Source organism: Paenibacillus amylolyticus (genome assembly GCF_050990605.1).
Lineage (GTDB): Bacteria > Bacillota > Bacilli > Paenibacillales > Paenibacillaceae > Paenibacillus > Paenibacillus amylolyticus_H.
In genome coordinates this window covers 4,265,635-4,321,116 of the sequence record NZ_CP158832.1, presented here as the reverse complement: position 1 = coordinate 4,321,116, position 55,482 = coordinate 4,265,635, and the positions used below count along the sequence as shown (strand labels likewise).

Here is a 55,482-nt window from a genome sequence, read left to right as displayed (position 1 = left end):
GGGATCATCGACTGGATAACTGGAAGTTCGCAGAGCCACCTGAATTCGTTCTGCACGGAAGTTTTTCTTTAACAGCCAACTACCATGCCATTCAGTATGTCTTGGAACAACAGGGTGCCTACACACGATTCACAACACATCATTATAAAGATCTGAATGTTGGGTGCATGTTGATGGTGGACGAACCCCTCAGTTATGTGAACACACGTCTCGCCTACCATCGATTTGTTGAACGTTTTGGACCGGATGACTTTTTCAGTATGAAACAATGGATAGACCAACGGATAGAAAGTATGGAGTTGAAGCATATTTTACCGTTTTGGCGTTTGGGCGGGTATGATGCCGAGTTCTTGATCCACAGTGCAACGCACATTTCCAGTCTTCTTCCTGATGCAAGTGATGAGGAAATGCTCGATATTCAGTCTGGAATTCATACGATGTGGTCGACCTACTATGTGATGGAGCACCAAGGGGGACTCGCATTTCTGGCAGGTCAGCTATTATATGAAATGTATATGTATGAGGATGCAAAACGGTTTCTGGAGATATCATTGGTTGCAGATCCGAGTAACCATAATCCAGCCGTCTTATACGATTTGGCTGTGTGCTGTTATGAACTTGAACTGGAAGAAGAAACCCTGTCATATACCCGTAAAGTATTGGCTCTGGAACCTGATCACGAAGAGGCAGCAGCGTTGCTCCAGAGTTTCGAGTTGATCTGAACGGAACAATTGAAGTCCTGTCTCCTGTATGTATGTAGGATGTAATGGGTAATGTCTATATAGAAATTGAAACCTTTAATTGAACTTCATCGTATTACTGGGATATTCAACCAATCATTTCTATAGTACATAAAGGAGACAGAGCTATGAAGAAAATGTTATCCGTTGCATTATATCCACTTGCTTGGGTGCTGGGGGCACTGAGTATCTTATCTGGAAATGCAAACAGTGTCGCAGACAGCGCTCTATTGGCTAAGGATATTGCTACAGATCGAAGCTATGATGGGCAAGCTATATATGATAGTATTGAACGTAGAAATGCCTAACTACATATCACTGAACTGTAAAGGTAATTGTGTCATCGAGCAATAACACGAGCACCAATTACTCTTGAAGCGAAGTATGATGCGCAGGAACACTGTTCGTACAACCTTTAAGCCGGTTTCGTACCTTATTCAGGTATGAACCGGCTTTTATTAATGAATGGGGGATACCAGATGAAGATTATCATTGGACAACCGAGGCTCGAACAGCATTTGCTGCAGCTTGAAGCTGAACTCAAGCAACACCCTGATGCAGATGTATTGTTCTTTCCTGAAGGATATCTGAACCAGAATGCCCAGGAAGCTTGCAGGTTGGCGGCTGAAAATGGAACCATGATTGTATCAGGTCATCGCAGACTGGACGAACGTCCAAAGGATCGATCGATCATCATCAGTAAGGCTGGAGAGATTGTATTGGAGAAAGCCAAATATACACCTGATGGAGAGGTTGTTCTGGCATCCCGAAGTGATACACGTACTCGTACAATCCTTCTGGACAGAGGAAATATAGACCCTCCACCTCAGGAGTCACAAGAAAAACAACTGAAAATCTCCATCGACTCATCTGGTTAAGTTACCAAGCATGAAACCCGTATGAATGGGCAGATGAACTTGCCGAATCGCCCGGTCACTTGCGCAGAATATGCATATGTTATGGCATACCTTGAAATTCAAAGGAGGCCAATCAAATGAGTCAAGTTGGATACGGTTGTGGGAATGTTGGTGGATTCGGCGGCGGATGGACTTCCACAAGTGCAATTCTCGTACTTTTCATCCTGCTCGTGATCATCACAAAATCTTTCTGGCTGTAAGTCACGTATAGATTCGTGCAGGCAATGGCTCCGCTGAGACTTCAGCGGGGCTTTTCCTGTTTATAAGAAGCAACAGATGCCATTCATGACATTTGACAACTGAAAACAATGTGCTTAAAATCACATAAGAGACTATTAACAGAGATTGAAGGGATAGCAATGCCGTTTATTCGCTTTAAAGGATTCACAGGTCCTCAGCTAGAGGAAGTTGTACCCCAAATTACAGAGCAGATGGCCCTAATTACTCATATTCCAAGGGAGAGAATGAAGGCAGAGCGTCATGATGTACAAGCGCTGACACCTTCTCCGGCTTCTATAGAGATTCTGATGTTTCAACGTGATCAGGAGGTTCATAACCGGATTGCCTCGTCGTTGCAAGCTATTTTGGAAGAAGCGTACATGCCGGATGTGCATATTTTCTTCAATATATTGTCACCCACGTTGTATTATAAACAAGGCAAGCCGTTAACAGATTATCGATTGGATTGAGATTGTGAGGGACGAGCAGAATGTTGCTCGTCTCTTTTGATTTATATATTTTTTGGATGTTTAGCAATGGGATGGTTCCTGTGAACCCGGCTCAACGATAAAGAGCATATCGCAGACACGATAAACAAGGCTCCACCGATAAGATATACCCATCGAACGCCCAGTTGATCGGCGACTAGACCAAAGATGACTATGGATACACTCATAACCGTGGATATCAGGACGCCACGTGTGGCGTATACCTTGGTTAGGGATAGGGCAGGTACACTGCTCTGAAGCGCTGTCTGCTGAGCCACATCACGAATCTGATGAACTGGACCCATGAGTATGCATAACACCAGAGCGAGCCATGGCAGGTTGTTTAGACCATAAACGACGGTAAGCAGGCTGAAAAGAAGAGAACCCATGGTCATACTAGCGATTAGATGCTTCTGAATACGTTTGGTCAGTGCAAGGGCCAGAATACCTCCAAGCATGGTTCCGGCAGCGTAACTCGAGTTCATGAGTCCCCACCAACCTTCTCCTCGTCCCAGAGCTTCTTTTGCAAAGACCAGCGTAACAGCTCCGATCCAGATGGAACCCGCAAGAGCCTGGGCAATGTCCATAAGCGTAATCAGTTTTAATGATGGATTGTTCCAAAGTATACTCCAGCCTTCCCTCAATACATTCCGCGATACAGCAGATTTCTGGAGTTGTTCTACATTGCGTGTGAGCGAGCCCATAGCAATCATGAAGATCATAACGGCCCAGGACAGGCTTGTAGCTGCCCAGAAGGTCTGTGACGCCCCCCAGTTCATCACGGCGAATCCCGTCATGGCGTAACCGACAATGGTTACCGTCTGATTGGAGAATGATAGTAGGCTATTGGCTTTCACAAGGTCTTCTCCCTGAACCAATCGTGGTGTTAAAGCATTCAGTAACGGAGTTTCCCATCCGTCCAAAAAGGATAGTATGACCACTCCGATCATTAGAAGCGGCAGTTGTGAAAACAAGTGATTCAACGAAATGGCTATACAGGTCATGATGAATGTTTTGGCTATGGAAATGCTGATCAATAGTCTGGAGAATGGGAAACGGTTCACAAGTAAGGGTAAAGTGAAACCTGCTATTGTGCGTGCAATGATCTGAATAAGTGGAAACATTGCAGCAGAGAGTACCGATCCAGTGTGACCGTATATATACGTCGTAATGACCATGATATATATGACATTAATAAGCGAGAGCAGCGTTCTGGCGGCCCAGTATGGATAAAATGCGATGTTCATGCCAATGATGTCCTTTCCGAAACGATATATCTATATTACGGGCATTGTCATCATTGCACCACAAACAAAGTTATCATTTTCCCGTCATTTCACCACAAAAAAACTGCCCAACAGGGCAGTCATCTTCTAATGCCTATAGTTCATGCCATAGCGAGTGTAAAGGCGATAAGCAACATGAGCAGGCTGGTCGTTCTGACCATAGTCATATAAGGCCTGCTGGGTTCGTCTTCACCCCGAGAAATCCAGCCATAACGCAAATACCAGCCGAATTTTGGGAAACAGAAATTGATGATACAGAGTACCATGAATATAAAAAAGAGGGTTCTCATACCCATCTTCCTTTCTAACTTACATAACGGAGCTTATCTTAACGTTTGCGTCTGGTAAAAAAGACTACAATCAAAATGATAATGATGATAATTAACAGAAATTTCATGTATGTTCCTCCTGATGAGTAGTTAGGTTATTGTGGAATGTTAGTTATCAACTATTACCCAAGAAGCACATGACTTGAATAACTATGTTACAATTAAAATATATTGATTTATTATCAACACATACCATCTGGTCAATTGTATCTCCATATAATGTTCGAATACAGACTATATTAACATTAACGTGTGTGAGATGAAGGAGGAAGGCATGAGCCAAAATAATCAACTCTCATTACAATGGGAATTTATCATCTCGAAAGTGAAATCCTCCGTGACGGTGGTCGATGCAACATTGCCTGAGCTTCCGCTCATGTATGTAAACGAACACTTTACCCGGCTGACAGGATACACGTATGAAGAGTCTGTCGGACAGAATTGCCGATTTTTGCAAGGGAAGGATACAGACCCTGAAACGGTAATGCAGATTCGTGATGCAATAAAGGAACAACAGTCCATTAAGATTGATATCTTAAATTATACAAAAAGTGGTCAGAAGTTCTGGAACGAACTGAATATTGATCCGATCTTTAATGAATCCGGAGAGTGTTTATATTTTGTAGGCATTCAATACGATATTTCAGAAAGGAAGTATGCCGAACAGCAGTTGAAGTTCGCAAATTCCATGGCTGAGATGAACAGCAGAGGGCAATTGGAATTTATCGGCAAGCTGAATCACGAGCTTCGTACCCCGCTTAACGGCATTATGGGCATGATCGAACTTGCCAGTATGGGTGAAACTACGGATGAGCAGAAAGAATATCTGGAGCTTGCACGTCAATCAGGTGAGGCGCTGCTTAACATCATTAACAATAGCCTGGATATGGCGAAGCTGGGCCGAGGCAAAATGAATGTAGAAAACATTGAGTTTCAGCCGTTGAAGCTGATCCAACAGATTGTAAAGACACATGAGCCTGCGGCGCAGAATAAACAAATACGTCTGCTCTGTCATGCTGATCTGAATGTTCCTGATGTGCTTATCGGTGATCCGCTAAGACTTCGACAGGTACTGGATAACTTGTTGAGTAATGCAATCAAGTTCACAGAACAGGGTGAAGTGCAGTTACAGGTGGATGTGAGGAAACAATTGATGGATACCGTTATATTGGTATTCTCTGTGCGTGATACGGGAATTGGCATTCCTCCACATCAGATCGAACAATTGTTTGATGCATTTACCCAAACCGATATCTCCCATGCGCGCCGATTTGGCGGAAGCGGGCTTGGTCTGACCATCTGCAAAGAACTGCTGGAACTGATGAATGGTCAGATCACGGTGGAGAGTACGGAGGGGAAAGGTACACAGTTTGAGGTGATACTACCCTTGCTGCGCCAACAGGCCATTCCCAATGTAGGATAACCAAACAAGCAGGACAGCCGGGTGATCTCGGCTGTTTTTTTATTGTATTGAATTGTTTTGCGAACGGGCGTTCTGTTATAATGTAAGTGTTGAATGGGGGAATCACAGCATGAGTAGGAGACGCACAAGACGAAAAAGCAAAGGTAAGCAAGGTTTCAAAAAGCAGGTACTGACACTGGTAGCGATGCTGCTGGTAGCCCTCTACGCCTGGGCTGGAGGAGAATGGCCGGAGCAGATACCTAATCCATTCGGAGGAACTAATAAGAGTGTAGACCATACCATTACGTTCCCTTCAGAGCGTTATCCCGAAACAGCCAACCATATTAAAGCTGCTATCAAGGCAGGGCATTCGGATGTATGCACCATTGATCGTAGTGGAGCGGAAGGCAATCGGGATTTATCACTCAAGGGTGTTCCCGTCAAAAAAGGTAAGGATCGTGACGAGTGGCCCATGGCGATGTGCGCTGAGGGAGGAACAGGTGCAGATATCCAGTACATTAGCCCAAAGGATAATCGCGGTGCGGGTTCATGGGTAGGGAATCAGTTAAGTACATATCCGGATGGAACACGAGTGAAGTTTGTAGTGAAGTAACAAGAAGAGAAAAACCAGACGTGCATGCGTCTGGTTTTTTGGTGTGATGTGCTGGCATAAATAGATCTAGTTAACGTATCTATACGGGAACTGATTTTGTATGATTACAGATCCGACTAAACGAGTTGCATTCCGCTTAAATGATGAGAACGGATGCTTAACAGACGCGTAACCTGTTCAACCTCATCAAACGGTATCCACAGACTGCCGTGAACCGTACGTAAGGATAGAATGGATGTATCAGCGGTGCGCTCGGGAAAACCGGTTACCGTCTGACCGCTTGTATTACGAACCATGATCTGTTGTTTGCGCCGGATGGCAATTTCTACCTCTTTTTTCATAAGTCATTGCTCCTGATTATGAGATGTCAAATCCATATGTCAATGTTTTCAATGGTTAATTTGTCTTCTTTATCTAGTCTATCAGAACTAGGTATAGATTTCCAGAAGAGAAATCAACAATCTTCTAGGTGATTTGACTTAGCTGGCGTTTATCCGTTTTTGAATGGACATTACGGGGTTATATTAGGGTAAAAGGAGGGGAACGGAATGACACAATTGATTATTGGCTTGGCCCGTACCGAGAATGAGGCTATAATCATGCTGAATAAAGCTAAAGAGGAAGGCATTAAGGATAAATATTTGGGAGCGGTGGCGAAGGAGCAGCTTAATCTGGAGCTTGTGAGTGAAAAGACGGGGCTGCCCAAACCTTTGAAGGGTGCAGGAACGGATGGTGCCTTTGGCGCGCTAAAAGGTATATTGGCTGGTCTGGGGAAACGGATGGATCAGACGATGTCGATCGGAAAAGCAGTGCGCAGGCTCGCCGGCAATGAAATAGGGAGTGAGACCGATGATTTGGTGCTTACACTGACTGAAGCGGGGATCTCTGAAGAGGATGCGCGGTATTACGAAGATTGGCTGTTAAAGGACCATATCTTGGTTATCGTGGAATGCAGTGATGAAGAAGCGGCTCGTGTTCGACCTATTTTACTTTTTTAGTTTAATTTAAGGCTGATTTTAGGTTTCTTTAATGTTGGGGAGGTATTCTTATCTTACACCTCCCTTAATATAGATTGGTTTACCGGAAGTCCGGGACCGCAACTCGGACTTTCTAGGCACTGTGAGCTGACGCTTGCAGTGCCTGTTTCATTTTTTTATTATTTTATATAAAAGGTGTTGCAAAGTTAATTAGTTCATGGTAAGATATTTCTTGTCGCCAAGAAATTATATCCATGCCGGGGTGGCGGAATTGGCAGACGCACAGGACTTAAAATCCTGCGGTAGGTGACTACCGTACCGGTTCGATCCCGGTCCTCGGCATCTTAAAAAGAAAGATCGTATGACGCTTGTTAACCAAGCTGCATGCGATCTTTTTTTATGTTCTTATAATATGAATCTCACTTCATTGCAGACCACTTCACCCTGTAGTTCATAAACATAAACCCTGCATAATACATATCAGAAGGCACATTTATCTGACTTTTATGAAGAGACGGAACAATGGTGTATACTATCCATAGGCATATATTACCTTTACCTTGCTGAACGATATAAGTTCAACTACACATTTACACGATAACAGCGATCGGAAGGTTATTCTGTCATCGGAGTGCCCGTGTAAATAGCCATATTTGAACTTATGTAGAGTCACAAAACCAATAAAACAATCTTATGGACGGAGGACTCAAGTTTATGTTGAAACAGCTTAAGCCATACAAGGTGTTACAGGAGCGCAGAATCGAAGAACTGAAATCGGATGCGTATCTGTTGGAGCACCAGAAATCTGGCGCCAAAATTGTACTTTTGTCCAATCAGGACGACAACAAAGTATTCAGTATCGGTTTCCGCACACCTCCGGAAGATGATACAGGGGTAGCCCATATCCTCGAACACTCCGTGCTCTGTGGGTCCAAGAAATTTCCGGCCAAGGATTCTTTTGTTGAGTTGCTGAAAGGTTCATTGAATACATTCCTTAACGCCATGACGTATCCCGATAAGACGATCTACCCGATCGCGAGTCGTAATGACCACGATTTCCATAACCTGATGGATATATATCTGGACGCGGTATTGAATACGAACATTTATGAGAATGAAAAGATATTTTTGCAGGAAGGCTGGAATTATAATCTGGCCTCGGCAGATGATGAGTTAACTTACAACGGAGTTGTATATAACGAGATGAAGGGTGCCTTTTCTTCACCGGAACGAATGGTGCGCAGAGAAGTACTGAACTCCCTTTTCCCGGATACCACTTATTCCTCCGAGTCTGGCGGGTTTCCGGAAGCGATCCTGGATCTGACCTATCAGGGGCTGCTGGATTTCCATACGAGATACTATCATCCTTCCAACAGTTACATCTATCTCTACGGGGATATGGATATGGAAGAGAAGTTGCAATGGCTTGATGAGAACTATCTGAGTGCATATGATCGAATCGAGATTGATTCGGCTATCCAACTTCAACCTGCCTTTGCAGAACGGGTAGACACAGTTAAGACTTACTCTGCGGGAAGTACGGAATCGGAAGTGGATAACAGCTTCTTGACCTATAATGCGGTGATTGGCACAAGTCTGGACAAGGAACTGAACATTTCGTTTCAAATTTTGTTATACGCCTTGCTGAACGCTCCGGGAGCGGTATTGAAACAGGCTTTGCTGGATAAAGGAATTGCGAAGGACGTCTACGGTTCGTATGATGACAGCCTGTATCAGCCTGTGTTCACGGTGGGACTGAAGAAGAGCAATCTGTCGAGCAAAGAGGAGTTCCTGGGAACGGTCAAAGAAGTGCTTGAGCGTGTGGTGAAAGAAGGTTTCGACCCTAAGGCGCTGCTTGCAGGCATTAACTCGTATGAGTTCAATCACAGAGAAGCGGACTACGGCAGAATGCCGAAGGGCCTGATCTACGGATTCTCCTCCCTGCAAAGCTGGCTGTACGATGAGGAAGCACCTTTCACCCATCTGGAGGCTAATGACGTATTTGCTGAGTTGCGGATAAAAATGAACGAAGGTTACTTCGAGCAATTGATCGAGAAGTATTTATTACAAAACACACATACTTCCTTTGTAGCCCTGACACCGGACAAAGGGTTGAATGCACGCAAGGAAGAAGCACTGAAAGCACGTCTGAAAACCATTCAGGCGGGTCTTAGCGAGGAAGAAGTGCAGACGCTGATTCAGAAAACGGAAGCACTCGCCGAGTATCAGAATACACCTTCAACCAAAGAGCAGCAGCAGGTCATTCCAACGTTATCAATTGAAGATATTGAACCCAAGGCCTCTACGTTGCATCAAACGGTAAATCAGGTCGACGGCACAACCATTCTGCATCATAACCTCTATACGAACGGGATTGGTTATCTGAGACTGCTGTTCGATATTAAAGAAGTGCCACGTCATCTGCTGCCGTATGCAGGATTGCTGAAAAATGTACTGGGTTACGTGGATACTCAAAACTACTCGTTCAATGAATTGTCCAATGAAATCCACATTCATTCAGGTGGTATTCATAGCGGGATTGGATCGTATGCCAACGCGCACAAGCATAATGAATTCAAAGCTACCTATGAGTTCAACGCCAAAGTGTTGTATGACAAGCTTGGTTTTGCCTTTGACATGATCCAGGAAATGGTGTTCACATCCCGATTCGATAATTCGAAGCGATTGTATGAGATCATCTCTCAGATGAAAGGTAATCTGCAACGCAATCTGATCAACAGTGGACACTCTGCGGGAATTGGCCGGTCTTCGTCCAAACATTCTGCGGTTGCGGATTTCAGAGAAGCGGTAAGTGGTATCGCCTTTTACCAGTGGCTTGAGGATCTTCAGGCGAACTTTGAGGCCAGAAAAGAAGAGTTATCTTCCAACCTGCAAGAGTTGACGGGATATATCTTCAGACCGGAGAACTTGCTTGTTAGTTACACGGCCGATGAGCAGGGATATGAAGGACTGGAGCAACAGGTATCCGATCTGAAAGCGAAGCTGTTCACACATGAGGTTGCCAAGGAAGAGTTTACGTTCCTACCTGCTACTCATAAGGAAGGATTCCGTTCCCCGTCAGAAGTGCAATACGTGGTGCAAACGGGCAATTATATCGACAAAGGGTATCAATACACCGGTTCACTACGGGTTTTGCAGGGTATCCTGTCTCTGGATTACTTGTGGACCAATATCCGTGCCAAAGGTGGAGCTTATGGCTGTATGTCAGGATTCAGACGGAACGGAGACAGCTACGTTGCATCGTATCGTGATCCAAATCTCGATAAAACGTACAAAGTATATGAAGAAATACCGCAATATTTGACCGATTTTCGGGCAGACGAGCGGGAGATGACGCGTTATATCATTGGTGCGATTCAGGATCTCGATACGCCGAGAACGCCTTATGGCGAAGGGGCATTCTCCCTGGAGTGTTATCTGTCAAATGTGACTGAAGCGGATCTGCAACAGGAACGTGACGAAGTGTTAAGCACGAAGGAAAGCGACATTATCGGTTTTGCTGAGCTTTTATCTGCCATACTTGAACAGCAACAGCGCTGCGTGATCGGTAATGAGAACAAGATTGAGGAACAGAAGCAAATGTTTGACGAAACGCTGGATTTAATTAAAAACTAAGCGTTAGTCTCGCGTATTTCCTGATCCATTAGGCGTCAAAGCGAAAGGCACTTTTATGAGCTGGTTCAACAGCTTATAGAAGTGCCTTTTTTAATGAGGTGCAACTATCTTCATCCCAGATGAGAATGGGTGACACACTGCGTTGTTCAAGTGACAGCAAGCATGTTATATATTTTCAGGGTTCGCAGATCTTCCTTTGAGATTTTCAATTCATTATATAACTCCTGATTCTCAGGCAGCGGGGTTCTGGAGAATAGCATTTTGAGCGCGATCGGCATGAAAGGTCTGAAGGAGACACCAGCCATCAGCCCCCATTTTTTCTCCGATTCTTGAAAAGATGCCAGAATATTAATATATAGGTTCTCCAGCGGCGTGGCCTGATTTTTCAAAATTAGCGTGGTGAGCGTATCATAATGCTCGGTGTGGCCCCAATACATATTCTCGCATTCTTGATAGTTCTCAAAATCCTTCACATTCATATACATCACGGTGCGGTAACGGTTGGCATCCGATTGAGCCATCATGTCAATGACACAACGAATGAGACTGTTGTTACGCCCATCATAAAAGTAGGAATAGAAGCGGGTAGAGTTCTTGAAAAAGCTGGACGGGACCGCATTCATCAAGGGAGAAGCATGTCTTGGCTCTTGGTACAAGAGCTGTTCTACCTGGATGTTGAGCGCGTTCGCAATATGATGTAACGTCACCAGATCGAGTGTAATATCGCCGCTCTCATACTTGGACAGGGTGCCCTTGCTCTTGAAGATCTGATCCGCCAGCTGTTGAATTGTCAGTCCCCGCCACTTCCGAAAGTTTCGTATTTTCTTGCCAACTTCCTGATTGATATTGTTCATAACCGGTTCTCCTTATGCAATGTTTCTTGAGAGTACGTGATAATGATGAAAGTCATTCATAAAAATGATGTTATATGAGAAATATATCACTTTTTCACCGAAAAACCTATTCTGGAGAAACAATGAACTATATTTGTTTCGTCAGGATAGATTCTATTGCATTTGATGCGATTTCTACGTCATGGAATAATAGAAGTATACGACACGAACCGACAATGAAAAGTTGAGCAGACAGAGGAGCAGAAGCTATGAAATATAACTTTGATGAGATTATAGACCGCACAGGTACAAATGCCATGAATACGGATGGTTTCCGTCAATATATTTTTAACGCCACAGATGATATGACATTTCCCTTTAAGGACGAAGAATTCATTCGCATGTGGATTGCAGATATGGAGTTCGCCACACCTCCCGAGGTACTGGATGCAGTTAAGGAGCGTCTGGAGCGTAGAATTATGGGATACTCTCAAGTGTTCGATCCGGCATACTATGAAGCTGTCTCAAATTGGATGAAAAGGTACTATGATTGGTTCTTCCCCAAGGAGCATTTGGAGACCTCGAACGGGATCATTCCTGCTTTATATGAACTGGTGGAATATATCTGTCAATCGGATGAGAAAGTACTGATCATAACCCCGTCTTATGGTTTCTTCAAGTCAGCTGCGGAGCATAACAATCTTGAACTGGTGTGTTCGGATATGATTAATGAGCAGGGGCGTTACTCGATTGATTTTGAGGATTTTGAAGCCAAAGCCAAGGATGAGAAGGTAAGGGTATGTATTTTCTGCAATCCGCATAATCCGTCTGGACGTGTCTGGACAACGGAAGAGTTACGACGTGTGGGTGAGATCTGCCTGAGGTATAATGTATGGATTATTTCGGATGAAATTCACTGTGATCTGCTGCGAACTGGCATAAGACATACGCCACTTGCAAAGCTGTTCCCGGATACGGATCGAATCATTACATGCATGTCTCCGAGCAAAACATTCAACATGGCTGGTCTGATGTTCTCCAATGTCATCATTCCCAATAAGGCACTTCGAGACATCTGGCAGACACGCCATTATGGTTTCAAAAACCCACTGAGCATTGCTGCCACGCAAGCGGCTTACGAAACGGGTGATGAATGGCTGAAACAGTTAAAAGGTTACCTCGATGCCAATTTTGCATGCGTAGAAGAGTATGTGAAGCAGCATCTGCCACGGGCTGTCTTTCACATTCCCGATGCCACATATCTGGCCTGGATTGATATCTCGGCATATGCTCCCCAAAATGTAAGTTTACCTTTATTCTTTGCGGAGCAAGCGGGTGTGTTACTCGAAGATGGACATATGTTTGTAGCGAATGGTGAGGGTTGTATTCGGTTGAATCTGGCTTGTCCGCGTTCTATCCTTCAGGAAGGATTACGGAGAATCAGCAGTGTGCTTGTGAAAGAAGTCGAAGAGGTGCCCGTTTAAGTATAAAGTCATCAAGTCATCACGCAACAGCGTGGTGGCTTTTTTCGGATGAGTATACAGAGTGCAGCATGAACAAGGTTTATTTCGAGGTGAACATATACCCTGATGCGCAATTCTGGTCTGCTGTCCCCGGTTATGTTAAAATGGTGGATAGTCTATGAGTTGCATGACATGCGGCTCTCAGAAGGAAGAGCCCAGTAGATGGGCTGCACGTAACTGTATTCATCAGGGGAAAGGAGCCTATACATATGTTTGGAAACGATTGGGACAAGGTGCTTCAGGAAGAGACGGAAGCTGAGTATTTCAACAAGATTCGTTACACCCTAGCCGCCGAGTACAAAACACAGACGGTCTTTCCGCCGAAAGAAGACCTGTTCTCCGCACTGAAGCTGACACCATATCATCAGGTTAAGGCTGTTATTATTGGTCAGGACCCTTATCACGGAGCAGGTCAGGCTCATGGATTAAGCTTTTCGGTTAGACCGGGGGTACGCGTGCCTCCTTCTCTGAAAAACATATATAAGGAACTTCAGGCCGATCTTGGCCTGCCGATTCCGAATCATGGATCTCTGGTACATTGGGCGCAGCAGGGAGTCCTGCTGTTAAATGCTGTTCTTACGGTTCGTGAAGGTCAGCCGAATTCGCATCAGGCATTGGGCTGGCAGACGTTTACGGATGCTGTCATTCGCGCGCTGAATGAACGTTCAGAACCGATGGTATATATGCTGTGGGGCAGTCATGCCCAGAAGAAAGGTGCGTTTATTAACAGGGACAAGCACCTGGTACTGGAGTCTACACATCCCAGTCCGCTGGCCGCGCATCGCGGATTCCTCGGCAGTCGTCCCTTTTCCAAAGCCAATGACTTCCTGACCTCCAAAGGTATTGAACCGATCGATTGGAAGATACCTGAAAACTAGATAGATGGAGGTGAGAACATTGCGACATTGGATAGGACGAAAAGTAGCGGTATATCGTGCAACAGGCATACGGGAGCCATTGAAGGGAACGTTGGTCGAGTGGGATGAAGAAGCGGAATGTGTACGGATTGGACCGAAACGGATCAAGGTATCGTTTGACAATATCGCAATGATCAGACCTCTTCCCGAAGAGAGTCTTCCTTTAAAGAAAGCACGTTCTGAAGTGCATAAAGTTGGATACGTGATGAAAAAGGCAATTCAGTTCGAAAATGCGATCTATTTCAAGTCACAGGTTATGATTTGGCGCCGGGCCAAAATTGTAGCATTATCCACGACGATTCTGCGTCATGACGAGGATCAGGTTGAAATTGCAGATGGTCGGGTTCTTCGTAAAGACAAGCATATGTTTGTCGTACGTTCACGCCGCGGGATACGTTAGTACCACGAAGATTTAATATTCATTTCATGCAAAGATCATATGGATTTAATGTTTGGTCTGTATATTAGGTAGTAACAACCCCTTCTAAATTGATGTGTATTAAAACGTGAGCCCGGCCGGCTGCAAACGGTCGGGTATTTTTTTGTCCATGGGTTCTGTTACCCTGTTGTACATACCCATAACATTCATGATATATATTATTAAAATAGATCATAAGAAGGAGTGAAACCCAATGAAACGTATAGCTGTTTTTGCAGGCTCCAATCCGGGAAATCACCCCGATTATACAGAGAAGGCTGTTCAACTAGGCAAACAGATTGCTGATCGTGGTTATGCACTGGTCTATGGTGGTTCTTGTATGGGCTTAATGGGCGCAGTAGCCGATGCTGCTCTTGAGCAAGGGGGAGAGGTAATCGGGGTTATGCCTACCGGATTGTTCCGGGGCGAGATTGTTCACGGAGGGCTCACACAACTGATTGAAGTGGGAACCATGCATGAACGGAAGGCTACGATGGCTGAATTATCCGATGGATTCATTGCACTTCCCGGAGGCATGGGTACATTTGAAGAACTATTTGAGGTGCTATGCTGGGCACAGATTGGTATTCATCGTAAGCCTGTCGGCTTATTAAATGTCAACGGATATTATGGACCGCTGATGAAGATGGTAGAACATAGCGTACAGGAAGGATTCTCCAACACTTCGCATCTCAGTCTGTGGAGTCTGGAATCTGATCCGGCTGAACTGATCAAACAAATGTCATCCTATATTCCTGTAGAGTTGACTCAGAAGTGGTCACAACTTAACGGGAAATGAGGGAGAATTTTCGATCTGCCCAAGCAAGTTGCGCTATCGGACATAGTCTATAGTGTACTTCGATGAAGAGGGGAGTGTCACTGATGAGCGAACTCAAAGGTACAGGTTACGGATATTGCGGAGGCTTCGGTGGTGGAGCATGGACATCGACAGGTGCAATTCTGGTATTGTTCATTCTGTTGGTTATTATCTCTCGCACATTCATTCTGTAATTCGGTCAGTATCCCGGGATGGGGATCACGCTGCAGAGGCAGCGCCCGAATAAAAATGACCTTTCCAAAGAGACGCCGGTATAAGTCGGCGTTTCAGGGGAACGGTTTTTTGATGTTTCCAGTATACGTTAAGTGATTGAAAAAGCAAAAACCTGCCCCTGAATAAGGTCAGAAGCAGGAGAGAGCCTCCTGAGCCATTAGCTGCGTTACAAGCAGCTTACACCACAACAGCAGTTTGATCCGGATTACTTAACGATTTCCAGGCGATATATAGCCCGATGGCGGCTGCAATTAAGGAGAGTATTGCTGCAACAATAGCCAGCTGATCCAGTGTGTTGGGTGAACTGGAGTTAAGAGAACGCTGATTAGCCGTCTTGCCGGATTTGTTTTTGATATGGACAGATGATCTGGAAAGCCTGGAAGCCGACTGTAACTGGGATGTGTGAGGTCGCGTAGGTGTCGATTTTTTCTTTGAGGGATTCAATAGTCAACCTCCTTATAACGGAGTTCAGTGCTTCCATCGTTCATACTATGTTATGTCGATTTTCAGATTGAGTTCGCAAAAATGAGTGAATCCCCAGCCCGTTAGATGTTGAGCCCGGTTGCGAGTATTAGCGAAGCGGGCAACCCATTATACGCTCTGTTAATACAGGTCTAACAAACCGTGTTTATAGTAAGGATCATAGAGTGAAGCTTGAACACAGGAGGCGCTGAATGAGGAACATGGAGATTATCGCCCATCGCGGTGCATCTGCCGTATGCCCGGAGAATACGATGAGCGCTTTTGAACGGAGTCTGGAGCTTGGAGCGACAGGGATCGAAACCGATGTACAGATGACGAGTGATGGCAGACTGGTACTGATTCATGATGAGACGTTAAGCCGAACTGGCGGTGGAGAAGGATGGGTTAAGGATACGACTTACGATCAATTGCGCACACGGGATGCCGGGTCCTGGTTCCATGCTGATTTTACCGGGGAACGAATTCCTTCTCTGGAGGAGTTATTCAAGCTGGTACAGGGGAAAGGAACACTGCTTAATCTGGAATTGAAAAATGGTATTGTAAGTTATAGGGGGATGGAAGAGAAGGTTATACAGGCGATCCGGGACTGGAATCTGGAGCAACAGGTCGTGCTGTCCAGCTTCAATCATGCTTCGCTCGTGAGATGTAAACGTCTTGCCCCGGAGATCCGTACAGCACTTCTATATATGGAAAAGTTGTACCGTCCCTATGATTATGCGTCTAAACTCGAAGCTTCCGGTCTTCATCCATACAAGCTGGCAGTCACACAAGAAGAGGTTGCTGCCGCACTGGCACATGGTATTGTTACCTATCCATTTACGGTGAATGACCCTGCCGAGATGCAGGCCATGATTGACATGGGTGTGCAAGGGATCATTACCGATGTTCCGGATGTCCTCGCATCCTTGCTTACGGTACATGCCCGTTAAATGAGTCTGTATTTTACATGTTCTACATATGCAATGATAAGGCTGTGTTCGAGCTTTTGGGCTCCTGCACGGCCTTTTTGCGTGTGAAATTGTGTGCAAATCTTCATATATGCAATAAACATGTCCTATTTGTCCATTGCCAGAGCCCGTGGATTCACTTACAATGGTCTATGGGAATGAGAATCAATATCATTAAAGCTTGGTATTTATAGAGAGGTGATTGTTATGTACATAGGTTTGAGCAATTCCACTCATAACGAGGGTGGGGGCGTATGAGTTCACAAGCTTCACCAGAAAAACATAATCCGGATTCACCCACAGCGAAGATACATACTCGTCCGTGGGCAGCCACACTTATTCTTACAGGGGGAGTTTTGCTACTCGCTCTGGGTATGGCATTGTCCATTTCTTTTGGCGCTGCGGATATTAAGCTTAGTGTGGTCTGGAAGGCCATCTTTGATTTCAATCCGGAGTTGACTCCACATCAGATCATATGGGAGATTCGGTTACCACGTATCCTTGGAGGAGCAATGGTGGGTGCATGCTTCGCTGTAGCTGGTGCGATCATGCAGGGCATGACTCGTAACCCGTTGGCCGATTCAGGTCTGCTTGGGTTAAATGCGGGAGCTGGATTTGCGCTTGCGGTTTGTTTTGCCTTTTTCCCTGGCTTGCCATTTATGTATATCATCATGTACTCCTTCCTTGGAGCAGGGCTTGGGGTTCTGTTGGTATATGGTTTTGGTGCAGCTTCCAAATCGGGTCTTACACCATTGCGTCTTGTGCTTGCAGGTGCGGCTGTCTCAGCAATGTTGTCGGCACTCAGTGAAGGGATTGCATTGTATTTCAGAATTGGACAAGATCTGGCTTTCTGGACAGCCGGTGGTGTAGCCGGAACGAAGTGGTCTCAACTTGAGGTCATGTTCCCATGGGTACTCGCTGCGCTAATCGCAGGTCTTCTCATCTCCCGTTCCATTACGCTGCTTAGTCTCGGAGAAGATATTGCCGTGGGCTTGGGGCAACGTACGGGGCTGATCAAGCTCATAGGCCTGATTGTTGTACTGATTCTTGCGGGTACGGCTGTGTCCGTGGTAGGTGCGGTCGGTTTTGTCGGACTCATTATTCCCCATCTCACGCGAAAACTGGTTGGGGTCGATTATCGCTGGATTATCCCATGTTCCGCTGTGATGGGCAGTTTGTTGCTTGTATTTGCGGATCTGGCTGCACGTATGATTAACCCACCGTACGAGACGCCAATTGGCGCGTTGGTTGCCCTCATCGGGGTACCCTTCTTCCTATATCTGGCGCGTAAAGAAAGGAGGACGCTGTAACGATGGAATCCTCAACAATAGTTGGAGCAGAGCGCAAGAAGAGAACCAAAGGTACGATTGTCCTCATTGTACTTGCCCTATTCATTATTACGGCTTTTGTGGTGAGCATGAACACAGGTTTTACCAAGCTTTCGCCGCTTGAAGTGATGCGTACCCTGTTTGGTGGAGGCACGGCGAAACAGGAATTGATCCTGTTTGAATTCCGTCTGCCACGTATTGTGATTTCGGTGCTGGTCGGAGCAGGACTTGCGTTATCTGGTTGTATTTTGCAGGGGGTATCTCGGAATGCACTGGCAGATCCGGGAATCCTCGGAATTAATGCAGGTGCTGGTCTGGTCGTCATGTTATTTGTTTCTTTCTTCCCGACAACGACAGCAGCGCCGGTATTTCTTTTGCCAATTCTGGCCCTGATCGGTTCCGGTTTTGCTGCATTTCTGATCTATATTCTCTCTTACAAAAAAGGAGAGGGCATCCTGCCTACGCGTATGTTGCTTACGGGAATCGGGGTAGCGGCGGGAATCAGTTCTGCCATGATCGTACTTACATTACGGCTTAGTCCGGAAAAGTATCAATTTGTAGCTACCTGGATGGCAGGCAGCATCTGGGGTTCGAACTGGAAATTTGTAACGGCATTGTTACCGTTTCTTGTTATTCTTGTCCCACTTGTTCTATATAAGGCACGTGTATTAAACGTACTGAATCTGGGGGACCAGACTGCAAGTGGACTCGGAACTCCAGTTGAGCGTGAGCGACTGATTTTGCTTGCGGCTGCTGTAGGTCTTGCCGGCTCATGTGTATCTGTGAGTGGGGGGATCGGTTTTGTAGGTCTGATCGGACCGCATTTGGCGCGTCGTCTGGTGGGTCCAAAACATCAATTCCTGTTACCCGCATCTGCACTGATCGGTTCATTGCTCGTACTGGTTGCAGATACGCTGGGTCGGGTCATCCTACAGCCTTCGGAGATTCCTGCGGGGATCCTGGTTGCCATTATTGGTGCGCCGTATTTCCTGTATCTCTTAAGCAAGACGAAATAGAACGTAATCATTATGGTGTGATTGCATAAGGAGGACTTCAGTCCATGCTTCGCCGTTTCTTTGCCTATTACAGGCCTTACAAAAAGCTCTTTATTCTTGACTTCAGTTGTGCGATTCTGGTCGCGCTGCTGGAACTCGCTTTTCCACTGGCAGTCAACCGGGTAGTCGATGATCTGCTGCCAGGCGGACGCTGGGACTGGATTCTATGGGCGTGTCTGGCATTGCTGGGTATCTACTTCCTGAATTCATTCCTGAACTTCGTGGTTACCTATTGGGGACACAAGCTGGGCATTAACATCGAGACGGATATGCGTAAAAGTCTGTTTAATCATGTGCAGAAGTTATCGTTCCGTTTCTTCGATAATACCAAAACAGGACACCTCGTGTCCCGCATGACTAACGATCTGATGGATATTGGTGAGATTGCCCATCATGGTCCAGAGGATGTATTTATTGCGGTCATGACGCTGATCGGTGCATTCAGCATCATGATGAGCATTAACGGAAATCTGGCGGTGTTAACCTTTATCATCGTGCCACTGATTATTTATCTGTCGCTCTACTTTGGTAGTAAAATGTCCAAGGCATTTAGCCGAATGTTCGGTGATATTGCGGATTTCAATGCTCGTGTAGAGAACAATATCACAGGAATCCGTGTTGTTCAGGCTTTTGCCAATGAAGAGCATGAAAAAGCACAATTCGCTGTGAACAACGGTCGTTTCCGTCAGACGAAACTGATTGCATACAAAATCATGGCCTGGAACTCTTCTGTCAGTTATATGCTGATGAAGCTGGTATCCCTCTTTGTTCTGGTATGCGGAACATGGTTTGTCATTAACGGCAGCATGACTTACGGTCAATTCATTGCATTTATTATGTTGTCCAATGTGTTCCTGACACCGATCCAGAAGATCAACTCGGTTATTGAGACGTATCCCAAAGGAATTGCAGGCTTCAAGCGTTATACGGAGCTGCTTGATATGGAACCGGATGTAGAAGATCGTCCAGGAGCCGTGTCGGTATCGCATTTGCGTGGAGATATTCGTTATGAGCAAGTGACCTTTGGTTATTCGGATCAGGAGCCTGTACTCAAAGGTATTGATCTGAACGTGCATGCAGGGGAAACCGTGGCCCTCGTGGGTCCGTCGGGTGCAGGTAAAACAACGCTGTGCAGTCTGTTACCACGATTCTATGATGTGCTGGAAGGTCGCATCACGATCGATGGACAGGAGATACAGGATATGACGCTCGATTCCTTGCGTAGTCATATCGGAATTGTACAACAGGATGTATTTCTCTTCGATGGAACCATTCGGGAGAATATTGCCTACGGCAAGTTGGATGCATCCGAAGAAGAAATCTGGATGGCTGCCAGACGTGCACAGATGGAATCTTTGATTCAATCGATGCCGGAAGGGCTCGATACGTTAATTGGTGAACGCGGCGTGAAGCTGTCCGGTGGACAGAAACAGCGTTTGTCCATTGCCCGCATGTTCCTGAAAAACCCGCCGATTCTAATTCTGGACGAAGCTACATCCGCGCTGGATACAGAAACGGAAGCAGCCATTCAGCAATCCCTTGCTGAGTTGTCCGAGGGCCGGACCACACTGGTCATCGCCCACCGATTGGCTACGATCAAAAATGCAGACCGCATTATTGTCGTTGCTGAACAAGGGATTACGGAGCAAGGACGTCATGAAGAATTACTCGCAGCAGGTGGGGTGTACAGCCGCCTTCACTATGCGCAGTTTGGTGCGTAACTTGTTCGATGTGGATGTAACAATGTAAATACGAGAAGTAGCGCCGTCGTTCTTGACTTGGAAGGAGTCAGGACGGTGGCGTTTTTTTCTATTTCATGATTAGATGTGGGTCAGGGGTACTGTGCTCTGATCTGCCTGTGATCATGGATATGGAAACGGGTAATATAGTAAAGAGAACGCTTAACGTGTAGGATATGTTCATCATCTTGCAAGATGTAGGAGGTACACGATATGCAGTTGAACGATATGCTAAAGATTCTTATAACCTGTCTATTATTTATTCTGATTTGGTGGCTACTGACTCAGGGGATTCGCAAACTTTCCAGTACTCGTGTGGGGTCCGGTTTCCGACGCTGGGGTGGGTGGTCCATTGGACTGTTCATTGTGGGCGCTGTGCCACTCGGTTTTTCGCTGTATACGGAGATCTTTGATGAGCGCCTGGATGCCAACATCGGGTTGGGGCTCGCCATGTTTTTTGTATGGGCTTATTGTGTGATCTTATTGTGTGCGGCATTGGTGGTTTGGGGCAGGTATGTGTACAAAAGGGATATGAAGAAGTGAATGCAACAATAATCTGACCGGGTACGATAAATTTAGAAAGAGGTGTTATTAAAGGGGGATTTACATATGTCTAATCTTCGTCGAGTCCTCATATTGCTCTCAATCCTAATCGTATGCCTTACGGGATGTTCAGGATCAAACGAATGCAACTCTGTGCAGACTCAAGCGAATGCACCGAGTGAAGATGGATTCACTGGTTATGTGGTTGATCGTAAAGACGATTCCATTCTTGTGGTTGATCCTGCCTACCGAGATAACAGTTCAAATGGAGGAGCCGATCGATATTATCCGGTAAAATGGTTCTCCAATGCACCTGATCCGCAGATCGGCTCCTATGTTGAAGTCTGGACGGATGGAGGCCCGGAAAATCAACCCTATCCTGGGCAGGCCAGAGCAGAAAGGATAGCGGTATCTTGTCCAGTGGCACCGGATGGTGCCCATCTAAGTGAGGCAGACGCAATTCGGGGTGGACTATACTCACCAGATGGAGAAAAATTACGTGTTCCTGTGATTGAAGATGTACAATTTGATCATGATGCAGGAACGTGGACGATTCGCATGAGAGATGCGATGTCAACGACGGAGAATCAAGATGAGATTGATATCAAAGTAGACGATGTAGCGCCAGTCGAGTAACACAGGTGGGTTATGATTTTGCACATTGAGATTGAGGAAGGAAGTTTAAATGGATATTAGGGAGTGCCTTCCCCGCGATAAGTTTGATTATGAAGCGGTGCGTAAGTTAAGTGAGTTCAGTGATGTCGAATTAAAAGTTATCATCCCAGAGTTGATGGAGTGGTTACAAGACGGGAATTGGCCGATCTCTAAGCCGGTAGAGGATCTGCTATTGAGACTGGGCGAAGACTTAATTCCTCATATTAAAGATGTATTGCGAACCCAAGATCCACAGTGGGAATATTTCATTTTGGTCGGATTAATTGATCGATTACCTATATCTCATCTAAGTATGCTACAGACGGATTTGGTAAGGATACTGGAATCTCCTACACCGAGTGAGGTACTTGAGGAGTTGGATGAGGTTATCGTGAAGCTTTTGGAAAAGATGAAGGAGACCAACGAGAGGTAAGTGGAGATATTAGGCTACAATCTATATGATAAACAAGGAAAACGCCATTATGATTCTATAAAAAAAAGGGAAAGGACTCCTCTGCCCATGGAACTATCAAGGTCACAGCAATTAGCTCAAGAGCATGTAACCAAATATGCAAGAAGCCGAAAAAATGAGGCGGAGCAAACCATTAGGGAAATCCTTCGTGTGTCCAACATCGAGCTGAAGACATTTGAACATGCTATCATCAAACTTAAATCTCATGCAAGTATTGCACTACACTTTCACCCAGATCGATTAGATCCGACCATGAAAAGCGTTGCTGTAGCACTACTTGAGCAGGGAGTTTATAAAAGTCAGTTTGAGACTTTCTTATCGAATGGAAGTGTATCCGCATTTTCAGGTGGTGAACGTGACGTTTGGGAGAATAAAATGTTTGGCGGAGCGTACCAAATAAATGGCTCAACCAATAGCGAACGACCCAAGTATGGGGCACTCAATGTCATGTTACATCCCGACGGACCTGCTCCGCGTTTTGGATCATGTTATTTTATTTTATCCGCTGAGGTCTCTCATCGTTGCACGTATACATATTTGGATTCTCACCAAGAACCTGAGGAAAAGGGAACGTATGAGGAATTCGACCTCATTTTGGCTGCTCTCTTGAGGGATGTATTTTATAGTAATTTTGCCATTGGTGAAAGAAATCTAACCGTTCAAAAGTTGATCGACCATATGCTCGTTAATCTTGAGAAACCGTTCCAAAATCCACCCAACCAAGAGCCAAACCGAAATCTGGACCAGTATATCGAAGCTCAGGTTCATGGTGATATTTCCCTTGAAAAAGATGTAAAGATTCTTGTTGCCGACCCATCATTTAAAGGCACACATACAGGAAGAATCTTAGAGCAGATATGTTTAAAGTATTCCATTGATCTCCACTGGCACATGGGCTTTACACTATTAGTTGATGACGTTCCAATGGATTTTCGAGGTCCTTCGATGCCTTCACTGGCCAAAAAAATTGCAAAAAGTGATTTGATTGATGCAAATATGATTGGGTATGCAGCTACGGACTTGAAACGAAACCCAAGTCATTGGAGCGATAGAGGAACCTACAAAGAAGTTCTACAAGAATTAAAATTACTTTGGCATGTCTTAGTGAGATATGGAAAACCAATGGACAAGTAAAACGGTTTTCGAGATAAAAATATTGAATATGTAGTGATAAAAATGCTAAAACACCAAATTTTTCTTTCTACTTGTTAGCGTATCTCCTGAATTTTAAATGGTTACTCAATAAAAGTACTCTAACAACCTTGAGCGCCTAGCCGTTCAAGGTTGTTTTTTGTCATTGAAATGGATTACTGACTATAGATTTATCTATGAAACTGCTGGCACAAAAACGAACGTATGTTTTACAAGTGAATTGACTTATTGTGCCAACAACAACTATACTATTATTGTTGGCACAAAAAGTGAGGTGAAGCAATGTCTGCCAAGAAGATGGGACGTCCGCTGTCTGACAATCCCAAAAGCGAAACGATCAAAATCCGTGTTGATCAGGAAATTATGAACAAACTCGATATTTCGGCTGAGAAGCTGAATACGAATCGATCAGACATCGTTCGCAAAGGGATTGAGAAGATTTACGACGAACTCCAAAAATGAAAAAAAGGAAGCAGCGTAAGTCCCACGAAGAACACCGCTGCTTCCTATCCCGCAATCACTACGAATGAGCGACTGCATAAATATCCTACCATGTGCAGAACGTTCATTCAAGTGAGCTGCGAATTGATATACAGGAGGATGCACATGAATTCGATAGTAGAAGCATTATATAATGGACGACTTCGACCGGATGAGATGATGATGCCGACACATCCTGAATACCAAGCGTTAGGGCGGCAGATTGCAGCTCTGACAGAGCAATGGAAGAATCGTTTGAGCGAGGACGAATTTCTTGAGCTTGAACAGTTATTTGACTTGTGTGGCAGATGTGAGGGCATGCATACGGAAGCAGCGTTTGCACAAGGTTTTCGTTTGGGTGCCAACATGTTAATTGAAGTCATGAGTCAGCGTGAGGAATCGGTGTTGGAGTTTAACTAAGTTCAACAGTGTGAGCATAGATCAGGTTTACTTTTACAGCTAAATTCTCAGGAAATGACGTGCATACAACATACTTATTTCTTACCATAAAATGGTATCATAAATTTAGTATAACAAAGCCCTCCAACTCTCTCTGCATTCAGCAGCAGGGTTGGAGGGCTTTACTTAAACATAGAGTTAACAATATATATAGGGAAAGAACCTGTTAAACAAATTGTTCCTTAATCCGCAATATTCCCAGCCATCTTCAGACGACGTGCAATTTCTTTAAAATCTTCTTGCGATATACCCGGTGCGAATTCTTCCTCGACCGCAGGAGCTTCCGGAATCGGGAATCCTTCAGGTATCCCTTGGATGACTTCAAGAGGTTGTCCATCTTCGGGGTGAGTCCCTTTCCAGATCTGGCCGATCGCATTGAAGTCTTTATCACTATAGGTGTACAGCTTGGTGTGAACCCCTTTTTCTTCATATTTACGAGCCTCGTTGAAGGCTTTGTTGTTCAGTGAAGGGATAGGAACCAGCTTGGTCACATTTACGCCAGTTGCAATCTCAAGTGCTTTCGCATATGCGACAACATGCACGCCGCCACGTACCAGCAAGAAACCAACCACTTCACGGGCTGCCGGGTGATCCGTCATCTCATATACTTTCATCTTATGGGTACGCGCGCCGCATTCGAGGAAGAAGTTATGCAGCAGATCCTCGACCAGGTTGCCGCTGTTGAAGACGTTTGCTCCCGTCCATGGATTACCCATGGAGTCGAAAGGCATTGCGCCTTGTGCACCTGCCAGATAGTGATAAGACAGACGAGCATCTTTCACGGAACCTAGCGGCGTATCGTCGGGTTCTTTGTACTCGGTTGAGCCTCTGAGGCACTTGTTAATCCCATGAGACACAAGCTCAACATGTCCCAATTCTTCGGCCGTGATACTCATGACCAGGTCGTAGAAGGGTTTCAGTTTTTCTTTGGATCGAAAATTAAAAGATTGATAGAGGTAGTTGTTCAACGTTGACATTTCTCCGAATTTGCCGCCGAGCAACTCTTGTATGGCTGCTGCAGCATTCGGATCGGGCTTCTCGACATTGGGAATCTCAATCAGGATTTCATCCAAGCGTTTGAACATTCGGGTGTAACCTCCTCAAAGTGGTATTGCAGATCCTGTAGAAATGTTAGATCATGAAGTCAGGCTGTCATGGCCTATTACACGTCTATTGGGTTTTTTAAACAAAAAAACAACCAAATGGGACTTTAGCATCGCATAACGTAAGCCTCATCTCTTCTCTCTTTTGTTATTTCCAATATGATGATTTTTATGTATAATCAAACATTCGAACGAGAAGAGAGTCATGAATCCATAAAGGAGTAAGAGATGAACAAACGTGGGGTACAAATTGTTTGGATTGTGATGTTTCTAATGATTCTGATGTACATAAGCAGCGAGCCTGCCACAGCATATGTCGTTATGAACGAGGTTCAGGTGGATGAAGATACGAAGCAGTTACTTGAGAAGAAATACGGGTTGGAACGCCCTGAGGAGCCACAGACACAACAACCCTTTTTCTCGGGAGACTGGGGGATGAGTTTCCAGACAGAGTCTCCTGATTCGTTTGACCGGCTTGTTCATGTGGTTCCTTTTTCCCTACGGCCACTGGCTTGGATCTTTCGTTTATTCGTGTAAAATGAAACCCGGACGGGCAATATAACAGAAACATATTGTCCCAAGGAGTGAGTGAAATGAGAATGCTCATAGTTACCGTCATGTCGGTAGTCCTGAGTTTGGCCGGAATGACATCAGGCACAGGCGCCGCCATTCCTGATTATGCGAAGTGGGGAATTATAGCGGTCAAAGAAACACAGACCAAGTATAATGTGGATATTTTGGACTATAAGCACATCGGTCGCACCTCTCTAACAGCAGATCAATCACGGGAACAGTTCAAGTTATGGGTTCGTGCCAAAGACGGCAAGCAGTTCGCAGTCTATGTGAATGTTGATTTTAATCCATCTACACAGCAATTAATGAAAGTACAATTTTCGGAATCGGATCGACACTGATCCGTTACTGAAACGGGTATTACAAGTCATGTTGTCATATCAGCAGCATTATTAGAGGAACCAGACTCCCTTGATCATTAAGGTGAAAGTCTGGTTTTTTTATTTTATAAAATCCTTTTTTTACTATTGAATAAAGAACTTATGTTCGCATATAATATGAAATACAAACAAATGTTCTTATTGGAGGGATGACTATGCTAGGGAAATATATTGGCCAGATGGTGGAGCTTGTCTACATGGATCGTGCAGGGCAGATTACGCAGCGACAGATTCGAATTAACAGTGTACGTGGCGGGATGATTAGAGCATCAGCGGGAAAAGAAGGCTCCCCCCGAACATTTCTGGAGCAAGGTATTCTGGCATGGCGTCCTGTTAAGGACCTGAATGAGGAGGTAAAGTATGCTGAACGACTTTGAACGCAAGATTCTGCGTATTATGGTGAACTATGCAGGACAACGGCGCAGAATGCCACGAATGGATGAACTGGAGAACAAGACGGGACGAAGCAGATCTTACATTCATGAGTCATTGCTGGAGCTTGAACGCACCGGGCACATCGCGTGGGAGAATCGGTCAACGCTCGAAGGTATACAGATTTTGCAGGCATGGGAACAGGTACAGCAGCCGATGCGCAAAAGCCAGCCTTCCGGGGACTCCGTAAAATATTTTACAGACTATTAGTCCCAATAAGAAAACGCCAACCCGGATAACCGGCTCGGCGCTTACTGTGGCACACGTACGACATGTGCATCTATTTTAGAAATGGGGAAGTTGATCCAGATTGTTGGTTGGGTCACCGTCGGCATCGCCGCGAATGTACATTTCGCCATCCTTGCCTTTAAATACATTCACACCGGCAATAGCGCCAGCCTTTACTTCGGCAAGTGCCTGCTGATAATCCAGTACACGTCCTGCTGAAGTCTGAAAGGCCGTCAGGTCACCGTCACCATTTTTCTGTACAGCTGTGAAACTCTCGCGTGTCGTTTGTTCCATGATGTCACACTCTCCTTATATGACGAGATAGGAATCTGCTTACCTGATTAGCGTATCCGAATTCATCGAAAGTATGCACCATATGCTGATAAAGACCTGCCAACGCTGTGGTTTTACAGACTCTTTCTCATACGAACATGCAGAATATCTGCATCATAAAAAGGTTCTTCCGAAATCACTTCATAGCCCAGTTTTTCATAGAATTTCTGTGCCTGACATTGTGCATCCAGTATAGAATAGGATAAGCCGAGTTCACGTGCCCGCTCCTCCATCGCGAGCAGAAGCACACGTCCATAACCATATGAACGATGAGACTCAAGCACCGCGATCCGCTGCATTTTGGCCGTATCCTTACTGTAGTAGATCAGACGTCCTGTGGCTACAGCATGCCCATCCGTACTTAACAATACATGATGCACATCTGGACTGATGACATCATATTGATCAATCTCAATCTCGGCAGGCACCTGTTGCTCGATCACAAAAACGTGATGGCGAATCCCCAGGGCTTGCTCCAGTTGTTCTTCTGTCGATACATAACTAATCTCAGCTGCCAATTCCATTCCTTCTTTCTGCTCTTGCGCGACATATCAGACTGAATTATACAAAAAAATGTTTTTCCTGTATAGTGAAGTCTGGAACATATTGGGAGAGGGGGGGGAGTGATGGGCATGGCAGGCATCATGGTCATTACATTGTTAATGTCGGCGGGAATGATTGCTCTGTTGTATTATGTGACCAAGAAAGCATACTCACGCAAATGGGATGAAGAGGAGTAATTCACCTGTTAATCTTTACGGTAAGACTTCACTGCTTCCTCGCGGAGAATATACATCTTGAATGACAGATTTGGAGTATACGTCCAGCCAGACGGGCAGAGATTCAACATTCTCATTGGTTTGTTTTAACTGTTGGAATTGAACCGTATGTTCATCCCTCTCTAAGCTGCAACCAGTAACGGTTGTACTGAGAATCAGGAGCCCAGCGTAAAGAAAGAAGCATTTCGTAAATGTATGTTTAATGGATTCTAACCGTTTTGTTAAGTTTCTCATAGGGAATTCACCTCATTGTTTGAAATGGTAATCTTTCCTTTATTGTGCACCATTTCAGGTGAATTATAACCAAATAAATCATTGACAATGAACACGGTTACTTGATATGATACTGTTACTTGATTGGGAAACAATTATATATCATGATCTGTTAGCTCAGCTAAAGATAGCATTATGATCGTGATACATACATCTTATTTATTACAGGGCGATAGCTCAGCGGGAGAGCATTATCTTGACAGGGTAAGGGTCGTGGGTTCGATCCCCACTCGTCCTATATGAAAAATAAAAGGCAACTTCTTTTGAGAATTATATCTCAAGAGGGGTTGTTTTTTTTATAACATTATGGCCACCTCCAATAATATATGTAGGTGGTTTTTGTTGAAAATAAATATAATTAATGGTACAGTTTCACTTCCTCTTTTTTAAACAAAACTTAAATAAAACATAAATTCAACGTAAGGTTCCTCTTCTATACTTGGTTCTGAGGTCAACATAGAACAGGAGAAGGAGAGAACTTATGAATTATCCAAGTTCATTTACATTAAATTTAGCGAGAGTAGGAATCGCTGGTACACTTGCTTTAATACTGGCAACAAGCCCACTTGCCAACATGGGGGTTGTTGCCGCTAAAGCAGACCCAGCGCCTGTATCTACGAATGTATCTACGAAGATAGATAACACACAGAAAGACTCCCTGGAGCAGGCCCCGATTCAATATCAGATCCAGGCTCGGCTGAATGAGAAAGACATGACGATCCATGGGAGCGAGAAGGTAACGTATCGCAACACAAGCAAGGATACACTCCAGCAGTTGGTCCTGCATACATATGCTGATGCGAATCTCTCCAAGTCTACACAGGCGAGCATGTTCCAACAAAACAATGAACAGATTAGTGAAGATCATCCGGAGAAGACAGCGGAGGACTTTCTGGGTGGAATTGATATCCAGACTGTAACAAAAGATAGCCAATCGCTGGATTTTCATAAGGAAAACCAAGCGCTGACTGTACAGTTGAACGAGTCCGTTCAACCAGGCGAATCGGTAACACTTCAATTGGAATTCCATCTGAAGATACCTTATGGATCACAGCGAGTTTCCTATTACAAGGATATAATCAATGGTGCACACTGGTTCCCGGTGATGTCTGTATACAATGAGGTCAAGCATCAGTGGAATAAGGCACCGTATAGTCGAACCTTCGAGAGCGATTATTACACCTCGTCGGACTTTGAAGTTCAATTAAACGTGCCTGAGGAGTATCAGGTAGCCATGCCTGGCTCTATCAGCACTCAAAATAGTACAGAACATGGACGTAAAATTGTGTCTGCCGTAGCCGAGAATACGAGAGAGTTTGTTTTCTTTGCCAGTCCTAATCTTCAAGTGGAGCGCGCTACCCGTAACGGTCTGACCGTAGAGTACTATTATTTCAACGATGATCCATCCAAGAAAGAGATCGTTGACCGGTACATTAATCAGGCATTCAAAGTCATTGATTTCTATAGTGAGAAATATGGCAAGTATCCCTATCCAGAGTTCCGAATTGTCGAGACGTATGTACAAGGCGTTGCCGTGGAGTATGCGAGGCTCATTCAGATGGGACAGATTCATGATGGTGCGGTTCCAGAAGAAGACACAACCTTTGTTCATGAAATAGCACATCAGTGGTTCCATGCATTGATCGGTAATAACTCGGAGACAGAATCCTTCCTGGATGAAGGCTTTGCTGATTTCTCCATGGTGTATTTTGCCGAGAAACAGGGAGACAAGCTAAATGGGTTCAAATCCGTACAATTTGATATAGCGCCTGTAGACATGACAATTGCGGCAACAAACGATGAAGCCGGGGAGTTGGCCGGTCTGGTGTATTATCAGAAGGGGCGACAAGCGATCTATCAGCTTTACCGTTCCGTCGGTGAAGAGAAATTTGACGAGTTGATGAGAACATATTTCAAACGCTATGTGTATCAAAATGCAACAATAGAGGGGCTACTTCATACCATTGAAGATGTGCTTGGTAAAGAAGTACGTACCGAAATGCAAATGGCCCTATACCAGCCTAATTTTGTCTTAAAGCCGGAATACCAATTATCCAAAGAAGAGACCGCCGCATATGTGCATGATATCTTTCAGGTGCAGTATCAGGCTGTCATGGGCATGATCCCTAATCTGCCTTATGAAGTGATGAATCGATTAATGGACAAAGTTCTTCAAGGCGAGGACTTAACCATTGTGCTCAGCGATCAGGTGAGTAAGCTTGCAGCTAAACAGCAGGAAGATATGGTTGAACAGTTAACCGGATTCCTTGATATGAGCGGTATACGGTACGACGTTGTACGGGATCGCAAGGAACTGAAGCAAAAGATGAAAAAAGAGATCGGCAACAGCAACCTTATTGTCATTGGCAATGCCAAGTCAAACGGATTGGTGCAGGCTTTAAAACTTAACATTATCGACCGGACGAAACAGACGGGTTTTCCTTGGAAGAATACCATGAATCAACCTCTCGCGGCTGGTGCATATGTTATCCAACATCCCTATAACCAAAATCGATTAATGCTTCATTATTTCTGGAATGAGGATCGTCTGAGTAATGGAACATTTGAAGCTTTTAAGCTGAAAATGCAGGAGTCTATCGGATTCACGAATGACTTTTACCAGTACTATGTATTGGATAACCAAGGCAAGGAGAAATCAAATAAAAAAGTTGCGAATCCCTTATCTCCACTTTTTGCGCAGGAATAAGTAGTTGGTTTGCAGTTTCTTCATTCAAACAGGTTAGCCAATTCGTATTGGTTAGCCTGTTTATGTTTAGTCATGTTTAACACAAGCAAACCGTTCGTTAAAAGAAACCAGACTTCGAATAATAGGCTACAAGATGGGCATAATGCTTTAACAGAAAGGTAACTTCATGAATATACTTATCGGGAGAAAACAATAGGAGGGATTAATATGAAGGATCAACATTATCCGGGCGTATCAATGAAAGGGACAATGGCTGATTACTACGGTAAAGGTAATAAAGGAATGAACAAAATGAAAGCGTATTCATATAATGCTAGAATTCGTCCTGTCATTCGTATTACTCAAGAGCCGGCTGCGAATGTGGGTAATGTTGCTGATTATTCAATCCTATTAAAGGACACTTCGGATAGTTTAAAGGAGTTGAGATCCCATGTCTATGACTGAAAATATTGCTCAGGCAGCACTCGAAGCAGCGATGAAGGCGAATAGAGCCATTGCGCCTTATGACTATTGCGATGCAGAATCCAGAGAGTTGTATACCCCTCAATTTGATAAAAAAATGGACAATCCTATATATACCGCTGCAATGGCGGGTCTGCAATCGATCTACTGGTTTCGGGCGATCAAAGTGAAGGGGCTTATCCCTGATGCAAAAGCAGATTATTATGCTACGTATTCTACCAACCATAATAACATCGGAGGAATTGGACTTGCGTATTCCAACAGTCCAACAGGACCATGGACCAAACACGGACAGGTTTATCTGGATACCGTGGTTGGGAATTCGACCGAAACGCCATTCGTGATCTGGAACGATGAGGAACAATTGTTCTTCATGTATTATCAACAAAACGGGTTGGGAATCAATCAATCAACGGCACTTGCGACCTCTGTAGACATGATCAACTGGACAAGAGTGGGGTTGATTTTGGACAAACCTCCCGGGTTCCCAGGTGATGGTCATACCGGATACTTCTCGTGTTTCAGAAATGGAGGCAAATGGATTGGTTTCTCGGTGATGGGCGGCGGTGACTTTGGCCGTAAATGTATCTGGTATTCTCATGACGGACGTAACTGGTTAGCTGATCCAAGACCATTAATGGGTGGTAACGATGCGACTTTATCAGCGGAAGAAAACATTTCGAGACCCAATGCTGGTGTATTTATGTACAAAGGGAGCATGTGGTGGTTGGGCATGTTATCGGCTTATGCTTCTGGTGGGGGCACGACTGTAGCTCGGCCTGCCATTGCCAAGATCAGCGCAGACTTTCGTCAACTGCTGGACAAACCTTCAGATATATATTTTCCGGCATTGAATTGGGAAACGACCAATATGCAATCCTTGATGGTGTCCGTTATGGACGGCGTAGTGTACGTGTATTACAATACCGATCATAATATCGGTGTAGCTTATTCGGTGGGGGTGTAGAGATGGTTATACGTGATGCAGCGGGACAGATCGTGCCCTTTGGTAAGGTTCACAAACAGCTTGTGGCCGATTTTCTTTACGGAACGTTACCGGATTGGGTGGAGGTGGTGGGCACCCCTACGTTTGAGCCTTTGCCCGACAGAGGAACCATAACCGTTACAACACCGACAGCGGCGGGAGCCACGGCAGAATTGAAAATGAAACATCTGATTGACAGCTCGAAAGTAACCGCAATTGCAATTACTTTGGAAGCGTTACAATTAAACGGGAATATTGGAATTTCAGTTCAGGTTGGCATTAAATCAAAGGACAGCAAGGCAGGAATTACATTTTTTCAGAACGTCAATCAGAAGTATGGGATGGTTCGGGCCTACAAAGCAGATGGAACGTACACCGATTTCAAGCAAAACATGGTATTCTTCACTACACATGGCGTAGCAGGAGACGAGGCGCAGAACCGTAAGAATCTCACTGTGCTGCTCTGCACCGGATTACAATTCTCAGCCGGGTTGGAGAGACCATCCGTATGGCTTGGTGCGGATGATCAGTATGGCGGTGTTGCTGCCGACCTTAGTGGTGGGCTGTTCCAACATGGAGAACTGCAATGTCTGTTGAAACTGACTACAAGCAAAGCCGAGGCCAAATATTTCAAATGTGCGCAGATGAAAGTGGATATCTGGAGTAACTGATTAAACCTAGGGAAACGTCTGAAGATGAAAAAGGTGCATGATTCGAATTGGAATGACGATGAGAAAAGATAAATACCTGCATGGATAGGTGAAAAGATATACTTGAATTAATTTGGTACCTAAACACAGACGCTTTGAAAAAGAAGTGTAGTGTTTGGGTACCTTTTTTATTTAGAGAAGGTTCATGATTGTACCGCCTGCTGCACCAGCCACGACAACGATCCAGGGTGGTACTTTCCAAAAGACGAGCATTAGAAACAACATGCATACCAGTGCAAAATCAACAGGAGTTAGAATCGCAGTTGTCCAGAGCGGATCGTACAATGACGCGAGCAAAATTCCTACTACGGCTGCATTAATTCCGATTAATGCTCCTTGAATTTTCGAGCTTTTACATAAAGAATTCCAGAAGGGCAATGCGCCTACGATCAGAAGGAATGCTGGCAAAAAGATAGCGACCGTTGCAACCAAAGCTCCTGGAACCCCACGCATCATCGCACCTAAATAACCGGCAAAGGTGAACAAGGGTCCAGGTACAGCTTGTGCTGCTCCATATCCCGCCAAAAAGTCGGACTTGTTGATCAGACCTGCAGGAACGAATTCACGTTCCAGTAACGGTAGTACAACATGCCCTCCACCAAAAACAAGTGAGCCTGAACGGTAGAAGCTATCAAAGAATAATAGCCATCCCGAACGATCCAATGGTGTGAGTAACGGAAGAAGAATCAGTATTCCGAAGAACGAAGCCAAACAGGCTATAGCCAAGTTTCGACTCACCGGGATAGACAAGTCTACTGTCCTAATATCTGTCATTCTCCTGAAATGGATCATGCCTATCATTCCTGCAATAACAATAAAAAGGATTGGAGTGAACGCAGTCTGCCACACAACAGTCGCCGCTGCAGTTAAGATAGCGATCGTTGCCCTGTAACGGTCAGGACTTAGTTTTTGCCCCATACCCAATACCGCCTGAGCGACAATAGCTACAGCAACAATCTTAAGGCCGTGAATCCAGCCAGCACTGCTAATATCAAATCCTTGTAGAAGGAAAGCGAACAAAACTAACGCGATGACAGAAGGAAGTGTAAAACCAAGCCATGCCATCAGTCCCCCCAGCAATCCGCCGCGGATGATGCCGATTCCAATCCCGACTTGACTGCTGGCAGGTCCGGGCAAAAATTGACATAGCGCAACTAAATCTGCATAGCTTCGTTCATCCATCCATTTTCTACGGCGAACATATTCTTCATGAAAGTAACCGAGATGAGCGATCGGCCCTCCAAATGAAGTCAGGCCGAGTTTGGTGGATACAGCCAGCACCTCAGAAAGTGCCCTGACCTTATGTTTGGGCTTGTCCTGGGTTAGAAACGAATTATTCTCCAAACGTGTTATTCCTCCTAAATGTTCGTTAACCTATATGATAATCCAGCTCATCGCTATGTATTTAAACGCAGCATTAAACTATATTATTTTTTCATATTAACTATTTACACACAAAATTAAATTGTGTACAATGTAATTGTTAGCGATATAGAAGAGAACAAAATTTATTCAAAATAAATCTAATCAACCAAAGGAGTTTTCAACCATGAAAACATTATATGAAACAACCGTTATTAATACAGGCGGACGTCAAGGAATCGTACAATCCCCGGATAACGTGTTTATGCTGGATGTTGCGGCACCGCCTGAACTCGGAGGACAAGTGACGACAGCTACGAATCCGGAGCAGTTGTTTGCAGCAGGTTATAGTGCATGTTTTAACTCCGCATTGGAATTTCAATTGAAGAAACACAAAGTTCAAATTGAAAGAAGTACCGTAGCTGCAACCGTAATGTTGGTGACGGATTCTGAGGATAACGGCGTGAAGCTTCAAGTAGATTTGGAAGTTAAAATTCTTGGTCTGGATGAGGAGACAGCACAGAAGTTTGTGAAACTTGCCCATGACTACTGCCCATATTCCAAAGGAATCAAAGGGAACGTGAATGTTAACGTGGAACTGGCGTAATCATTGATACTATTCTTTTTATGATAAGAAGCCTCCGAGAAATCGGAGGTTTTTTGTATTATTTTGCTCCGTTGTAAGATTTGCCTTGCCAGGAAAAAGCAATATTAATGATTAAAATATACCTATATGGGGTATAATGAATGGTATAAATAGAATTAAAGGAGTGCAGAACATGAAAAAGTACGTATTGACCCTATCGACTATATTGATTACAAGCAGTTTGGTTTTGAGTGGTTGTGGCAAGGAGACTCGGCAGACTAATACAAGTAACGATGACAATCATACAGCTGCCGCAGGTGAGATGCACCATTCTGAGTCGGGAGAGCTACCGGAAGGACTGCGGGAAAAAAACAATCCCACCTTCCCAATAGGAAGCCAGGCGCTGATGAGTGCCGACCACATGTCAGGCATGAAGGGTGCGAAAGCAAAGATCGTTGGAGCATATGAGACTACGGTATATGCAGTGACGTATACGCCGACCACAGGCGGAGATCCCGTGCATAATCATAAATGGGTTATCCATGAGGAAATAGAGGACCATACGGATCATTCGTATGCGGCAGGTTCTGAGGTAGTGTTGAGCGCTGATCACATGAGAGGAATGAAGGGCGCCAAGGCCACAATTGATTCTGCTGAACAGACAACGGTATATATGGTTGATTATACCCCGACAACAGGGGGAGATTCGATAAAGAATCACAAATGGGTCACAGAAGAAGAATTATCTGTTATCCAATAGGACCATATGTATGAAACATCCCTTTTATGCAGAAAAATCAATTTCCAACTCAATTATGGGTTATAATGGTATTAAGTTTACACATAACTGCTGAAAGGGGAATGTACTTATGATGGATTTTGGCAAACCACCCCATGGCTCTGAGAGCGATACTCACCGTCAGCGTCATCAGGAGAATGAACAGAAATACCTGTCCGGAGGCAAGAGCATTTGGTATGAAATCAGCAACTGGCTCATTCTCGGAGGGATCCTTCTTGTCATATTTTTATTATTCAAATACGTTTTTTAAATAGACACACAACCGGGCGAATCCCCATATGATGCATTACATCAGTAAGCACTTGGGGAAATGGGGAATCCGGGATGGCAAAAGCAAAGGGAAAGAAAGCTCCCGCATTAAAGAGTGACAAAATTCGTGTATCCATGAAGTTGGTCACTTCGGATGTATGTGAGAGATGCAAGACACCATGTACACGAGGAATGGATTACGCTGCACGGATGAGAACCGAAGGGGCTATTGGCAAGGGCGTTCCCTGTATTCTGACCCGCCATACTTCTTCATAACTCTTCGTATAATACCGTATATATAACAATAATAGAATAGAGGCATCCTGTAATGAGGATCGCCTCTTTTTGTGCATTCCAAGGGGTGGAAAAAATTCTGGATAAAAAATGAAAAATGATGAAAAACAGCGCAACTTTGTGGATGAATCTACAGTATAAATGTACAACAGCTAGCAGCAGGGGAGGGAATATTGACGGGATGAAATGGAAACGAGTATTGCTTTGTGTCACGGTATTCTCCTTGCTCGGCGGGTCTTTATTGTTTGCTGATTCGGTGAACGAGAAGATTCGTGTTCTCATTAACGGCAAGGAAGCAGCTGATGGAGGTTACCTCATTGATGGAACGACCTACGTACCTGTAAGGGAAGCCGGAGGCGTCGTCAAATGGGATAGCAGTAACAAGAGAGTAACGGTGATCAAACCGAATGTACATATTTTTCTCTTCAAAGGAGACACTGTATTTGGCAACGTTAACGTAGGCAAGCTGAAATTCAATGTATTTTCACAAGTGGACAGTCTGACAGCAGATGTAGCTGCCGTGAAAGTAACAATCACTAACCCGAGCGGTCAGGTGAAGGATATCCAGTCCCAGGAGCTTACGACCCAGAAGGATAACTTCTGGTTCCGCACATATGATTTTACGTACGATTTCAGTCGTGCGGGCAAGTATCAGGTCGGCTTTCATATTAAAGAAAATGCAAACAGCAGCTATGTCCTGGTGGCGGAGAAAATCATTACAGCGCTGAACGATTGAAGCAAAAATTACCCTGTGAGTTAAATTGACCTGGGTCATTGAACATGTTACGATATGCAAGGTTACACAATTTCTATTTATAAAGCGAGGTATATCAATGAGCGATCACACACATGAACACGGCGATGGCTGCGGATGCGGGCAAGACCACGACCACGACCACGAGCATGAAGAAGTCCTTCTCACATTAACAGACGAGAACGGCCAAGACGTGGAGATGGTTTTGGTGGAGACGTTTGACGTGGAGAAGCATGTTTATGCGCTCCTGCTGGAACGTAACAATCCTGAAGCTGACGGCATCATCCTGCGTATGGAAGAAGAAGACGAGGAAATGGTGCTCTACAATATTGAAGACGAAGAAGAGTGGAACCGCGTTGAAGCGGCTTACAACGAACTCGTTGCATCACAAGAATAGTCATTCTTTGGAACATAACATGAAGGCTCCTTGATTTTAGGGGGCCTTTTGTTTGTTTTTTTAAGAGGTATATGAGCAGTTACACCACCGGTTTTAACGACGAAATAGACGGGAAAATGCAAACTAGCTTGCCCCATAAAATAAAAACGGACCAAGCTAGGGCTTGGTCCTTTAAGTTTATCCCCTGCACAGCGCTAGGGGGTTGTTTTAGAAAATGGCATCGGCTTCCACGATCACTTTAACATTGGTTACACTGCGATCTTCGGGTCCTTTGACAGGCAATCCAACTTCGACATGATCTATAATATAGTCGATGTTCTCTTGGGTAATAACCTCACCCGGTAACAGGATCGGAATTCCTGGAGGATAGACATAGATGAATTCAGAGATAATACGTCCTGCGGATTCCTTGAACGGAATCACTTCGGTATCACCATAGAATGCATCACGTGGCGTCAGCATCAACTGTGGAATGTCCGGAACTTTAACCACCAGTTCATGGGCGGGGTTCACTTGATAATAGGTACGGGAGAGATCCTGCAAAGCGTTCAGCAAGATATCCACACTGTCATCCGTATCTCCTGGCGTGATGAGACACAGAATATTGTACATATCACTAAGTTCGACCTCGATGTTGTAATGTTCACGCAGCCAGTTCTCCGTCTCATACCCTGTAATACCCAGATGACGAACATGGATCGTTACTTTGGTTGGATCATAGTTGAAGGTCGCTTCTGTACCCAGCAGTTCTTTACCGAAGCAATACAGTCCATCCATATCGTTAATCGAACGTCTGGCAAACTCGGCTAGTTCAATCGCCTTCTGTGCAATCTCACGACCGTGGAGTGCCAGGTTACGTCTTGATGTATCGAGTGAAGCAAGCAAAATGTATGAAGTGGATGTTGAGGTGAGCAGACTCAGGATGGTCTGTACACGCTGTGGATTCACGAACCCATTCTTCGTGTTCAGGTTGAGTACGGAACTCTGTGTCATGGAGCCACCAAGCTTGTGAACACTGGTTGCAGCCATATCGGCGCCTGCTGCCATCGCAGACAACGGCAGATCCTCATGGAAATGAATGAGTACGCCATGGGCTTCATCAACAAGTACAGGGACCTGGTAGCTGTGTGCCAGCTCAACAATCTCTTTTAGATCGGTAACCACGCCGTAATAGGTCGGGTTAATTACAAGCAATGCCTTGGCATCTGGATGACGCTCAAGTGCGCGACGGATAGACTGTGTAGTCACTCCATGGTCAATGCCTAGATTGGCATCTTGTGAAGGAGATACAAATACGGGTTTGGCGCCTGAGAAAATAATGGCGGACAGAACCGATTTATGCACATTACGGGGCACAATAATTTTGTCACCCGGTGAGCATACAGACAGAATCATGGTCATAATCGCACTGCTTGTGCCTTGTACACTAAAATAGGTATAATCGGCTCCGAAGGCATCTGCTGCCAAAATCTGTGCTTCCTGAATGACACCGGTTGGCTGATGCAGGTCATCCAGCGGTGCGATGTTAATCAAATCTATGGAGAAGGCATTATCGCCAATAAATTCACGGAATTCGGTATCCGCTCCCAATCCTTTTTTGTGGCCCGGAATATGAAACTGTACCGGATTGAGTGCCGCATGATTTTTTAAAGCGGTAAACAGCGGCGTACGGTGGTGATTCATCAGTGCTGTCACAACCCTTCCTAATAAATTGGTAAACAAAGATGAGTATAGCAAATTAAGAACCGAATGCAACAGTATAAATCGACAATTTTTTAAATTGCAGAGATTTGGGCACATTCCCCACGGTTACACTAAGGATAGGGAATAGGCAAATGAACGCCGAAAGGGGAAAAAGAATGCAAACCGATACAAAACCAGCCAAAATTTTGCGATCACCATTTTTTATCGCGATGTGGCTGACACTTTTTCTAGTTGAAATTATCAAAGGGGCCCTGTTGGTAGCTGTTTTGCCCGTGTATATGGACAATATTCTGGGTCTGTCCGCAGGTGTCATTGGTGTGGCATTTGCTCTTCAATATCTGGGAGATAATCTGTTTCGTGCACCTTCCGGCTGGGCAGCAGAACGGATCGGGTTCCGGGCAACGATGGTTACAGCACTAATCTGTACCTTAATCGCTGTTATTATGATTCTTTTTCTTAAAAGCGCCTTTGGACTGGCCATGGCCTGTCTGATCCTGGGCATTGGTACGTCACCGCTCTGGCCTTGCGCCATGACAGGGGTGACAGCGATGTCAGGCCCACAGAACAAGAACGGTACAGCAATGGGGGCGCTGGAGATGGCTGCTCTGGGCGGTACAGGCCTTGGACCAGTAAGCATGAACTGGTTGCTGGAGCGTACGCATCATGATTATCGCATTATTTTTCTTGTATTGATGGGTTGTGCCATTCTCGTTATTCTGGTGGCCATGATTCTTCCTGGACGTGTCATTGTCGAAGGAGAGCATGCCGGGCAAGCAGCGAAGAATAGTGATGTGAGATATCCAGCCAAACCGAATCTGCTCACGCCGTTCATCCGACTGCAAAAGAGTGTGAAGGGCACACTGCAACGGGTACGCAGTACACTTAATGTTAATCCACTGGTGTATCCTGCACTGTTTATGCAGTCGTTTGTCATCGGGCTGCTCAGTCCAGTAATCACGCTATATACACGCACAGACCTGCACATCTCACCGAACCTGTACAGCTTGTTGCTGATTGCAGGTGGTGGAATAACCGTTATTGCCTTACTGCCTGTAGGTAAAATGGTAGACCGGTTTGGCACGAAACCGTTCCTGAACGTTGGTTTTTTGATGGCGTCTGCAAGTCTGTTCGCGTTTTCCTCCATAACATCCATTCCGGTGGTGTTTGGTGTTGTCATGCTGGTGGGCATCAGTTATGCCATGATTCTGCCCGCCTGGAATGCTTTTGTAGCCACACTGATTCCCAAAGGCGAGCGAGGAGCGATCTGGGGATTTTTCCTCACACTACAGGGATCAGGCATGGTTGTAGGCCCCATTGTTTCCGGACTGCTGTGGGACCACGTGAGTCATCCGGCTCCATTCATCGGCAGTGCCATCGTCATGGCAGGACTTGCCGTTGTGCACTTTGTGTTATCCCGCAATCCGTTTCGCACCGCTCCGGCCAAATGAGCAATAGAAAAGGGAGTTCCACCAACCGTCTTGGTTGTGAAACTCCCTTTTTCGCGTTCATTATATCAGGATAATCGGGGGCTTGCCCCTGTGCATCTGCGGAAAGCTGCAATCCTGCGATCCTTTCGGTGAAAAATAGTCAAATAACCAAGTACCCTTACATAAAATGAAGTATAAAATAGGGTAAGCCGATTGAGTAGAAGCGATTGAAGACGAGGGCCGGAGTTGATCCGGTACAGATGGAGGGAGTGCCGTGAATAAGAGTTATGAAGTTGAATATTGCAATCTGGAGCTGCGGTTCAACCGTCGGCATATCCAAAATTTGATCAGAGACCTTATTCGTGAGGGATATTCACTATATTGGAGCGAGGACGAATCCTTTTTTATCCTGTCAGTCCGGACCGGCCGCAAGCTGGTAAAGCTCCGCTTTCAACAGACACGCACGGGGAACTACAAAATGACTGGGGATTATATCATTAAGGATGCAAAACTTGCAGAGTGGCTGGAGAAACTGATTGGAGATACACGTGGGCATGCGGTTGTGAAGCGGTTCAAGGATCAGCAGATGACCGTGGAGAACATTTTATTCGGTGAAGTCATTCGGCTCGTGGAAGTGTCGGGGTTCAAACAACGTGTGATATTTCAAAAGGAACCTGCGCCGACGGCGGAAGAGATGGAAGAAATGTTTCTCTCGCGTGAAGGCGAGGAAAGGCTCATGTTATTGCGTATGGAAGTGGACGATGAACTGGAACGCCTCTACACAGCCATGCAGATGGATAATATAGAAAAAGCTAATGCTTGCCGTGAAGTCTTAAAACAGTTGTCAGGACATCTGTTAATGTTGGAAGGATGACAAGATAAGGCCGTATTTATGAAAATACGATGAACACCTCAGCGGATTGGGGTGTTTTCTCGTTGCGTAGCTGTGCCACGGGGTTCACTTCTATACATAAAACCGTTAAAATGGGAATATTGTTGAGAATTTATTTCAATAAAATTAATTGGAGCAAAGGATGGAGGACCAGATGACAAAACAACAAATTGGCGTAATTGGCCTGGCTGTCATGGGCAAAAATTTGGCCCTTAACATTGAAAGCAAAGGTTTCTCAGTATCGGTATATAACCGTTCCCCGGAGAAAACCAATGATCTTCTAAAAGAGGCTGAAGGTAAAAACCTGACAGGCTCATTCTCCATTGAAGAGTTCGTAGCATCCCTGGAATCCCCGCGCAAAATTTTGATCATGGTACAAGCCGGCAAAGCGACCGATGCTACCATTGAACAATTGCTTCCTCACCTGGATGAGGGCGACATCATCATTGATGGAGGGAACGCATACTTCCCTGACACGCAACGTCGCAGCAAAGAGTTGGAAGACAAAGGCATTCGCTTCATCGGTACAGGTGTATCCGGTGGTGAAGAAGGCGCACTGAAAGGCCCTTCCATTATGCCGGGTGGACAGGAAAGTGCTTATAAACTGGTTGAACCGATCCTGACGGCGATCTCGGCCAAAGTCGGTGACGATCCATGTTGTACATATATTGGACCTGATGGTGCCGGACACTATGTGAAAATGGTGCACAACGGTATCGAGTACGGAGATATGCAGTTGATTGGTGAAGCTTATCACTTGCTCAAATCCGTATTGAACGTTTCCGTGGAAGAGCTTCATGCGATCTTTACGGAATGGAATCAAGGAGAGCTGGACAGTTACCTGATCGAAATCACAGCAGATATCTTCTCTAAATACGATCCGGAAACAGGCAAACCAATGGTTGACGTCATTCTGGACGCGGCTGGACAAAAAGGAACAGGTAAATGGACAAGCCAAAGCGCGCTGGATCTCGGCGTTCCATTGTCCATGATCACGGAATCCGTATTCTCCCGTTTCCTGTCTGCGATGAAGGACGAGCGTGTAGCAGCTAGCAAAATCCTGAGTGGACCAGCGACTGAAGCGTTCTCCGGCGACAAAAAAGCGTTCATCGAGAGCGTTCGTAAAGCGCTCTTCGCAAGTAAAATCGTATCTTACGCACAAGGATTTGCCCAAATGCGTGCAGCTTCCGATGAGTATGGCTGGGATCTGAAATACGGCAACATTGCCATGATCTTCCGCGGTGGCTGCATCATCCGTTCGCAGTTCCTGCAAAACATCAAGGAAGCTTATGATAAGGACGCAGCTCTGAAAAACCTGCTTTTGGATCCTTACTTCCAAAACATCGTTGAGTCTTATCAAGGCGCATGGCGTGAAGTTGTAGCGGCTGCTGTAAAACAAGGTGTTCCGGTACCTGGTTTCTCCAGCGCACTGTCTTACTACGACAGCTACCGTACAGAGCGTTTGCCAGCAAACTTGCTGCAAGCACAACGTGACTACTTCGGTGCTCACACGTTCAAACGTGTGGACAAAGAAGGCAGCTTCCACCACAACTGGATGGAGTAGTACCCGCTATACGAATCGATGAGATTTGGGTAAAGCGCCTTATAGTGGCAGATTGGGCCTGCTAAGAGGCTTAAAAGAGGTTTGGCGTTCCGGAGATTGCCGGTTAACGTCAGGCCTCTTTTTGGTCTTTCCCCGTCCGCAGGGCTGTGTTATGATAGGACAAAAGTGCTCACGAATTGCTTGAATTAAAGGAGTGTACACCTTGAGCAAGTCTAACAATATTATTCTCATCGGCATGATGGGAACCGGCAAATCAACCGTTGCTGACATGCTTGCACGCGAGCTTGGTTATCGATTGATTGATGTGGACGCCGCGGTGGAAAAAGAGGAAGGCTGTACGATTCCGGAACTGTTCACTGGCAAGGGAGAGACGTATTTCCGTGATGCCGAGAGCCGCATGTTATGCTCGGTGCTGGAGAAGAAGTCACAGGTCATAGCGACCGGAGGTGGTGTGGTGCTGCGTTCGGATAATTGTGACGTGATGTTGAACAATGGTTGGGTTGTTGCCTTGACTGCTGATCCGGCAGTGATTGTAGAGCGTGTCAGTGGCTGTGACAATCGTCCACTTCTCGCAGGCAATGCAGAGGAACGCATTCAGGCAATTATGGAAGAACGGAAAGACGCATACCGGTTCGCACATTATACGGTGGATACAACGGAGTTATCCGCTGCTGAAGTGACTCGTTTAATTTTAGCGCATTACCGCGTCTAAGCTTGTTATCATAGAAGTTGATGGTTAATAGGTGGCGGCAGATATAACAAAACGGGCCATGTAGGCCCGTTTCTGGAGTGGAGCAGAGCAGAAGTCACAAGATTACAAATGACTTCGCTTCTCTCCGAGTTTCTCTAGTCTTCCTGTTGCCACTGAAGCATACCGCCGACCATGTTTGTACAGCCTTCATATCCCAGTTGCTGCAGATATTCACATGCACGTTCACTGCGGTAACCGCTACGACAGATGATCACAATCTCGCCTGACTTCTCAATCTCAGACAGTCGGTCCGGAATCTGTCCAAGCGGGATATGTTTGGCTCCTTCGATCATGCCTTGCGCGACTTCATCGTCCTCACGGACGTCTATCATCTGCAGCTTCTCTCCCGCCTGTAAACGGCGGCGCAGCTCAGACGTTTCAATTTCAGCTATTTGTGTCATATTCAGGTCCTCTTTTCTGTATGGACTTAACACTATAATGATACCCAAGCGATGCACGGAATGTCAATTTGGCCACAATATAATCAATGAAGGAGAATTTCATCCATGGACGTTATTGTTAAACCAACCCCCACTCTGAACGGGGAAATCGGGGCTCTGTCCTCCAAAAACTACACTACTCGCTATTTGCTGGCTGCTGCGCTGGCAGAAGGCACAAGTACCATCCATTTCCCGGCACACAGTGAAGACAGTGACGCCATGCGCAGATGTATTCGCGATCTGGGGGCAGTGCTTGAAGAAGACGACAGCAAGATTGTGATCCAGGGCTTTGGCAGTCATCCCCGTGATGTGCGTGAATTGAATGTTGGGAATGCGGGTGCTGTACTTCGTTTCCTGATGGGCGTTACAGCGCTCTGCCCTGAAGTTACATTTGTGAATACGTACCCGGATTCGCTGGGCAAACGCCCCCATGATGACCTGATCGATGCGCTTGGTCAATTGGGTGTAGATGTACAGCACGAACAAGGACGCTTGCCGATTACAATCAAAGGTGGCAATGCCAAGGGTGGACACATTCGTGTATCCGGCTCCGTCAGCTCCCAATATCTGAGTGCATTGCTGTTTGTTACGCCTTTGCTCGCAGAAGACAGCACCATCGAAGTGCTGAATGACCTGAAGTCGAAGGTGGTTATCGGACAGACGCTGGAAGTGCTGGAGCAGGCAGGTATCGTTATCCATGCAAGTGATGATTACATGTCCTTCCGTGTACCAGGTGGACAGGCTTACCAACCGACGACCTACACGGTTCAAGGGGATTACCCGGGCTCGGCAGCCGTTCTTGCCGCAGCAGCGGTTACACAGTCTGATGTGAAAATTTTGCGCCTGATGGAGCAGAGCAAACAGGGTGAACGTGCCATCGTTGACGTGCTGCGCATGATGGAAGTACCATTGACACATGAGAACGATGTTGTACATGTTCAAGGTAATGGCAAACTGAAAGCGATCGAATTCGACGGGGATGCCGCGACGGACGCCGTTTTGGCTATGGTAGCGGCAGCTGTGTTTGCGGAAGGCACGTCACGGTTCTATAATGTAGAGAACCTGCGTTACAAGGAATGTGACCGAATCACCGATTACTTAAACGAACTGCGGAAGGCAGGAGCAAACGTTGAAGAGCGTCAAGCCGAGATTATCGTACACGGACGTCCAGAAGGCGTTGAAGGCGGCGTTGAAATTAACGCTCACTACGATCATCGCGTAATTATGGCGCTTACAGTCGTTGGTCTGCGTTCCAAGGAGCCACTTCGTATTCGGGATGCACACCATGTAGCCAAGTCTTATCCGCAATATTTCGATCATTTGCAGGCGCTTGGTGCCTCGGTTCAATGGGTAAAAGAGTAAAACAACTGAAACCTGTCTTTTGACCACGCACTTTAATCAGAAAAGGATGGTGCTTGAACATGGAATTTAGCAACCCTACTCGTGAAGAAATTGGACAACTTTTGCGCAAGGCAGGCAACATCGCAGTTGTCGGTTTATCAGACAAATCGGATCGCACCTCCTATATGGTGGCCGAAGCCATGCAGAGCAGAGGATATCGCATCATCCCGGTTAATCCACAGGTACAAGGTGAGATCCTTGGAGAGACGGTATATGCCACACTCGCGGATATTCCAGAGCCGGTAGACATTGTCAATGTGTTTCGTCGCGAAGAGTTCTGCGCGGATGTCGCTCGTGACGCCGCTGCCATCAAAGCAAATGTGCTGTGGCTGCAGCTTGGCATCCATAGTGATGAAGCGGTCCAGATTGCTGCAGAGAACGGCATGACAGCGGTAACGAATCGTTGTATCAAGGTAGAGGATTCCATCGTTTTGCGCGGCGCTGGACGCGGCTGAGAGGCTCGTTCACCTGTGATCGGATGATCTCCTGATCTGACCCAATTGAATGAACACAGGATGAATCCCGTTAACTTGAAGTTGACGGGATTTTTTCTGTTCTATTTTTGCCGTATTCATTACCAATTGGTTACTGTTTTGCTTTGACAAAACGTTGCGTAAAGCTTACCATCTAGGATAGAAAGGAGAGGTCGCCATGAATTGGCTCGGATCCTTGCAGCAGCTCGGACGAGCGGTAATGCTGCCTACAATGGTCCTGCCTGCCGCCGCAATTTTGCTCAGTGTTGGCAGTCTGCCTTGGGACGCCTGGGGATTGGATATTGTCGGTGAAGTGTCTACCGTGGCCGGACACGGTATTTTTTATTTCTTACCGTATTTGTTCGCTGTCGGTGTAGCACTGGGACTCTCCAACCAGGCCGGACAAGCGGGACTTGCTGCACTAGCTGGTATCGTGATATATGATCAGGTGACTCGGAACTTCGGGGATGGCACCGTTCAGCCCGCTTCCTTAATCGGAATCATACTCGGCGCGCTTGCCGGTGGGATGCATAATCGGTTTAAAAGCATTAAACTGCCTGAAATTTTACAATTTTTTGGAGGTTCAAGGTTTGTTTTGCTCATCGTCGGACTCTGTTCGGCATTGTTCTCCTGTTTTATGTTATGGCTCGCTCCAATCCTGCAGCATGGATTGAACGGCATTGCTACTTGGGAATACAGTCTCGGGGGTTTTGGACTGTTCATTTACGGGGTGTTATACAGGGTACTGGTCGCTTTCGGGCTTCATCATCTGCTTAACAATGTGTTTTGGTTCCAGTTAGGGACTTTTGAAACGCCTGGTGGTAACATTGTGCAAGGGGATTTGCCCCGATTTTTTGCAGGTGATCCAACAGCAGGATTCTTTATGGCGGGTTTGTTTCCCATCATGATGTTTGCCATTCCGGCAATAGCCTTTGCGATTATTCAGGAAGCCAGGGAAGATCTGAAACCGAAAATCAAGAAAACTTTTCTGACATCGGCACTCGTTTGTTTTCTAACCGGGGTATCGGAACAGATTGAGTTTGCTTTTTTGTTCGCGGCACCTTATCTGTTCATCGTGCATGCAGTGATGTCCGGCGTTGCCATGTGGATTAGTTACTGGCTTGATATCCGGCATGGATTTTCTTACTCCGCAGGTATTATTGATTACATACTCAATTTCCATCTATCGGAGAATGCTTGGAAACTCATTCCGATTGGCATACTATATGGGCTGGTTTACTACTTCCTGTTCCGATGGGCGATTCGTACGTTTAAGATTCCAACACCAGGACGTGAAGAGGGCTCCATGCTGGAAGATTGGGTAGGTAACATTCCTTATCAGGCACCTTTAATCCTCGAAGCATTGGGCGGGAAGAGTAATATTGTACAGGTTGAAGCATGTATTACACGTCTTCGTCTGACTGTGCATGATGACCGTCTGATTGACACGGGTGCCATGAAGAGTATGGGGTCCGCTGGACTGATCAAGCTGGGTGGGGGTAACGTACAGGTGGTATTCGGTACCTACTCGGAATTGATTCGGGAAGAAATCGCGAAGTTGCTGGAAAGAGATCTGCAACAGGTTCTGTTCTGTGCTCCCGTTCAGGGCAAAATGCTACCGATTGAAGAGGTACCGGATCAGATCTTTGCAGCCAAGCTTGTTGGGGATGGGGTAGCCTTTGTTCCGGAAAAAGGAGAGCTGGTCTCACCCGTGTACGGAACGATTATGCACTTGTACCCGACCATGCATGCCTTGGGCATTTCTACCCGTGAGGGACTTGAGGTGTTACTGCATATCGGTATTGATACCTCTCAGTTGAAAGGCCATTTTGAAGCTTTTGTTCAGGAGGGCGATACGGTGGAGCCAGGGCAGTTGTTGATCAAGTTTGATCTGGCAGTACTCCGCGAGCAAGCGGCGTCACTGACAACACCAATGGTCATTACGAATCCGGATCGTGTAAAATCATGGAGTTTTGCTCCATTTAAGCAAGTTAAGAAAGGTCAGGCATCCGTTATGTCCGTGGTGCTCTATGACAGGAACGTTGGAGGGGTAGAATGAAGATACAAGGCATCAACGGAGCTGCAGGCATAGCCATCGGCAAAGCATTTGTCCTGCCCAGTTGGGAATGGGATCTGCCGGATCAGAAGATGGATTCGGTGGATCTCGCCCAAGAGTTCGAACGGCTGTATGAGGGCATACGGACATCAAAGGATGAGATCGAATATATCAAAAATGAGTTCAAGGAAGTTGTTGGTCCCGAGGAGTCCAGTATCTTTGATGCACATCTGGCAATCCTGGAAGATCCGGTATTCATGAACGAAATTCGAGGCATTATCGAACGTCAGTACAAGGCGGCAGAAGTGGCGGTCAAAGAAGCCATTGATCACTTTGTCACGATGTTTGACTTGCTGGAAGACGAGTATATGAAGGAGCGGGCCATTGACATCAAGGATGTGGGTAACCGTCTGCTCAAGCATTTGCTTGGCGCACCGGAGATTACACTTCCTTCGGATACCCAGCCGTATGTACTCGTTGCCAAAGAACTGTCGCCATCTCAACTGGCACATCTGAATCCGACTCATGTGCTAGGCATTGTGACCTTGATTGGCGGGAAAACTTCACACTCTGCAATTATGGCTCGTGCACTCGGCATTCCTCTCGTTTCCGGTCTGGAAGCGAGTCTTGGCATGCCGGTAGAGACAGGGGATATGCTTGTGGTGGATGGTGACAATGGCTTGGTATTTACGGACCCGGATCGTAAGACGATTGAACGGTATACCATGCTTCACAGCAAGCAACTTAAGAAAAAGGAACAACTTCAAGTCCTTGCTACCGTGGATGCCGTAACCAAAGATGGGGCTGTATTACACCTTGCTTCCAATATCAGTTCCGTGAAGGAACTGGACATGGCTTTGAAACATGGAGCGAAGGGCGTAGGCTTGTTCCGAACAGAGTTCCTGTATATGGACCGGGCTACTTTCCCGGGTGAGCAGGAGCAGTATGAGGTATACCGCCTTGTGGCAGAGAAAACAGCAGGCCAATCCGTTGTCATTCGTACACTGGATATCGGGGGTGACAAGCAACTCGATTATTTTGAATTGCCTGAGGAAGACAATCCGTTTCTGGGGTACCGTGCCATTCGGATTAGTCTGGACCGCAAGGATCTGTTCAAAACACAGCTTACAGCCATTCTGCGTGCCAGCGCTGCCGGAAATGTAAAAATCATGTATCCAATGATCTCTTCGGTGGAAGAGCTTCAGCAGGCCAATGAGATTCTTCGTGAGGCGATGTCCGATCTGGACGAGCGGGGACTGTCATACGACCCTCACATTCAGGTGGGGATTATGATTGAAGTTCCTGCAGCGGTGATGATTGCTGATCTGCTCGCAGAGGAAGCTGATTTCTTCAGTATTGGTACGAACGACCTGGTTCAATATGTACTGGCAGTAGATCGAATGAATGAGCAGATCGCTCATATGTATCACCCCTATCATCCGGCTGTTCTGCGGATGCTTCGTGCGACAGCAGATGCGGCTCATACGGCCGGAATTGATGTCAGTGTGTGCGGAGAGATGGCAGGGGACGAACGTGCCATTCCGCTTTGGTTGGAGCTTGGCATTCGCCACTTGAGTATGTCTCCACAATCCCTGTTACGTGTGAAGCACAGAGTGCTGAACACAACAGCATCGGCAGCCAAAGAAGAAGCGCGAAAGTGCTTCGCCCTGCGGACCAGCGGAGATATTGAGGAGCGACTGCAAGTCTTTAATGACTCCACGGGAAGTCCGGATGAACAAAGTGGTTCGAACGCATCGTAATTAGGTAAACTGGATATAATTACCTTTAAGTTAATATATTTACATTTGTGATAATTACTTATTGGAATACTTGTTATATGAAATAACCCCACTGTGCATGAGAGCACAATGGGGTTATTTTTACTTGTCAGCGAGTGCATCACAGAATGCCTTGCCATAAGGTGGAAGGTCAGGTGGACGACGTGCTGAGATGATATGTCCATCAACAACAACGGCTTCATCTTTCCAGATGGCACCTGCGTTTTCCATGTCATCCCGAATACCTGGTGTAGAAGTTACTGTAACCCCGTCCAGAATTTTGGCAGAAATCAGCACCCAGCCCGCATGACAGATCTGTCCAATCGGTTTCCGGTCTGCATTCATTTCTTTTACAAGCTCCAGTACTTTGGGATAACGCCGCAGCTTGTCTGGCGCCCAGCCGCCTGGCACGAGAATACCATCGTAATCTGAACTGCACAGTTCATCGAAACTGTATTCGGCTTCAGCAGGCACACCGTATTTGCCAATATAGGTTTTTCCTTTTTTCTCTCCAGCAAGATGCACTTCTGCACCTTCTTCACGAACCCGATGTACAGGGTACCACAATTCTAAATCCTCGAATTCTTCATCGACCAGAGCGATGACTTTTTTACCGGTTAATCTCATGTCCATCTCTCCTTTTTGCAGTGATTAGGTCTGTTGCGTCTTTAATTGTAACAGATTCTCCAAGGGACTTCATGGAAGTGCATATTCAGTTTTGAGGAAGCGATTACAAGTCAGTAACTGCCTGCATTCGACAACCTGCATCTGGAGGGAGTGGTAATTTGTGCAACCTTTCGTTTATAGCAGGATTTGGGCCGAAATAGGTCGAATGGTACTTATATAGAGTTATAGAACGAATGAGGTGATGGTGGTGCGCAAGTCGTGCAGATGTGGACATGTAATGGAGTTGGAATTAAGAACAGTGGTATACGCCAAAAAAGTGGAGATTCGAAACGTACCCGTATTTGCGTGTACAGACTGTGTATCCTACGAAGTGCTTCCGCCGGTCAAGCCGGACTTAACAGAATGCATAAACACATTGGGTGAACAGCCCGTGAAGCAAGACGTATCTTTTGGTGAACGTAATGAACTGGCAGACCTGTTTCATGAGCTACTGCTGGCCTGGCCGGATGCGACCGATCGGGAGATGGAATATCGAATGCAACAAGCGGTGGAGGAGCGTATTAATCTGCTGCTGGACATTATGGGTTATGCAACGAAGTCTGGTGATGCAGCGTGGATTGAGACCACGGAACGCAGATTAAGTCAATTATCCGGATTTGTGTGGCAGGAGTACTTCTCAAATGCTGTCTAATTTTGACGTGTAAAATGCTTGTTTTCATGAAAATTGGCTTTTTCGCGCACTTTTTGTTAAGATATCGAAGAGTGAAAACGCTCAACATAGCGGTATTCCTGGTAAAGGGGGATGTATATCTAATGGCTGACATGACTAAAATGACAAGTATTGAACAGCTAAACTCCGCAGTGGAGGCTACCAAGGATCAACCCTTGCTTCTGTTTAAGCATAGCACTCGCTGTCCGATCAGCTCGAACGCTTATCAGGAGATGAACGATTATTTGCTTAACAATGCCAATGAACAAGTGAAATATGGCATCATCTATGTTGTGGAAGATCGCCCGGTATCCAATGAAGCAGCAGACATGCTGGGTGTTAAGCACGAATCTCCACAGGCGATCCTGATCAAAAAGGGAATTCCTGTATGGCATACTTCCCATTCAGATATTACTAGAACCACACTTACGAATGTTTTGAGTGAGTCCTAAAGCCTATTTTAATTGATTAATGCAAAAATTTGTCGTAATATAAATCTTAATGAAAATGGTATGAAAATTTACTGGTAATGGAGAGAAGTACTGTGACGGTAACCATTTATGATGTGGCACGTGAAGCTGGAGTGTCTATGGCAACGGTATCACGGGTAGTTAATAATAACCCTAATGTCAAACCGCAAACGCGGAAAAAAGTATATGAAGCCATCGAACGGTTGGGATATCGTCCGAATGCGGTAGCCAGAGGTCTGGCAAGCAAGAAGACAACCACGGTCGGGGTCGTTATTCCAGATATTTCGAACTCAACCTTCGCGGAGATTGCCCGCGGAATTGAAGATATTGCGAATATGTATCACTACAATATTATTTTGTGTAATGCAGACAAGAAGAAAGAAAAGGAAATTCGTGTTATTAACACCTTGCTCGAAAAACAAGTAGACGGACTGCTCTTCATGGGTGGAACAGTAACAGACGAGCACATTCAGGCATTCCAGTCTGCAGCTGTGCCGATCGTACTTTGTGCAACGAGTGATGAGAAGGGCACATTCCCTTCGGTGGATATTGACCATGAGGCGGCTGCGTTTGATGCGGTTAACACCCTGATTCGTCATGGACACAAGGAAATTGCGATGATCAGTGGTACACTGCAAGATCCAGCGAATGGATATGCCCGTTTCCAGGGTTACAAGAAAGCACTTGAAGCAGCAGGCATGGAATACCAGGAGGATCTGGTGCGTATCGGTAACTATCGTTATGAATCCGGTGTGGAAGCGATGAAATATTTCCTCGGATTGAAGAAGAAGCCGTCAGCAATCTTTGCTGCAACAGATGAAATGGCGATTGGTGCCATTCACAGCATTCAGGATGAAGGATTGAAAGTTCCGGATGATTTCTCCATTATTAGTGTGGATAACATCCGTATGGCTTCCATGGTGCGTCCTCAGTTGACGACAGTGGCTCAGCCCATGTACGACCTTGGCGCAGTAGCGATGCGTTTGCTGACGAAGCTGATGAAGAAGGAAAATGTGGAGAACCCACGGGTTATTTTGCCGCATGAAACGATTCTTCGTCTGTCTGTAAGTCACGCAGATGTAGTTTAATTGGAATTATTACAGGAAAGGGAGAAGTCATTATTCTCTCTACATAGTGGATATGCAAAAGCAAAAGCTCCGGAGACGGAGCTTTTGTGCTGAATGAGGTTAAAAGTGAAAATAGGGGGTATCGGAAGATGCGTGAAACGATTGGCATTATCGGAGCAATGGATGAGGAAGTAGAGCTTTTGCTGGCAGGTATGAAGCAGCTTGAGACGGTCAAACAAACCGGGATTACATACGTTGCCGGCGAGTGGCTGGGCAAGCAAATTGTCGTGTGCAAATCCGGCGTAGGTAAAGTAAATGCAGCGGTTACGACGCAGATCTTGATTGATCGTTTTCAGGTTAATCGCATTATCTTTACAGGTGTTGCCGGTGCAGTTAACCCGGAGCTGAACATTGGAGATATGGTTATATCGTCTGTATGTGTTCAGCATGACATGGATGTAACGCCACTGGGATTCGAACGCGGGGTTATTCCTTACCAGGAGACATCTGCGTTCCCTGCGGAGGCTTCGCTTATTACACTGGCTGAAGAAGCGTGTAAAGCGATGGGAGCCAATTACCTGATCGGTAAAGTGTTGTCTGGAGACCAGTTTATTGCGAATAAAGATACGGTTAACATGTTATATACCGAAATGGACGGTGCGTGTGCTGAGATGGAAGGGGCAGCAGTTGCTCAGGTCTGTTACATGAACCGTGTACCATTTGTGGTCCTGCGTGGGATGTCAGATAAAGCGGATGGTTCGGCGCATGTTAACTTTGCTGAATTCACCGTGGAATCTTCGCAGCGTTCACATCGCATTGTGGAGCATATGTTAGAAAATATGTAATTGTATAGGCTTGAACAGTAAAGCGATTCATTATGAATGAAAAACCGCCTATCGATGAGCGTTCCATGAGGTATGGAGCAACGCTGCGAGAAGCGGTTTTTTATGTATATTGGTTTTCAAAAGGTTCATTAGAATCAGTACATGAACCGATGGCGGAAGCGTACACGATCAAACTGTTCTTCCGATGTGATGGGCACCTGGCTCCCGATACGTACCATCAAACAGTTCGCAGGATGTGAACAGATTTCGGGGTCGTCTGTTGCATACCAGGTCATGTCGATCGTTTCCATCAGCCTCTCCATCATTTTGCGATAATCCCATACGTTTAGTCCGCTGCCCTTCAGATCCCAATGCCAATAATATTCTGTGGTGAAAATAATGTAGTTCTCCATGTATTTATCTTCCAAAGCGGTAAGCAACATTTCACGTCCAATGCCAAGCGAGCGATAGTTGTCCGCAACCTCGATTGCCCCAAGCTCAATCAGATCAGTCATGTTGCCCTCGGACCAGCGCTCACAATCATCCGCATAGTGAAAGGTTACATAGCCGATAATCGTTTCATTTTCATGTGCAATGATAATTCGCCCTTCCGGCAACGCTGCGATCTCGGCTAGAGCTTCCTGCTGCTCCGTTGGGCGCCGAAAGGCATCCAGATCCGGATGGAAGGCAAGACGGGTTATCTCCTCAGCCTGCACGGGACCTTCAACAGTAATTCGGTGGCCGGACTTGAAGATGGAACGCATATGATGTTCTTTGATATGTTCCATGGTTCATGCTCCTCTCCCCCTACTTATAGCAAAAATCCAAAAAATTGAAAAGCCATAGACGACAATTGAAAAGATTTGCTATAATTGCGTAGACAAAAAATGTTCACAATTCAATACAGTATAGTTAACATCTGTTTGGCCGAGCAAGTACATGATGAGAAGTTCTCTCTACTAATGTAAGCGCTAACTGGAAGTTCAGTCAACACAAAGGCAATGAGAATTGACCCCTAACGGGAATCGAAATGTCGAGTTGAAGGAGGCTGGCAAGCATGAGTCAAGCACCTGGTGAGATGCTGCAAACGGTTGTGTCTGAATCTAATCTGGGCGATTACACGGAGGCGAGAAGCCGGTTCGATTGGGAATCGGTGGAAAGGCACTTTACGTGGCACGCCAGCGGAAAAGTAAACATGGCGCATGAAGCGATTGATCGTCATGTACTGGAAG

At 45.7% G+C, this 55,482-nt stretch carries 64 protein-coding genes and 2 tRNA genes (2 of these 66 cut by a window edge); 53 read left to right on the top strand and 13 right to left on the bottom strand.

Annotated features, from left to right (window positions below):
- From ABTV53_RS19265 to ABTV53_RS19245, 5 genes are all read left to right on the top strand, one after another.
- Nucleotides 1–722 carry the 3' end of a tetratricopeptide repeat protein gene (locus ABTV53_RS19265; RefSeq protein WP_433745380.1) on the top strand. The gene continues 835 nt to the left of window position 1, outside the view, so the window shows 722 of its 1,557 coding nt (coding positions 836–1,557); the start codon falls outside the window, past its left edge; the stop codon is at nt 720–722.
- 146 nt (nt 723–868) lie between these two features.
- On the top strand, nt 869–1,048 hold the full coding sequence (locus tag ABTV53_RS19260) for a hypothetical protein (protein WP_091014133.1): 180 nt from the start codon (nt 869–871) through the stop codon (nt 1,046–1,048).
- Between the two features lie 171 nt (nt 1,049–1,219).
- Nucleotides 1,220–1,618, top strand: coding sequence for a hypothetical protein (locus ABTV53_RS19255; protein ID WP_433745377.1), 399 nt, complete (start codon nt 1,220–1,222; stop codon nt 1,616–1,618).
- 116 nt (nt 1,619–1,734) lie between these two features.
- On the top strand, nt 1,735–1,857 hold the full coding sequence (locus ABTV53_RS19250; RefSeq protein WP_083679583.1) for a sporulation protein YjcZ: 123 nt from the start codon (nt 1,735–1,737) through the stop codon (nt 1,855–1,857).
- Nucleotides 1,858–2,016: 159 nt separating this feature from the next.
- Nucleotides 2,017–2,346 carry a DUF1904 family protein gene (locus ABTV53_RS19245; RefSeq protein WP_339235837.1) on the top strand — a complete coding sequence of 110 codons (330 nt, stop codon included), beginning with the start codon at nt 2,017–2,019 and terminating at the stop codon, nt 2,344–2,346.
- Between the two features lie 41 nt (nt 2,347–2,387).
- On the opposite strand, the gene ABTV53_RS19240 is transcribed toward ABTV53_RS19245, so the two are convergent.
- Nucleotides 2,388–3,611: an MFS transporter gene (locus tag ABTV53_RS19240; protein ID WP_433745372.1), complete on the bottom strand. Its 1,224-nt coding sequence runs from the start codon at nt 3,609–3,611 to the stop codon at nt 2,388–2,390.
- 140 nt (nt 3,612–3,751) lie between these two features.
- Nucleotides 3,752–3,940, bottom strand: a complete 189-nt coding sequence (locus ABTV53_RS19235; protein ID WP_433745369.1) for a DUF6199 family natural product biosynthesis protein — start codon at nt 3,938–3,940, stop codon at nt 3,752–3,754.
- Nucleotides 3,941–4,253: 313 nt separating this feature from the next.
- On the opposite strand from ABTV53_RS19235, the gene ABTV53_RS19230 reads away from it, so the two are divergent.
- Together ABTV53_RS19230 and ABTV53_RS19225 are read left to right on the top strand one after the other, a co-directional pair.
- Nucleotides 4,254–5,402, top strand: a complete 1,149-nt coding sequence (locus ABTV53_RS19230; RefSeq protein ID WP_433745367.1) for an ATP-binding protein — start codon at nt 4,254–4,256, stop codon at nt 5,400–5,402.
- A 109-nt stretch (nt 5,403–5,511) separates the two neighbouring features.
- Nucleotides 5,512–5,994 carry a NucA/NucB deoxyribonuclease domain-containing protein gene (locus ABTV53_RS19225; RefSeq protein WP_433745365.1) on the top strand — a complete coding sequence of 161 codons (483 nt, stop codon included), beginning with the start codon at nt 5,512–5,514 and terminating at the stop codon, nt 5,992–5,994.
- A 116-nt stretch (nt 5,995–6,110) separates the two neighbouring features.
- On the opposite strand, the gene ABTV53_RS19220 is transcribed toward ABTV53_RS19225, so the two are convergent.
- Nucleotides 6,111–6,335, bottom strand: a complete 225-nt coding sequence (locus tag ABTV53_RS19220; protein WP_433745363.1) for a hypothetical protein — start codon at nt 6,333–6,335, stop codon at nt 6,111–6,113.
- 207 nt (nt 6,336–6,542) lie between these two features.
- Between ABTV53_RS19220 and ABTV53_RS19215 the strand changes: the two genes are divergently transcribed.
- The 3 genes from ABTV53_RS19215 to ABTV53_RS19205 all read left to right on the top strand — a co-directional run bounded on the left by ABTV53_RS19215 (nt 6,543) and on the right by ABTV53_RS19205 (nt 10,607).
- Complete coding sequence (locus ABTV53_RS19215) at nt 6,543–6,992, top strand: hypothetical protein (RefSeq protein WP_433745361.1); 450 nt, start codon at nt 6,543–6,545, stop codon at nt 6,990–6,992.
- Nucleotides 6,993–7,227: 235 nt separating this feature from the next.
- Nucleotides 7,228–7,313: transfer RNA gene (locus tag ABTV53_RS19210), tRNA-Leu, on the top strand.
- 372 nt (nt 7,314–7,685) lie between these two features.
- The gene (locus ABTV53_RS19205; RefSeq protein ID WP_433745358.1) at nt 7,686–10,607 is read left to right on the top strand and encodes an insulinase family protein; all 2,922 of its coding nucleotides are present in this window, start codon (nt 7,686–7,688) and stop codon (nt 10,605–10,607) included.
- Nucleotides 10,608–10,753: 146 nt separating this feature from the next.
- Here ABTV53_RS19205 and ABTV53_RS19200 read toward each other — a convergent pair whose 3' ends face one another.
- Nucleotides 10,754–11,461 (bottom strand): helix-turn-helix domain-containing protein, encoded by a 708-nt coding sequence (locus ABTV53_RS19200; protein WP_017687366.1) that lies wholly within the window; start codon nt 11,459–11,461, stop codon nt 10,754–10,756.
- A 248-nt stretch (nt 11,462–11,709) separates the two neighbouring features.
- Between ABTV53_RS19200 and ABTV53_RS19195 the strand changes: the two genes are divergently transcribed.
- The 5 genes from ABTV53_RS19195 to ABTV53_RS19175 all read left to right on the top strand — a co-directional run bounded on the left by ABTV53_RS19195 (nt 11,710) and on the right by ABTV53_RS19175 (nt 15,309).
- Nucleotides 11,710–12,924, top strand: a complete 1,215-nt coding sequence (locus tag ABTV53_RS19195; protein WP_433745356.1) for a MalY/PatB family protein — start codon at nt 11,710–11,712, stop codon at nt 12,922–12,924.
- Between the two features lie 248 nt (nt 12,925–13,172).
- A complete protein-coding gene (gene ung / locus ABTV53_RS19190; RefSeq protein ID WP_433745353.1) occupies nt 13,173–13,841 on the top strand; it encodes a uracil-DNA glycosylase in 669 nt (222 codons plus the stop codon).
- Between the two features lie 19 nt (nt 13,842–13,860).
- Nucleotides 13,861–14,280, top strand: a complete 420-nt coding sequence (locus tag ABTV53_RS19185) for a hypothetical protein (RefSeq protein WP_433745351.1) — start codon at nt 13,861–13,863, stop codon at nt 14,278–14,280.
- A 232-nt stretch (nt 14,281–14,512) separates the two neighbouring features.
- Complete coding sequence (locus ABTV53_RS19180) at nt 14,513–15,097, top strand: TIGR00730 family Rossman fold protein (protein ID WP_433745349.1); 585 nt, start codon at nt 14,513–14,515, stop codon at nt 15,095–15,097.
- Between the two features lie 83 nt (nt 15,098–15,180).
- Nucleotides 15,181–15,309, top strand: coding sequence for a hypothetical protein (locus ABTV53_RS19175; protein ID WP_255319930.1), 129 nt, complete (start codon nt 15,181–15,183; stop codon nt 15,307–15,309).
- Nucleotides 15,310–15,526: 217 nt separating this feature from the next.
- Here the strand turns inward: ABTV53_RS19175 and ABTV53_RS19170 are convergent, their stop codons facing one another.
- On the bottom strand, nt 15,527–15,793 hold the full coding sequence (locus tag ABTV53_RS19170; protein WP_433745346.1) for a hypothetical protein: 267 nt from the start codon (nt 15,791–15,793) through the stop codon (nt 15,527–15,529).
- A gap of 230 nt (nt 15,794–16,023) precedes the next feature.
- Between ABTV53_RS19170 and ABTV53_RS19165 the strand changes: the two genes are divergently transcribed.
- The 10 genes from ABTV53_RS19165 to ABTV53_RS19120 all read left to right on the top strand — a co-directional run bounded on the left by ABTV53_RS19165 (nt 16,024) and on the right by ABTV53_RS19120 (nt 24,622).
- Entirely contained in the window at nt 16,024–16,761 is a 738-nt protein-coding gene (locus ABTV53_RS19165) for a glycerophosphodiester phosphodiesterase (protein WP_433745343.1), read from the top strand.
- A gap of 272 nt (nt 16,762–17,033) precedes the next feature.
- Nucleotides 17,034–18,089 carry a FecCD family ABC transporter permease gene (locus ABTV53_RS19160; RefSeq protein WP_036614761.1) on the top strand — a complete coding sequence of 352 codons (1,056 nt, stop codon included), beginning with the start codon at nt 17,034–17,036 and terminating at the stop codon, nt 18,087–18,089.
- Between the two features lie 2 nt (nt 18,090–18,091).
- Nucleotides 18,092–19,123: a FecCD family ABC transporter permease gene (locus ABTV53_RS19155; protein WP_433745341.1), complete on the top strand. Its 1,032-nt coding sequence runs from the start codon at nt 18,092–18,094 to the stop codon at nt 19,121–19,123.
- A 44-nt stretch (nt 19,124–19,167) separates the two neighbouring features.
- Nucleotides 19,168–20,883, top strand: a complete 1,716-nt coding sequence (locus ABTV53_RS19150) for an ABC transporter ATP-binding protein (RefSeq protein ID WP_433745338.1) — start codon at nt 19,168–19,170, stop codon at nt 20,881–20,883.
- A gap of 231 nt (nt 20,884–21,114) precedes the next feature.
- Nucleotides 21,115–21,444, top strand: a complete 330-nt coding sequence (locus ABTV53_RS19145; RefSeq protein ID WP_433745335.1) for a hypothetical protein — start codon at nt 21,115–21,117, stop codon at nt 21,442–21,444.
- Nucleotides 21,445–21,510: 66 nt separating this feature from the next.
- Nucleotides 21,511–22,080: a DUF3221 domain-containing protein gene (locus ABTV53_RS19140; RefSeq protein WP_433745332.1), complete on the top strand. Its 570-nt coding sequence runs from the start codon at nt 21,511–21,513 to the stop codon at nt 22,078–22,080.
- Between the two features lie 49 nt (nt 22,081–22,129).
- On the top strand, nt 22,130–22,531 hold the full coding sequence (locus tag ABTV53_RS19135) for a DUF5071 domain-containing protein (RefSeq protein ID WP_433745330.1): 402 nt from the start codon (nt 22,130–22,132) through the stop codon (nt 22,529–22,531).
- Between the two features lie 87 nt (nt 22,532–22,618).
- Entirely contained in the window at nt 22,619–23,704 is a 1,086-nt protein-coding gene (locus ABTV53_RS19130) for a DUF3626 domain-containing protein (protein ID WP_433754283.1), read from the top strand.
- Nucleotides 23,705–24,004: 300 nt separating this feature from the next.
- Nucleotides 24,005–24,184, top strand: coding sequence for a ribbon-helix-helix protein, CopG family (locus ABTV53_RS19125; protein WP_076328061.1), 180 nt, complete (start codon nt 24,005–24,007; stop codon nt 24,182–24,184).
- A gap of 144 nt (nt 24,185–24,328) precedes the next feature.
- Nucleotides 24,329–24,622: a DUF6809 family protein gene (locus ABTV53_RS19120; RefSeq protein ID WP_433745327.1), complete on the top strand. Its 294-nt coding sequence runs from the start codon at nt 24,329–24,331 to the stop codon at nt 24,620–24,622.
- 221 nt (nt 24,623–24,843) lie between these two features.
- Here the strand turns inward: ABTV53_RS19120 and ABTV53_RS19115 are convergent, their stop codons facing one another.
- Nucleotides 24,844–25,746 (bottom strand): manganese catalase family protein, encoded by a 903-nt coding sequence (locus ABTV53_RS19115; RefSeq protein WP_091014199.1) that lies wholly within the window; start codon nt 25,744–25,746, stop codon nt 24,844–24,846.
- A gap of 246 nt (nt 25,747–25,992) precedes the next feature.
- On the opposite strand from ABTV53_RS19115, the gene ABTV53_RS19110 reads away from it, so the two are divergent.
- The 4 genes from ABTV53_RS19110 (at nt 25,993) to ABTV53_RS19095 (ending at nt 27,359) form a co-directional block, all read left to right on the top strand.
- The gene (locus ABTV53_RS19110; RefSeq protein ID WP_433745324.1) at nt 25,993–26,301 is read left to right on the top strand and encodes a hypothetical protein; all 309 of its coding nucleotides are present in this window, start codon (nt 25,993–25,995) and stop codon (nt 26,299–26,301) included.
- 56 nt (nt 26,302–26,357) lie between these two features.
- Nucleotides 26,358–26,678, top strand: coding sequence for a DUF3889 domain-containing protein (locus ABTV53_RS19105; RefSeq protein ID WP_433745322.1), 321 nt, complete (start codon nt 26,358–26,360; stop codon nt 26,676–26,678).
- A gap of 194 nt (nt 26,679–26,872) precedes the next feature.
- The gene (locus ABTV53_RS19100) at nt 26,873–27,094 is read left to right on the top strand and encodes a hypothetical protein (protein WP_421885944.1); all 222 of its coding nucleotides are present in this window, start codon (nt 26,873–26,875) and stop codon (nt 27,092–27,094) included.
- The gene (locus ABTV53_RS19095) at nt 27,078–27,359 is read left to right on the top strand and encodes a hypothetical protein (protein WP_433745319.1); all 282 of its coding nucleotides are present in this window, start codon (nt 27,078–27,080) and stop codon (nt 27,357–27,359) included. The genes ABTV53_RS19100 and ABTV53_RS19095 overlap by 17 nt, the downstream gene beginning before the upstream one ends.
- 75 nt (nt 27,360–27,434) lie before the next feature.
- Here the strand turns inward: ABTV53_RS19095 and ABTV53_RS19090 are convergent, their stop codons facing one another.
- Both ABTV53_RS19090 and ABTV53_RS19085 read right to left on the bottom strand, forming a co-directional pair.
- A complete protein-coding gene (locus ABTV53_RS19090; protein WP_433745316.1) occupies nt 27,435–27,671 on the bottom strand; it encodes a DUF3892 domain-containing protein in 237 nt (78 codons plus the stop codon).
- Nucleotides 27,672–27,784: 113 nt separating this feature from the next.
- Nucleotides 27,785–28,228, bottom strand: a complete 444-nt coding sequence (locus ABTV53_RS19085; protein WP_433754281.1) for a GNAT family N-acetyltransferase — start codon at nt 28,226–28,228, stop codon at nt 27,785–27,787.
- A 700-nt stretch (nt 28,229–28,928) separates the two neighbouring features.
- Between ABTV53_RS19085 and ABTV53_RS19080 the strand changes: the two genes are divergently transcribed.
- The 5 genes from ABTV53_RS19080 (at nt 28,929) to ABTV53_RS19060 (ending at nt 33,587) form a co-directional block, all read left to right on the top strand.
- A tRNA-Val gene (locus ABTV53_RS19080) sits at nt 28,929–29,000 on the top strand.
- A gap of 243 nt (nt 29,001–29,243) precedes the next feature.
- Nucleotides 29,244–31,469 (top strand): M1 family metallopeptidase, encoded by a 2,226-nt coding sequence (locus tag ABTV53_RS19075; RefSeq protein ID WP_433745313.1) that lies wholly within the window; start codon nt 29,244–29,246, stop codon nt 31,467–31,469.
- Nucleotides 31,470–31,676: 207 nt separating this feature from the next.
- Complete coding sequence (locus ABTV53_RS19070; RefSeq protein ID WP_433745310.1) at nt 31,677–31,913, top strand: hypothetical protein; 237 nt, start codon at nt 31,677–31,679, stop codon at nt 31,911–31,913.
- Complete coding sequence (locus ABTV53_RS19065) at nt 31,900–32,898, top strand: hypothetical protein (RefSeq protein WP_433745307.1); 999 nt, start codon at nt 31,900–31,902, stop codon at nt 32,896–32,898. The genes ABTV53_RS19070 and ABTV53_RS19065 overlap by 14 nt, the downstream gene beginning before the upstream one ends.
- A 2-nt stretch (nt 32,899–32,900) precedes the next feature.
- Complete coding sequence (locus ABTV53_RS19060) at nt 32,901–33,587, top strand: hypothetical protein (protein WP_433745305.1); 687 nt, start codon at nt 32,901–32,903, stop codon at nt 33,585–33,587.
- Between the two features lie 171 nt (nt 33,588–33,758).
- Here the strand turns inward: ABTV53_RS19060 and chrA are convergent, their stop codons facing one another.
- Nucleotides 33,759–34,970, bottom strand: coding sequence for a chromate efflux transporter (chrA, locus tag ABTV53_RS19055; RefSeq protein ID WP_433745302.1), 1,212 nt, complete (start codon nt 34,968–34,970; stop codon nt 33,759–33,761).
- A 205-nt stretch (nt 34,971–35,175) separates the two neighbouring features.
- On the opposite strand from chrA, the gene ABTV53_RS19050 reads away from it, so the two are divergent.
- The 6 genes from ABTV53_RS19050 to ABTV53_RS19025 all read left to right on the top strand — a co-directional run bounded on the left by ABTV53_RS19050 (nt 35,176) and on the right by ABTV53_RS19025 (nt 38,067).
- Nucleotides 35,176–35,595 (top strand): organic hydroperoxide resistance protein, encoded by a 420-nt coding sequence (locus ABTV53_RS19050; RefSeq protein ID WP_433745299.1) that lies wholly within the window; start codon nt 35,176–35,178, stop codon nt 35,593–35,595.
- Nucleotides 35,596–35,767: 172 nt separating this feature from the next.
- Nucleotides 35,768–36,334 carry a YdhK family protein gene (locus ABTV53_RS19045; RefSeq protein WP_433745296.1) on the top strand — a complete coding sequence of 189 codons (567 nt, stop codon included), beginning with the start codon at nt 35,768–35,770 and terminating at the stop codon, nt 36,332–36,334.
- 109 nt (nt 36,335–36,443) lie between these two features.
- Complete coding sequence (locus tag ABTV53_RS19040; RefSeq protein WP_433745294.1) at nt 36,444–36,623, top strand: hypothetical protein; 180 nt, start codon at nt 36,444–36,446, stop codon at nt 36,621–36,623.
- Nucleotides 36,624–36,697: 74 nt separating this feature from the next.
- Complete coding sequence (locus ABTV53_RS19035) at nt 36,698–36,898, top strand: hypothetical protein (RefSeq protein ID WP_433745291.1); 201 nt, start codon at nt 36,698–36,700, stop codon at nt 36,896–36,898.
- A gap of 199 nt (nt 36,899–37,097) precedes the next feature.
- Complete coding sequence (locus ABTV53_RS19030) at nt 37,098–37,652, top strand: copper amine oxidase N-terminal domain-containing protein (RefSeq protein ID WP_253439155.1); 555 nt, start codon at nt 37,098–37,100, stop codon at nt 37,650–37,652.
- A 97-nt stretch (nt 37,653–37,749) separates the two neighbouring features.
- On the top strand, nt 37,750–38,067 hold the full coding sequence (locus ABTV53_RS19025) for a DUF1292 domain-containing protein (RefSeq protein ID WP_036614722.1): 318 nt from the start codon (nt 37,750–37,752) through the stop codon (nt 38,065–38,067).
- 207 nt (nt 38,068–38,274) lie between these two features.
- On the opposite strand, the gene ABTV53_RS19020 is transcribed toward ABTV53_RS19025, so the two are convergent.
- Nucleotides 38,275–39,750, bottom strand: coding sequence for an aminotransferase class I/II-fold pyridoxal phosphate-dependent enzyme (locus tag ABTV53_RS19020; protein WP_347399959.1), 1,476 nt, complete (start codon nt 39,748–39,750; stop codon nt 38,275–38,277).
- A 176-nt stretch (nt 39,751–39,926) separates the two neighbouring features.
- Between ABTV53_RS19020 and ABTV53_RS19015 the strand changes: the two genes are divergently transcribed.
- The 4 genes from ABTV53_RS19015 to ABTV53_RS19000 all read left to right on the top strand — a co-directional run bounded on the left by ABTV53_RS19015 (nt 39,927) and on the right by ABTV53_RS19000 (nt 44,366).
- On the top strand, nt 39,927–41,219 hold the full coding sequence (locus ABTV53_RS19015; RefSeq protein WP_433745287.1) for an MFS transporter: 1,293 nt from the start codon (nt 39,927–39,929) through the stop codon (nt 41,217–41,219).
- 253 nt (nt 41,220–41,472) lie between these two features.
- Nucleotides 41,473–42,072, top strand: coding sequence for a hypothetical protein (locus ABTV53_RS19010; protein WP_076211433.1), 600 nt, complete (start codon nt 41,473–41,475; stop codon nt 42,070–42,072).
- Between the two features lie 172 nt (nt 42,073–42,244).
- Nucleotides 42,245–43,654, top strand: a complete 1,410-nt coding sequence (gene gndA / locus ABTV53_RS19005) for an NADP-dependent phosphogluconate dehydrogenase (RefSeq protein ID WP_124116071.1) — start codon at nt 42,245–42,247, stop codon at nt 43,652–43,654.
- A gap of 202 nt (nt 43,655–43,856) precedes the next feature.
- A complete protein-coding gene (locus tag ABTV53_RS19000; RefSeq protein WP_433745283.1) occupies nt 43,857–44,366 on the top strand; it encodes a shikimate kinase in 510 nt (169 codons plus the stop codon).
- Nucleotides 44,367–44,500: 134 nt separating this feature from the next.
- On the opposite strand, the gene ABTV53_RS18995 is transcribed toward ABTV53_RS19000, so the two are convergent.
- A complete protein-coding gene (locus ABTV53_RS18995; RefSeq protein WP_017687407.1) occupies nt 44,501–44,806 on the bottom strand; it encodes a rhodanese-like domain-containing protein in 306 nt (101 codons plus the stop codon).
- A 105-nt stretch (nt 44,807–44,911) separates the two neighbouring features.
- Between ABTV53_RS18995 and aroA the strand changes: the two genes are divergently transcribed.
- The 4 genes from aroA to ptsP all read left to right on the top strand — a co-directional run bounded on the left by aroA (nt 44,912) and on the right by ptsP (nt 50,535).
- Nucleotides 44,912–46,207 (top strand): 3-phosphoshikimate 1-carboxyvinyltransferase, encoded by a 1,296-nt coding sequence (gene aroA / locus ABTV53_RS18990; protein ID WP_433745280.1) that lies wholly within the window; start codon nt 44,912–44,914, stop codon nt 46,205–46,207.
- Nucleotides 46,208–46,266: 59 nt separating this feature from the next.
- Nucleotides 46,267–46,701, top strand: coding sequence for a CoA-binding protein (locus ABTV53_RS18985; RefSeq protein WP_433745277.1), 435 nt, complete (start codon nt 46,267–46,269; stop codon nt 46,699–46,701).
- Between the two features lie 196 nt (nt 46,702–46,897).
- Nucleotides 46,898–48,778, top strand: a complete 1,881-nt coding sequence (locus ABTV53_RS18980; protein WP_433745274.1) for a glucose PTS transporter subunit IIA — start codon at nt 46,898–46,900, stop codon at nt 48,776–48,778.
- Entirely contained in the window at nt 48,775–50,535 is a 1,761-nt protein-coding gene (gene ptsP, locus ABTV53_RS18975; RefSeq protein ID WP_433745271.1) for a phosphoenolpyruvate--protein phosphotransferase, read from the top strand. Before ABTV53_RS18980 ends, ptsP begins: the two co-directional genes overlap by 4 nt.
- Before the next feature lie 120 nt (nt 50,536–50,655).
- Here ptsP and ABTV53_RS18970 read toward each other — a convergent pair whose 3' ends face one another.
- Complete coding sequence (locus ABTV53_RS18970; RefSeq protein WP_433745268.1) at nt 50,656–51,180, bottom strand: type 1 glutamine amidotransferase domain-containing protein; 525 nt, start codon at nt 51,178–51,180, stop codon at nt 50,656–50,658.
- A gap of 277 nt (nt 51,181–51,457) precedes the next feature.
- On the opposite strand from ABTV53_RS18970, the gene ABTV53_RS18965 reads away from it, so the two are divergent.
- The 4 genes from ABTV53_RS18965 to ABTV53_RS18950 all read left to right on the top strand — a co-directional run bounded on the left by ABTV53_RS18965 (nt 51,458) and on the right by ABTV53_RS18950 (nt 54,271).
- A complete protein-coding gene (locus tag ABTV53_RS18965) occupies nt 51,458–51,871 on the top strand; it encodes a hypothetical protein (protein WP_017687413.1) in 414 nt (137 codons plus the stop codon).
- Between the two features lie 122 nt (nt 51,872–51,993).
- On the top strand, nt 51,994–52,341 hold the full coding sequence (ytxJ, locus tag ABTV53_RS18960) for a bacillithiol system redox-active protein YtxJ (RefSeq protein ID WP_433745265.1): 348 nt from the start codon (nt 51,994–51,996) through the stop codon (nt 52,339–52,341).
- A gap of 92 nt (nt 52,342–52,433) precedes the next feature.
- A complete protein-coding gene (gene ccpA / locus ABTV53_RS18955; protein WP_062835383.1) occupies nt 52,434–53,447 on the top strand; it encodes a catabolite control protein A in 1,014 nt (337 codons plus the stop codon).
- A gap of 128 nt (nt 53,448–53,575) precedes the next feature.
- Nucleotides 53,576–54,271, top strand: a complete 696-nt coding sequence (locus ABTV53_RS18950; RefSeq protein ID WP_433745262.1) for a 5'-methylthioadenosine/adenosylhomocysteine nucleosidase — start codon at nt 53,576–53,578, stop codon at nt 54,269–54,271.
- Between the two features lie 134 nt (nt 54,272–54,405).
- Here the strand turns inward: ABTV53_RS18950 and ABTV53_RS18945 are convergent, their stop codons facing one another.
- Nucleotides 54,406–55,038, bottom strand: coding sequence for a GNAT family N-acetyltransferase (locus ABTV53_RS18945; RefSeq protein ID WP_282320802.1), 633 nt, complete (start codon nt 55,036–55,038; stop codon nt 54,406–54,408).
- Between the two features lie 269 nt (nt 55,039–55,307).
- Here ABTV53_RS18945 and acsA point away from each other — a divergent pair, with 269 nt between their 5' ends.
- On the top strand, nt 55,308–55,482 hold the beginning of the coding sequence (gene acsA / locus ABTV53_RS18940; RefSeq protein WP_433745259.1) for an acetate--CoA ligase. Its footprint extends 1,550 nt past the window's final position; the window shows 175 of its 1,725 coding nt (coding positions 1–175); it begins with the start codon at nt 55,308–55,310; its stop codon lies beyond the right edge, outside the window.

Excerpts from the sequence above, each read along its gene's own strand:
- aroA (WP_433745280.1), top strand. The coding sequence starts at position 44,912 with ATGGACGTTATTGTTAAACCAACCCCCACTCTGAACGGGGAAATCGGG.
- ABTV53_RS19130 (WP_433754283.1), top strand. The coding sequence starts at position 22,619 with ATGGAACTATCAAGGTCACAGCAATTAGCTCAAGAGCATGTAACCAAA.
- ABTV53_RS19235 (WP_433745369.1), bottom strand. The coding sequence starts at position 3,940 with ATGAGAACCCTCTTTTTTATATTCATGGTACTCTGTATCATCAATTTC.
- ABTV53_RS19180 (WP_433745349.1), top strand. The coding sequence starts at position 14,513 with ATGAAACGTATAGCTGTTTTTGCAGGCTCCAATCCGGGAAATCACCCC.
- ABTV53_RS19145 (WP_433745335.1), top strand. The coding sequence starts at position 21,115 with ATGCAGTTGAACGATATGCTAAAGATTCTTATAACCTGTCTATTATTT.
- ABTV53_RS19090 (WP_433745316.1), bottom strand. The coding sequence starts at position 27,671 with ATGGAACAAACGACACGCGAGAGTTTCACAGCTGTACAGAAAAATGGT.
- ABTV53_RS19150 (WP_433745338.1), top strand. The coding sequence starts at position 19,168 with ATGCTTCGCCGTTTCTTTGCCTATTACAGGCCTTACAAAAAGCTCTTT.
- ABTV53_RS19125 (WP_076328061.1), top strand. The coding sequence starts at position 24,005 with ATGTCTGCCAAGAAGATGGGACGTCCGCTGTCTGACAATCCCAAAAGC.
- ptsP (WP_433745271.1), top strand. The coding sequence starts at position 48,775 with ATGAAGATACAAGGCATCAACGGAGCTGCAGGCATAGCCATCGGCAAA.
- ABTV53_RS18945 (WP_282320802.1), bottom strand. The coding sequence starts at position 55,038 with ATGGAACATATCAAAGAACATCATATGCGTTCCATCTTCAAGTCCGGC.
- ung (WP_433745353.1), top strand. The coding sequence starts at position 13,173 with ATGTTTGGAAACGATTGGGACAAGGTGCTTCAGGAAGAGACGGAAGCT.
- ABTV53_RS19075 (WP_433745313.1), top strand. The coding sequence starts at position 29,244 with ATGAATTATCCAAGTTCATTTACATTAAATTTAGCGAGAGTAGGAATC.
- ABTV53_RS19200 (WP_017687366.1), bottom strand. The coding sequence starts at position 11,461 with ATGAACAATATCAATCAGGAAGTTGGCAAGAAAATACGAAACTTTCGG.
- gndA (WP_124116071.1), top strand. The coding sequence starts at position 42,245 with ATGACAAAACAACAAATTGGCGTAATTGGCCTGGCTGTCATGGGCAAA.
- ABTV53_RS19015 (WP_433745287.1), top strand. The coding sequence starts at position 39,927 with ATGCAAACCGATACAAAACCAGCCAAAATTTTGCGATCACCATTTTTT.
- ABTV53_RS19250 (WP_083679583.1), top strand. The coding sequence starts at position 1,735 with ATGAGTCAAGTTGGATACGGTTGTGGGAATGTTGGTGGATTCGGCGGC.
- ABTV53_RS19070 (WP_433745310.1), top strand. The coding sequence starts at position 31,677 with ATGAAGGATCAACATTATCCGGGCGTATCAATGAAAGGGACAATGGCT.
- ABTV53_RS19050 (WP_433745299.1), top strand. The coding sequence starts at position 35,176 with ATGAAAACATTATATGAAACAACCGTTATTAATACAGGCGGACGTCAA.
- ABTV53_RS19155 (WP_433745341.1), top strand. The coding sequence starts at position 18,092 with ATGGAATCCTCAACAATAGTTGGAGCAGAGCGCAAGAAGAGAACCAAA.
- ABTV53_RS19065 (WP_433745307.1), top strand. The coding sequence starts at position 31,900 with ATGTCTATGACTGAAAATATTGCTCAGGCAGCACTCGAAGCAGCGATG.
- ABTV53_RS19120 (WP_433745327.1), top strand. The coding sequence starts at position 24,329 with ATGAATTCGATAGTAGAAGCATTATATAATGGACGACTTCGACCGGAT.
- ABTV53_RS18980 (WP_433745274.1), top strand. The coding sequence starts at position 46,898 with ATGAATTGGCTCGGATCCTTGCAGCAGCTCGGACGAGCGGTAATGCTG.
- ABTV53_RS19165 (WP_433745343.1), top strand. The coding sequence starts at position 16,024 with ATGAGGAACATGGAGATTATCGCCCATCGCGGTGCATCTGCCGTATGC.
- ABTV53_RS19035 (WP_433745291.1), top strand. The coding sequence starts at position 36,698 with ATGGCAAAAGCAAAGGGAAAGAAAGCTCCCGCATTAAAGAGTGACAAA.
- ABTV53_RS19225 (WP_433745365.1), top strand. The coding sequence starts at position 5,512 with ATGAGTAGGAGACGCACAAGACGAAAAAGCAAAGGTAAGCAAGGTTTC.
- ABTV53_RS19230 (WP_433745367.1), top strand. The coding sequence starts at position 4,254 with ATGAGCCAAAATAATCAACTCTCATTACAATGGGAATTTATCATCTCG.
- ABTV53_RS18965 (WP_017687413.1), top strand. The coding sequence starts at position 51,458 with ATGGAGTTGGAATTAAGAACAGTGGTATACGCCAAAAAAGTGGAGATT.
- ABTV53_RS19060 (WP_433745305.1), top strand. The coding sequence starts at position 32,901 with ATGGTTATACGTGATGCAGCGGGACAGATCGTGCCCTTTGGTAAGGTT.
- ABTV53_RS19115 (WP_091014199.1), bottom strand. The coding sequence starts at position 25,746 with ATGTTCAAACGCTTGGATGAAATCCTGATTGAGATTCCCAATGTCGAG.
- ABTV53_RS19175 (WP_255319930.1), top strand. The coding sequence starts at position 15,181 with ATGAGCGAACTCAAAGGTACAGGTTACGGATATTGCGGAGGCTTCGGT.
- ABTV53_RS18950 (WP_433745262.1), top strand. The coding sequence starts at position 53,576 with ATGCGTGAAACGATTGGCATTATCGGAGCAATGGATGAGGAAGTAGAG.
- ABTV53_RS19245 (WP_339235837.1), top strand. The coding sequence starts at position 2,017 with ATGCCGTTTATTCGCTTTAAAGGATTCACAGGTCCTCAGCTAGAGGAA.
- ABTV53_RS18970 (WP_433745268.1), bottom strand. The coding sequence starts at position 51,180 with ATGAGATTAACCGGTAAAAAAGTCATCGCTCTGGTCGATGAAGAATTC.
- ABTV53_RS18985 (WP_433745277.1), top strand. The coding sequence starts at position 46,267 with ATGGAATTTAGCAACCCTACTCGTGAAGAAATTGGACAACTTTTGCGC.
- ABTV53_RS19260 (WP_091014133.1), top strand. The coding sequence starts at position 869 with ATGAAGAAAATGTTATCCGTTGCATTATATCCACTTGCTTGGGTGCTG.
- ABTV53_RS19240 (WP_433745372.1), bottom strand. The coding sequence starts at position 3,611 with ATGAACATCGCATTTTATCCATACTGGGCCGCCAGAACGCTGCTCTCG.
- ABTV53_RS19045 (WP_433745296.1), top strand. The coding sequence starts at position 35,768 with ATGAAAAAGTACGTATTGACCCTATCGACTATATTGATTACAAGCAGT.
- ABTV53_RS19215 (WP_433745361.1), top strand. The coding sequence starts at position 6,543 with ATGACACAATTGATTATTGGCTTGGCCCGTACCGAGAATGAGGCTATA.
- ABTV53_RS18995 (WP_017687407.1), bottom strand. The coding sequence starts at position 44,806 with ATGACACAAATAGCTGAAATTGAAACGTCTGAGCTGCGCCGCCGTTTA.
- ABTV53_RS19220 (WP_433745363.1), bottom strand. The coding sequence starts at position 6,335 with ATGAAAAAAGAGGTAGAAATTGCCATCCGGCGCAAACAACAGATCATG.
- ABTV53_RS19105 (WP_433745322.1), top strand. The coding sequence starts at position 26,358 with ATGAGAATGCTCATAGTTACCGTCATGTCGGTAGTCCTGAGTTTGGCC.
- ABTV53_RS19140 (WP_433745332.1), top strand. The coding sequence starts at position 21,511 with ATGTCTAATCTTCGTCGAGTCCTCATATTGCTCTCAATCCTAATCGTA.
- ABTV53_RS19195 (WP_433745356.1), top strand. The coding sequence starts at position 11,710 with ATGAAATATAACTTTGATGAGATTATAGACCGCACAGGTACAAATGCC.
- ABTV53_RS19160 (WP_036614761.1), top strand. The coding sequence starts at position 17,034 with ATGAGTTCACAAGCTTCACCAGAAAAACATAATCCGGATTCACCCACA.
- ABTV53_RS19030 (WP_253439155.1), top strand. The coding sequence starts at position 37,098 with ATGAAATGGAAACGAGTATTGCTTTGTGTCACGGTATTCTCCTTGCTC.
- ABTV53_RS19135 (WP_433745330.1), top strand. The coding sequence starts at position 22,130 with ATGGATATTAGGGAGTGCCTTCCCCGCGATAAGTTTGATTATGAAGCG.
- ABTV53_RS19040 (WP_433745294.1), top strand. The coding sequence starts at position 36,444 with ATGATGGATTTTGGCAAACCACCCCATGGCTCTGAGAGCGATACTCAC.
- ABTV53_RS19020 (WP_347399959.1), bottom strand. The coding sequence starts at position 39,750 with ATGAATCACCACCGTACGCCGCTGTTTACCGCTTTAAAAAATCATGCG.
- ABTV53_RS19025 (WP_036614722.1), top strand. The coding sequence starts at position 37,750 with ATGAGCGATCACACACATGAACACGGCGATGGCTGCGGATGCGGGCAA.
- ABTV53_RS19255 (WP_433745377.1), top strand. The coding sequence starts at position 1,220 with ATGAAGATTATCATTGGACAACCGAGGCTCGAACAGCATTTGCTGCAG.
- ytxJ (WP_433745265.1), top strand. The coding sequence starts at position 51,994 with ATGGCTGACATGACTAAAATGACAAGTATTGAACAGCTAAACTCCGCA.
- ABTV53_RS19110 (WP_433745324.1), top strand. The coding sequence starts at position 25,993 with ATGAACAAACGTGGGGTACAAATTGTTTGGATTGTGATGTTTCTAATG.
- ABTV53_RS19205 (WP_433745358.1), top strand. The coding sequence starts at position 7,686 with ATGTTGAAACAGCTTAAGCCATACAAGGTGTTACAGGAGCGCAGAATC.
- ABTV53_RS19100 (WP_421885944.1), top strand. The coding sequence starts at position 26,873 with ATGCTAGGGAAATATATTGGCCAGATGGTGGAGCTTGTCTACATGGAT.
- ABTV53_RS19095 (WP_433745319.1), top strand. The coding sequence starts at position 27,078 with ATGCTGAACGACTTTGAACGCAAGATTCTGCGTATTATGGTGAACTAT.